This window comes from Streptomyces sp. NPDC005805 (assembly GCF_040630445.1).
In the GTDB taxonomy this organism is placed as follows: domain Bacteria; phylum Actinomycetota; class Actinomycetes; order Streptomycetales; family Streptomycetaceae; genus Streptomyces.
In genome coordinates this window covers 1-57,671 of record NZ_JBEXXN010000033.1, presented here as the reverse complement: position 1 = coordinate 57,671, position 57,671 = coordinate 1, and the positions used below count along the sequence as shown (strand labels likewise).

Here is a 57,671-nt window from a genome sequence, read left to right as displayed (position 1 = left end):
TGGTGGAGGGGGTAGTTCCACGGGGTGATCGCGCCGACCACGCCGACGGGCTCCAGCAGCACGGTGGAGTTGCCGATGGTCTCCTCGAAGGGGTGGGACGCGGCGAGTTCGGCGTAGGAGCCGGCGACCAGCACGGGCATCGAGGCGTGCACGGCGAGCGCGAACCGCGGCGGGGCGCCGAGTTCGGCGGTCACCGTCTCGGCGATCTCCTCGGTGCGGCGGCCCAGTTCCTCGTGGAGCGCGGAGAGCACGGCGGCGCGCTCGGCGGGCGGGGTCGCCTTCCACCCGGGGAACGCGGCCCGCGCGGCCCGCACCGCCGCGTCCACGTCCTCGGCGGTCCCGGCGGGCACCCGGCCGATGACCTGCTCGTCGGCCGGGTTCACCACGGCGATGGTCTCCGTCCCGACGGCGGGCCGCCACGCCCCGTCGATGTACATGCCGTCGTGTGCCTTCATCGCACTCCTCCACGCCTCACGGGCCGGGTCCCCCCGGCCGGGTCCTGGCCACGGTCCACGGCCCAAACTAGCGGCGGTAGGTTTTCGGGCGCCAGGGCGGGTGGGGGCGGCGGGCCGGCTCAGACGTCCAGGCCCGGTACGTCCGACGGGGCCGGGCAGATCCGGCGGCCCTGCTGGTCGAAGACGTAGAGGTGGGCCGGGTCCACCAGGAGCGGGACCTGGGCGCCGGTGCGCAGGCGCAGGTCCGGGCCGGTGCGGACGACGAGGTCGCTGGGGGCGGTGGCGCGGCGCTCGTCCGGCGCGGCGGTCTCCGGGGCGTCGAGGACGGCCACCGGGCCCGTGACCTGGGCGACGGCCCGGTCCCTGAGCCGGGACAGCACTCCCGGCCCGGCCGTACGGCGGCGGCGGGCCGCCTGCTGCGGCCGGGAGGACTCCAGGTCGGCGACGACGGCCGGCCGCGAACCGGTGTTGAGGTGCACCAGCGCCTCGTGCCCCTGGTACTCCATGTGCTCGACGATGCCGGTGATCGCCACCTCCCCCGCCCGGGCCCGGCTCGGCGGTGCCACACGGACGGCCTCGGAGCGCAGCCCGACGATGAGCTGCCGGCCCTGCTGGATGCGGAGCAACTGGTGGTCCGCGCTGAGCGGTTCGGGCAGCGGCAGCCGCTGCCGGCCGAGGTCGATGGACATCCGGCCGTCGAGGGGCGCGTGCACCACGGCCTGGAGGAGGTTGATCCGGGGCGTGCCGATGAACGCGGCGACGAAGACGTTCGCCGGGAGCGCGTAGGTGTCGCGCGGGGTGCTGACCTGCTGGAGCACCCCGCCGCGCATCACCGCGACCCGGTCGCCGAGGGACATGGCCTCGGACTGGTCGTGGGTGACGTAGACCGTGGTGACGCCGAGTTCGGCGGTGAGGCGGGCGATCTCGGCGCGCAGATGGTTGCGGAGCTTGGCGTCCAGATTGGACAGCGGCTCGTCCATCAGGAAGACGGAGGGGCGCCGGGAGATCGCCCGGCCCATGGCCACGCGCTGGCGTTCGCCGCCGGAGAGCTGCCCGGGGAGCCGGTCGAGCAGGTCCTCGATGCCGAGCATCCGGGCGGTGGCCTCCACCCGGGGGTTGCGGTCGGCGCGCGGGTTCTCCAGCTTGAGCGGGAAGCCGATGTTCTCGCGGTTGGTCATGCTCGGGTAGAGCGCGAAGTTCTGGAAGACCATCGCCATGTCCCGGTCGCGGGGCGGGATGTCATTGGCGTACTCGCCGTCCAGGAGGAGTTCGCCCTCGGTGATGTCCTCCAGACCGGCGATCATGCGCAGCACGGTCGACTTGCCGCACCCGGAGGGGCCCAGGAGGACCAGGAACTCGCCGGGCTCGACCGTGAGCGAGAACCGGTCGACGGCGCGGGGGGCCCGTCCGTATCTCTTGCTGACGTGGTGCAGAGCGATGGCGCGCGTCATAGGGGTCCCGCCCGGGGTGAGGAAGGAGAGGAAGGAGGAGAAGACGGCGAGAAGCAGCCGAGGGGCCAGAAGTTAGCCCACCGCGTGCGTGGTGGGAATGGATCGCGCGAAAGGTTCGTGAGCGGACATCTGAGGCACGGTGCGCTCATGTGGCGGCGGACGGGAACCGGCCGGAAATCGCCCCTTGTCAGGGGCGGTTCGGTGCGCCGGGCCGGTGGGTCAGGTCGATGTCCTTATCCCCGCGCGGGAGTTCCGCCCGCCGCCGGGCGGGCGGCCCCGGCTCCGCCGCCGGGCCCCGCGCGGGGTCCTGCCGCCCCCACGCAGGGCCCGTGCCCCGTACCGCCACGCCCGCCGCCGCGACGAGAAGCGCGCCGAGGACGGCGAAGGGGGCCGCGGGGCCGGCCGCGCCCGCGACCAGGCCCGCGCCCGCCGGGGCGGCGACCTGGCCGAGGCGGTTGCCCTTCAGACGCAGGGCCAGGGCCGTGGAGCGGGCCTCCGGGGGCGCCGCGCTCACCACCGTGGACATCGACAGCGGCTGGCCCGCCCCGAGGCAGAAGCCCAGCCCCACCAGCATCGCGGCGAGCGCCCACAGCGGCACCGGCAGCGCGAGGGCCGCGCACAGCAGGCCGCCCGCGAGGCAGGTCACGGCCAGCAGGGCGGTGCGGCCGAGGAGCCGGATCATCGGGGTCATCACCAGACGGCAGGCGATGGTGGCCGCCGCGCGCAGGCTCAGCAGCAGGCCCACGACCGCCGGCGGGATGCCCCGGTGCTCGCCGATCACGGGCAGATAGGCGGTCAGGACGTCCGTCGCGGACAGCACCGCCAGGCTCACGAAGATGCCCGCCGGCACACCCCGGGCGCGCAGGATGCCGCGTACCGGCACCTTGGACGGCGACGGTCGGGCCGGGCGGGACGGGCCCGCCACGGGGGCCGCGCGCCGCTGTTCGATGCGCCAGAGGGAGGTGAACGCCGCCCCCGCCACCGCCGCCGAGACCAGCAGCGCGAGCCCGCCGGTGCGGGCGGTGCCGCCGACGAGGGCCCCGGCGGCGATCGGGCCCACCAGCTGCCCGAGGGAGGCGCCGATGGTGAAGTGGCCGAAGTCGCGGTCCTGGTCGGCGGGCGCGGACCGGCGGGCCACCACGGACTGCGCCCCGATCACGAAGCACAGGTGCCCGAGGCCCATCACCCCGCTCCAGGCGGCGAGCGCACCCAGCGACGAGGCCGTGCCGCTCAGCGCGCAGCCGCCGGAGATCAGCACCGTGCCGGCGAACAGCAGCGGCGCACAGCGCCCGTGGTCGGTGCGCCGCCCCAGCGGGACGGCGGCGAACAGCGGCAGCAGCGCGTAGACGCCCGCGATCACGCCGATGGCCCGCTCGTCCGCGCCCAGGGCGAGGGCGCGGTACGAGACGGCGGGCCGCGCCATGGACACCGCGCCCTGCGCGAAGGCGAACGCGACGACCAGGCGCAGCAGCCAGCCCCGGGAGACGGCGACGGCTCCCGGAGCGGACGGGGGGACGGGGTCCCGGCCGGACGGGGACGCGGACGGCACCTCAGACGATCCCGAAGAGGATGCCCGCACCGAGGACGACGAGGGAGGTGAGGGCCGCCCACTTCACGGTGAAGCGGGTGTGGTCGCCGAACTCGACCTTCGCCATGCCGACGAGGACGTACACGGCCGGTACCAGCGGGCTGGACATGTGCAGGGCCTGGCCGACGAGGGAGGCCCGGGCGATCTCCAGCGGGGAGACACCGTGCGCGGCGCCGGCCTCGGCGAGAACGGGCAGGACGCCGAAGTAGAAGCCGTCGTTGGACATGAAGTAGGTCAGCGGCAGGCTGAGCAGGCCGGTCACGATCGCCATGTGCGGGCCCATGCCCTCGGGGATCGCGCCCACCAGCCAGTCGGCCATGTGCTCGACCATCCCGGTGCCGGTGAGGACGCCGGTGAAGACGGCGGCGGCGAAGACCATCCCGGAGACGTTGAGGACGTTGTCGGCGTGCGCGGCGATCCGGGCCTTCTGGTCGGCCATCACGGGGAAGTTGACGGTCAGGGCGAGGGCGGCGCCGAGGAGGAACAGGACCGGGATCGGCAGCACCTCCATGATCATGGCGGTGAGGAGGGCGAGGGTGAGCCCGGCGTTGAACCAGTAGAGCCTGGGGCGCAGGGTGGGGCGGTCGGGGTCCAGGCCCTGGAAGCCCTCGTCGTCCGAGTCGGAGTCCGGGGCGGCGGCTTCGGCGTCCGCGTCGGTGCCGGAGCCGCCGCCCGCGGAACCCGGCCCGCCCGCGCCGATCGCGCCCCCGCCGGCGGCACCGGCGCCACCCGTCTTGACCAGCACCGCGTCCGCGCCCCGCGGCTCCAGCGCCTCGTCCAGCGAGAGGTAGCCGAGGCGCTTGCGCTCGCGCCGCCCAAGGACGTACGCGAGGGCGATCACGAACAGCAGGCCGACGCCGAGGGCCGGGATCATGGGCACGAAGATGTCGCCCGCGTCCAGCTTCAGGGCCGTGGCGGCACGGGCGGTGGGGCCGCCCCAAGGGAGCGTGTTCATCACGCCGTTGGCCGTGGCGGCGACACCGGTCATCACGACCAGGCTCATCCCGAGGCGCTTGTAGAGCGGGTACATCGCGGAGACCGTGATCATGAAGGTGGTGGAGCCGTCGCCGTCGAGGGAGACCACGGCGGCGAGCAGCGCGGTGCCGACCACGATGCGCAGCGGGTCCGCTCTGCAGAACCGCAGGATGCCGCGGACGATCGGGTCGAAGAGGCCGACGTCGATCATCACGCCGAAGTAGACGATCGCGAACATCAGCATCGCGGCGGTCGGCGCGAGGGTGCCGACGCCGTCGAGGACGTACTCCCCGAGCTGCGCGCCCTGGCCGACCGCCACACAGAAGAGGGCCGGTATGAGCACCAGCGCGGCGATCGGCGACATCTTCTTCGTCATGATCAGGACCAGGAAGGTCGCGATCATGGCGAAGCCGAGGATGGTCAGCATGGGGGCCCCTCAGGTTCGTCCTTGAACACTCCGCCCGGGCACTCCACCCGGGGCGGCGGTCCGGACGACGCTAGGGGCCGTCCTATGCCGTTAACAAGATGTTGACCCGTGAGCAATACGAGCAAAACCCCAGGTCAGCGATGTGCTGCTCAGTCGAGGGGGGCGACGGAGACCGGGAAGCCGTTGAGGACCGCCGTGCCGGAGAGCGGGTCGAGCCGAGTACCGTCGAGGAGCTGGTTGACGTTCGCGCCGGGGCTGGCGGCGGCGACGGAGAGGCGGACTCCGGGCCGGTCGTGGCCCCAGCCGTGCGGGAGGCTCACCACGCCCCGGCGCACGTCCCCGGTGACTTCGACGGGCGCCTCGATCCGGCCGCCGTCCGAGGTGACGGCGGCCCGGCCGCCGTCGGTGAGGCCGAGGCGGGCCGCGTCCTCGGGGTGGATGTGCAGGGTGAAGCGGTTGGAACCGCCGTTCAGCGCGGGCACGTTGTGCATCCAGCTGTTGTTGGAGCGCAGATGGCGACGGCCGACGAGGACGAGCCCGTGGGCGCGTTCACCGAGGGCGGCGGTGAGCCTCGGCAGGTCGGCGGCGATCGGGGCGGGCAGCAGCTCGATCCGGCCGCTGCGGGTGCGGAGCACGCCCGGGAGGCGCGGTCGCAGGGGGCCGAGGTCGATGCCGTGCGGATGGGCGCGCAGGGTCTCCAGGGTGAGGTCGTAGGGGCCGAGGCGGAGCATCAGGTCGAGCCGGCGTTCGGCGCCGTTCCGGCCGGTGAGGGCGGCGGCGACCTCCTCCGGGTCCCGGCCGTGCAGGGGCGAGTGCGGGTCGGCGACGGCCTTGGCGAGGGCCCCGCGGATCACGGTGTCGTCCACGGCGGACGGGTCGGCGCCGTGCGTACCGGAGACGGCGAGGACCAGGCGGGCGTGGATCTCGCACTCGTCCATCAGCCCGGGGGCCAGCGGCACGGCGGGCGGGGTGAAGCGGACCTGGTTGCGCACGGCGAGGGCGTTGAACGCGAAGTCGAAGTGGGCGCTCTGCGAGGGCGGGGGCGGGGGCAGGACGACGTCGGCGTGGCGGGAGGTCTCGTTGAGGTACGGGTCGACGCTGACCATGAAGTCCAGCCCGGCGAGGGCCCGGTCGAGGCGGTCGCCGTCGGGGGCGGAGAGGACGGGGTTGGCGGCGATGGCGATCAGGGCCCGGACGCGGCCCTCGCCGGGGGTCTCGATCTCCTCGGCGAGGGCGGCGACGGGGAGTTCGCCCTTGGCCTCGGGGTGTCCGGAGACGCGGCTGGCCCAGCGGCCGAGGGTGAAGCCCTTGCCGGGGGCGGCGGGGCGCGGCGCGCGGTCGGTGGCGGCGAGCGGGAAGAGGGCGCCGCCGGGGCGGTCGAGGTTGCCGGTGAGGATGTTGAGGACGTCGACGAGCCAGCTCGCGAGGGTGCCGTGGTCGACGGTGCAGCTCCCGATGCGGCCGTAGACGGCGGCGGTGGGCGCGGCGGCCAGTTCCCGGGCGACGGTCCGGATCTCCTCGGCGGCCAGGTCGCAGGCCCTGGCGACGGCCTCGGGAGTGAAGGGGGCGACGGCGTCCCGGACGGCGTCGACGCCGTCGAGGTGGGCCTCCAGGGCGCCCGGGTCGGTGAGCTTCTCCTCGAAGAGGACCTGGGCGAGGGCGGCGAGCAGCAGCGCGTCGGTGCCGGGGCGGATGGCCAGGTGCCGGTCGGCGAGCCGCGCGGTGCGGGTGCGGCGGGGGTCGACGACGGTGAGGGTACCGCCGCGCCGGCGCAGGGCCTTGAGGCGGCCGGGGAAGTCGGGGGCGGTGCAGAGACTGCCGTTGGACTCCACGGGGTTGGCGCCGAGCAGCAGCAGATGGTCGGTGCGGTCCAGGTCGGGGACGGGGATGGCACCGGCGCTGCCGTAGAGGAGGCCGCTGGAGACGTGCTTGGGCATCTGGTCGAGGGTGGAGGCGGTGAACAGGTTCCGGGTGCGCAGCGCGGCGAGGAGCACGGGCGGGTAGAGGCCGCCGGCCATGGTGTGGACGTTGGGGTTGCCGAGGACGACGGCGACGGCGTCCCGGCCGTGCTCGGCGGTGAGGGCGGGGACGCGGGCGGCGATCAGGTCGAAGGCTTCCGCCCAGCTCGCCTCGCGGAGGACGCCGTTCTCCCGGACGAGGGGGGTGCGCAGCCGGTCGGGGTCGGCGTCGAGCGCGCCGAAGGAGGCGCCCTTGGGGCAGATGAACCCGGCACTGAAGACGTCGTCCCGGTCGCCGCGGGCGGCGGTGACGCGGTCGCCGTCGACGGTGAGGCTGAGCCCGCAGGTCGCCTCGCAGAGCGGACAGATCCGCAGCGCGGTCCGGGTTCCGGGGGCGGGGGCGGGGGCGAGTCCGGGCGCGGGGGCCTCGGTGCGCGGGGTGGTCCCGGGGCCGTCGGCGGCCGCCGGACCGGGGGCGCCGGTCCCGGTCCCGGGCGTGGGGGCGGGGGTGGTCGGGGCGGTGCGGGGCACGGGTCCTCCCGGGGCGGCGGGTGTCGGCGGTGACGTACCGTCCCACGCGAGCATACCGACCGGTACGGACGGGCGGGAGGGCCGGAACCGGACGCCCCGCGCGGCGCACCCCGGCCCGACCCGCCCGTCAGCCCGCTCCCTCCCCAGGCCCCCCACGCCCCTCAGACCCCCTGATCCCCCAGGTACTCCGCCAGATACGCCCGCACCAGCCGCCGCGTCTCCGCCACGATCCCCTCGTCCCCCGGCGGCCCCGCCCGGAAGGCGAGTTGCAGCAGCGCGTCGGCCGCCTCCACCGCGACCAGGACCGCGCGGCGCAGCTCCGCGTCCGCCGGGCGTCCCAGGTGCGCGGCGAGCAGGCCGCTGAGCCGGCCCGCCACCTCGCTGTCCACCCCGTTCACCCCGTCCGCCCGCACCCCCACCGGCACCTGCGCGCCGAAGTCGATCAGCGCGAAGCCGGGCGCGGTGCGCTTCATGGCCAGGTACTCGTCGAGGACCACGTCCACGAAGGCCCGCCAGTCGCCCCGGGGCACGGCGGCCAGCCCGGCGGCGATGCGCTCGCCGTAGCGGTCGAGGTTGCGGTGCCCGAGGGCGTCCACGAGGGCGCGCTTGTTGCCGAAGAACCGGTACACCGAGCCGATCGGCACCCCCGCCCGGGAGGCCACCGTCCGGGTGGTCAGCTCCTCGTAGCCGCACTCGTCGAGGAGTTCGGCGCAGGCGTCGAGGATCCGGGCGAGCCGGTCGGCGCTGCGCCGCTGCACGGGCACATGGCGCAGGGAGGGCTGAGGGCGCGGGGACACGCGCCCCATGATGCCGCCCCGATGCCGTTGACGGGCCCGCTCCGGAATCCTACGGTTCTCCATAGGAATGCGGGCGGCGGCACCCCGCGGCAGGCGTTCCACGGACGGGCCACCCGGCCCGCACGGCACACGGCACAGGAGCGGGCGATGAGCGGCAGCGAACAGGCGCGGAAGATCGTGGCAGGACTGACCCCGGAGTCCTTCTCCTCCGGATTCGGCAACGAGCACAGCTCCGAGGCGGTCCCCGGGGCCCTCCCGCACGGGCGCAACTCCCCCCAGCGCGCGCCCCTCGGGCTCTACGCGGAGCAGCTCAGCGGCAGCGCGTTCACCGAGCCCCGGGCGCACAACCGGCGCTCCTGGCTGTACCGCGTCCGCCCCTCGGCCGCGCACCCCGCGTACGTCCGCACGGACAACGGGGCCCTGCGGACGGCTCCCTTCACCGAGACCGTCCCCGACCCCAACCGCCTGCGCTGGAACCCGCTGCCGCAGCCCGCGCCCGGCACGGACTGGCTGGCGGGCCTGTGGACCCTCGGCGGCAACGGCGACGCGGCGCAGCGCACCGGTATGGCCGTGCACCTCTACCACGCCAACGCCGCCATGACGGACCGGGTGTTCGGGAACTCCGACGGCGAACTGCTGATCGTGCCCGAGCACGGCGGTCTGCTGCTGGTCACGGAACTGGGTCTGCTGCCGGCCCGTCCGGGCGAGGTCGCGCTGATCCCGCGCGGTGTCCGCTTCCGCGTCGAACTCCTCGACGACACCGCCCGCGGATACGTCTGCGAGAACTACGGGCAGCCGTTCGAGCTGCCCGACCTCGGCCCGATCGGCGCCAACGGCCTGGCCAACGCCCGGGACTTCCTGGCCCCGACCGCCGCGTACGAGGACGTGGAGGGCCCGGTCGAGGTGGTCAACAAGTTCTGCGGCAACCTCTGGACCGCGACCTACGACCACTCCCCCCTGGACGTCGTCGCCTGGCACGGCAACCATGTCCCGTACGTCTACGACCTGCGCCGCTTCAACGTCATCGGCACGATCTCGTACGACCACCCGGACCCGTCCATCTTCACCGTGCTGACCTCGCCCACCGACACCCCGGGGCTGGCCGGGGTCGACTTCGTGGTCTTCGCGCCGCGCTGGCTGGTGGGCGAGGACACCTTCCGTCCGCCGTACTTCCACCGGAACGTGATGAGCGAGTACATGGGCCTGATCGAGGGCGCGTACGACGCCAAGGCCGAGGGCTTCGTGCCGGGCGGCGGCTCGCTGCACAACATGATGTCGGCGCACGGCCCGGACCGGGACACCTTCGAGAAGGCGAGCGCGGCCGAGCTGAAGCCGCAGAAGATCGACGACGGGCTGGCGTTCATGTTCGAGACCCGGTGGCCCCTGACCGCCACCGCGCAGGCGGCCGGGGCGGCCCATCTGCAGGAGGAGTACGACAACGTGTGGCAGGGTTTCGAACGCCACTTCCGGCCGTAGGCGGTCTCCGCCGCGCGCCGGGCAGAGAACCGACCGTCCCGTACGGAGACGCCGTGACCTCCTCCCCCTCCTCCTTCGCCCCCGACTCGCTGGTCCTGAACCGCAAGCTCCCGCTGTGGTACCAGGTCTCGCAGTCGCTGCGCGCCTCGATACTGGGCCGCGCCCCCGAGGCGTCCCTGCGGCTGCCGACCGAGGAGCAGCTCGCGCAGCACTACGGCGTGAGCGTGCTGACCATGCGGCAGGCGCTCAAGGAGCTGGAGGAGGAGGGGCTGATCAGCCGGCACCGGCGGCGGGGCACCTTCATCGAGCCCGGGGCGCGGCCGAGTGCGCCCCGGCGGCTGCTGGGCTCCATCGACGCGATCGTGGCCCAGCAGTCCGGCGAGCGGACCACGGTCCTCGGGCACGGCCCGCGTCCCGTGCCCGCCGACCTGGCCGAGCACTTCCCGGGCCTGGACGAGGTGGTCGTCTTCCGGCGGCTGCGCCGCGACGGCGACAGCGGCGAGCCGACGAACTGGGCGGAGAACGCGCTCAGTCCGGAGCTGGCGGCCCGGGTGGACGTGACGGACCTGGAGCGCTGGCCGATGACCAAGGTCCTCCGGGACGTCCTCGGCGTCCGCATCAGCCGCATCACGGACACGGTCGAGGCCCGCCTCGCGGACCCGGAGACCGCGGAACTCCTCAGCGTCCCGCTGCTGAGCCCGATCCTCCACTACACGGGCGTCACCTACGACGAGGAGGGCCTGGTCGTGGACGTGGCCCGCATCCGGTACCGGGGGGACCGGTTCTCCTTCTCGGTGACGGTGGATGCGGCGGACTGAGGGGGCTCACTAGCATCGGACGGGTGACCACCGCACCCACCGGGCCCGAGGCAGAGACGTACCGGAACGCCCTCCTCGCGGACGCGCCGCTGCTCGACGAGCTGATGCCGTGGTCGGTCGCGCCCCTGCGGCTGGGGCGGGGCTGGGTGATGGCCCCGGACGCGGGCTCGCTGCGGCGGCGCTGGGACGCACTGGTCGGGGCGGCGGACGAGGCGGCGCGGGAGGCGCTGTTCGAGGTCAGCCGCTCCCGGGGGCCGCGGAGTACGGTGGCGCGGCTGCCGGGGCAGCGGGCGGCCGGCACCGGGCGGATCGCGCACGAGACGGGCCGCTGCCCGGAGCCGGTCCGGGTGCTGCACGGCGCGTACGACGAGCAGTGGCTCCTCCCGGACAACCGGCTGATCGACGCGGCCCGGCCCGAGTTGTGGCGGGTCCTCGACACCACGCACCAGCTCTTCGCCGTCGAGCAGGGGCCTGTCCCCCGGGCCGGCGGCCCCGCGCTCACGGTCACCGCGCACCTGCCCGACGGGCGCTCCCCGGCGGGGCGGCCGGGCCGGATCCGGCCGCTGTACCGCAGGCCCGGCGGCCTGGAACCCAACCTCGCGCCCGGCCTCACCGGGCAGCTCGCGGACCGCTACGGACTCCCCGTCACGCCGCGCGACCTGCTCTGCTGGATCACCGTGGCGGCGCACGCCACGCCCCGGGGCTGCGCCGTCCCGCTCACCGCGGACCCGGCCGCCTGGGCGGAGGGCGTGGCGCTGGGCCGCCGGCTGGTGGAGGTCCAGCTCCGCGGGGCGCACGGCCTGCCGCGCCCGAAACTCCCGGGCGGCCGCCGCCCGTACGTCCGCGCGGCGATCCCGGCCCACCCGGACGCCCTGTCCTACGACCCGGCCGACGAGACCCTGCTGATCGGCCCGACCGGCCGCGTCTCCCCCGTCCCGGCGGCGGCCTGGGAGGCCGAGGCGGGCGGCGTCCGCGTCCTGGAGCAGTGGTTCGCCCGCCGCACCGCACCGGCGGAAGCGGGCACCCTGGAGGCGCTGCGGCCGGCGTCCTGGCCGCAGGAGTGGACCTCGGAGCTGCTGGAACTGATCACCGTCCTGGCCCTCCTGGCCGAACTCGGCCCCCGCGCCGCCGCGTTGGCTACCGCCCCTCCCCTGACGGCCACCGACCTGCACACGGCGGGCATCCTCCCGGCCCCCGCCGCTTCCCACCGCCCGGCCTCGGTCCTCGACCCGGAGGAGGAGGGGCCGGGGGGTCAGCTGACGCTGGTGTAGCGGCCTCTCACCCCCGGGACGGCTCCCCGTAGCGCGCGGCCAGCGCGGCTCCCCGGGTCCGGAGGGCCGTGCGCAGGGAGGGTGGGGTCAGGGCCTCCGCGTCCAGGCCGAGTTGCCACAGGGCCCACTCCGCGTGGCGGGCGTCCTGGAAGGTGACTTCCAGGCGGAGGCGGCCGTCCTCGGCGGGTTCCTCCGCGCGGACGGCGAGGGCGGTGTCGAGCAGTTCCTCGCGGCGGGCCGGGTTCATCAGGAGCAGGGCGGTGAGGTGGTCGCCGTCGGAGAGGAAGCGGGCGGAGCGTTCGCGCCAGATCCGGTCGAGGTCGACCCGGTCGGGGCGCTGGGCCGGTTCGGGGAGTTCCTCGGCGGTCAGGACGCGGGAGAGCCGGTAGGTGCGGTCCGCGCCGGACCGCGTGGCCAGGAGGTAGGCGCGGTCGCGGACGGTGACCAGGCCGATCGGGTCCACCGTGCGCCACCGCGGGGCCCGGCCCGTGGCCGCGTAGTGGATGCGCAGTCTGTGTCCCGTGAGCACCGCGCGGCGGACCACGGTCATCGTGGCGGCGGGCACCTCGTCCGTGACCAGCCGGCGGGCGAGCAGGTCGGTCTCCGGCTCGACGAGGAAGCGCCGGGCCGCGTCGCTCGCGGTGGTCCGGTGTCCCTCGGGCAGCGCGTCGGCCACCTTCCGCATGGCCGAGGCGAGCGACGGGCCGAGGCCGAACACCTGCTCGCCGCGCGCCGATCCGGCGGTCAGCACCGCGAGGGCCTCGTCGTGGTTCAGCCCGGTGAGCTCGGTCCGGAAGCCGGGCAGCAGCGCGAACCCGCCGTACCGGCCGCGTTCGGCGTAGACCGGGACACCGGCCGTGGACAGCGCCTCGATGTCGCGCAGCACGGTGCGGGTGGACACCCCCAGTTCGCGGGCGAGGGTGTCCGCGGTCAGCCGGCCGTGCCGGCGCAGCAGGAGCACCAGGGAGACCAGCCGGTCGGCGCGCATGGCGGGAACTCTACGGAGTCCGCGCCCATACATGACAGAGGGTGTCATGAATGGGCGGAAGGCTCGTCGGCACGAGGCCGGGACCGGCGCCGCGCCCTGCGCGCCGCCCTCGGCCCGGTAGGTCCGACGACGAGCCGAAGGAGCTGATGCGGCGATGGAACGAACGGTGAAGCGGACGACGGGGGAACGCACGGCGGTGGAACACACGACGGTGGAACGCACGGCGGTCAACCCGGTCACCTGGTCGGTGGAGCTGGGGTTCAACCAGGGCGAACTGGTCTCCGGGCACACCCGGACCCTGTACCTCTCGGGCCAGACGGCGATGAGCGAGGACGGCAAGCCCCTGCACGAGGGCGACATGGCGGCGCAGCTGGCGCTGAGCACCGACAACCTGGAGGCGGTGCTCGCCGAGGCCGGTATGTCGCTCGCGAACCTCGTCCGGCTCACCGTCTACACCACCGACGTGGATCTGCTGTTCCGGCACTACGGCGGGCTGGCGGGGCGGCTGGGCGCGGCCGGGGCGGCACCGGCCACCACGATGCTGGGGGTGACCCGGCTGGCGATCCCGGGCCAGCTGGTGGAGTTGGAGGGAACGGCCGTCGCGTAGCGGAAGCCGCGGGGGGGCCGGACTCCCCGGGGGCCGAGGTCCGGGGGCCGGGGTCCGGGGGTGACAGCGCCCCGCCCCGCGCGGTAAGCAGACCGCATGGACGATGATCAGCAGCCCCTCCCCCTCGACGGCGTCACCGTCGTCGCCGTCGAGCAGGCCGTGTCCGCGCCGTTCGCCACCCGGCAGCTCGCCGACCTCGGGGCGCGGGTGATCAAGGTGGAGCGGCCGGACGGCGGGGACTTCGCGCGGGGGTACGACACCGCCGCGCGGGGTCTGGCCTCGCACTTCGTGTGGTGCAACCGGGGCAAGGAGTCGATCGCGGTCGATCTGAAGGACCCGCGCGGCCGGGACCTCGTGCACCGGCTCGTCGCGGACGCGGACGTGTTCGTGCAGAACCTGGCGCAGGGCGCGGCCGCGCGGCTGGGGCTGGACGCGGTCGCCCTCTGCGCCCGGCACCCCCGGCTGGTCGCCGTGGACATCTCCGGGTACGGCGCCGGCGGCCCGTACGCGCACAAGCGGGCCTACGACATGCTCGTCCAGTGCGAGGCGGGCCTGGTCTCGGTGACCGGAACGCCCGGGGAGCCGGTGAAGGCGGGCATCCCGGCGGCCGACATCGCCGCCGCGATGTACGCGTTCTCCGGCGTCCTGGCCGCGCTGCTGCGGCGCGCGGCCACCGGACGCGGCGGCCCGGTGGAGGTCTCGATGCTGGAGGCGCTCGCCGAGTGGATGGGGCATCCGCTGCACCACGGGATGCACGGCGGCGAGCCCCCGCGCCGGACCGGGCTGGCGCACGCGGTGATCGCCCCGTACGACGGGTACGCGACGGCCGACGGCAGCCGGGTGCTGCTCTCCGTGCAGAACGACCGCGAGTGGCGGCGGCTGGCCGAACAGGTGCTGGAGCGGCCGGAACTGGCCCACGACCCCGACTTCGCGACCAACGCGGCGCGCACGGCGAACCGGGAGCGGACGGACGCCGTGGTGGCCGGGGCGCTGGCGGTGCTGAGCGCGGCGGAGGCGGTCGGCAGGCTGGAGGCGGCGGGCATCGCGTGCGCGCGGATCAACACCGTCCGGGACGTGGCCGCGCATCCGCAGCTCGCGGCCCGCGACCGGTGGCGCGAGATCGACTCACCGGCCGGTCCGCTGCGGGCGCTGCTCCCCCCGATCACCCTGCCGGGCGGGGCCCCGGCCCGGATGGGGGCGGTCCCCGCGCTCGGCGAGCACACGGACACCCTGCTGCGGGCCCTGGGGACGACGGCCGAGGAGACGGCCGCGCTGCGCCGGGACGGGGTGGTCGCCTGACCGGTGGCGGGGGGGCCGCCGGGGGCGGCGCGGCGGGCACGCGAGTGCGGGCCGGGAGCGCGCGGGCCCGGCCCGGGGCGCGGCTGTCTCAGCGGGTGTGCTTGCGGGCGGGCCGCCGCCGGGGCGTTGGAGCTGGGGCGTTCGCAGTGGCAGGACGCGCGAGCGGGCCGGGCCGCCGCCGGAGGAGCGTCGTCGCGGGGCCCGTCCGGCGGGCGGGCGCGGGAGCACGTCCCGTACGGGGCGGCGTGAGCCGGTGGTGCGGAGAGCGGGGAGCTGGGCGTACGGCGCCCGGCCGGGTACCGGGGTGCGCGGGCGTACAGGTAAGCGGGCGGAGGCGCGCGGGCCCGTCACGCGCGCCGGGTCCGGAACCGGGTGCGCGCCGGTCGCGCACCGGCGTCCGGTGGGCGACCGGCGCGCGAGGGCCGGCCGGGTGTGCTCGGGTGACGAGCGCGGGAGACGGGTCGGTCAGCGGCGGCTGCCGAAGAGCGAGCGGCGCAGCCGCCGCAGCGGCGCGAACAGCGAGACGCGTGCGCTCTTGCTCCTGCGTCCGCCGTGCGCCACCTCGCGCGAGGTCAGCTCGCGCATCAGCAGGGTCGCTTCGGCGGCCTCGCGCTGCGGCACGGCGGGACCGCCGAGCACCGCGAGGTGGCGGTCGAGACGCGAACTGGTCGCGCCGCTCCCGCAGGTGATGGCAGGCACGCGCGGCCTGCTGCGAACTGTTATCTGATCCATGTCACTCCCCACCCGTACGAGACACCCGGCCCGGGCAGATTAACCCTAGCGCCCCGACGGGACACCCGTGTATCCCGCCTCCATGATTCAGCACACGCGTACGGAGGTTGACGGTCACTCTCCGAATACGGGCGCATCCAGGGCGAGTTGACGGAACGGTTCCTCGCCGCTCCGGCCGGAAACTTACTGACGCAGCGTCACGGAGGTTCATTTTTCCGTGAGTTCAACTAGATTGAAGGAGTTTTCACCGTGTTGCGGCCGACGGTTCGGGCAGGGGGAACGGCATGAGCGAGGCACCGGGATCGGGCCGGATGATTGCGGAGCGCTACCGCCTGATCGGGCCGCTCGGCGAGGGCGGCACGGGCGTGGCGTGGCTGGCCCGCGACGAGCTGCTGGACCGGGACGTGGCCGTCAAGGAGATCCGCGTACCGGCGGGCCCCGACGCGGCGGCCACACGTGCGCACTACGCACGTCTGGAGGACGCCGCCCGCCGGGCCGGACGGGTCGCGCACCGCAACGTCGTCGCCGTGCACGATGTCGCCGCGGGCGAGGGCCGGCCGTGGATCGTGATGGAACTCGTGCGCGGGCTGGCCCTCTCGGAGGTCCTGGAGGCCGAGGGGGCCCTCCCGCCCCGCCGCGCCGCGCAGATCGGGGCCGAGGCGCTCGCGGGACTGCGGGCCGCGCACGCGGCGGGGGTGGTGCACGGTGACGTCCGCCCGTCCAAGGTCCTGATCGCCAACGACGGCCGGGTGCTGGTCACCGGCTTCGGCGCGGCGGACCCGGGCGGTGGACCGGAGGCGGTGGCGAACGGCGCGGCGGCGGACCTGTGGTCCCTGGGTGCGCTGCTGCACACCGCGGTGACGGGCCGGGCCCCTGACGGCGGGGCCGGGGTCCCGGAGCGGGCGGAGGCGCTGGGCCCGGTGATCGAGGGACTGCTGCGGCCGGACCCGGCGGACCGGATACCCGCGGCGGACGCGGAGCACCGCCTGCGCCTGGCGGCCGCCGGGGGCGGGCGACACGAACCGGGCCCGGGCGCGGACGGCCCCGCCTCACCGGCACCGCTTCCACCGCGCACGGAGTCCGAGGCGACGGGCGGCGGGCCCGGGGGCCGGGCGGACGGGGACGGGGACGGGAGCCCTGCGCCGGACCCGGTCGGTTCCGGGGACGACGAGCAGCGGACGGGCGCCGGCCCGGCCGGCCGACTGAGCCCGGTGGCGGTGCTGGCCCTCGGCGTGGTGGCGCTGCTGGCGGCGGTGGCCGCGCTGGTCTGGACGGTGACGGGCGGCTGACGCCCGCCTGGGAGCCATGAGCGGGGCGCCGGACGCCGGCCCCGGTCGGGGAGCCGGCGCGGCGCGAAGCGAGGCGCGGTCAGTCGTTGGCGTTGAGGACGGGGAGATAGCCGCCGGACTGTCCGGCCGCCGTGGGGTGGTACGACTCGCCGATGTTCAGCCAGTTGACGCTGTGCAGCCAGGCCGCGCCCGAGCAGATCTCGTGGCCGGTGAAGGTCCCGACGACGCTGCCGAAGGCGTACCCGTGGTCGGCCGCGCGCTTGGCGATGGCCGCGTTGAGGTGGTCGGACGCGCCGTTGATCGCGGCCCGCTCGTTCTCGGTCAGCCCGGCGATGCAGCTGCCGTTCAGCTTGTAGAAGCGGGGGTAGCCGAGGACGACCACACGGGCCGAGGGCGCCTTGGCGCGGATCGCGGAGTAGACGGTGTCGAGCCGGCCGGGCAGGGTCGAGTCGACGTACGCCTTGGCCTGGTTGATCCGGTTGATACAGGTCGACTCGGACTGGAGGACGCAGGTGGTCATGACGTCGGCGAAGCCCGCGTCGTTGCCGCCGATGGTGACGGAGACGAGGTCGGTGCCGGAGCCCAGGGGGCCGAGCTGGTTGGCCGTCACATCGTTGGTGCGCGCACCCGAGCAGGCGGTGAAGGCGAAGGAGGAGGGGGCGTTGGCGGCGGCCCAGAGCGCGGGGTAGGCACGGTTGGTGCGCTTGCAGTCGCCGCTGGATCCGATGTAGTTGCCGGCTCCGACACCGGAGGAGTAGGAGTCGCCGAGGGCCACGTAGTCGACGGCCTGGGCGGAGGAGTCGGCCTGGGCGGCGGTCGCTCCGGTGAGAGCGAGGACGGCGCCGAGGAGGAGTGAGGACGAGAGTGCCGCGAAACGGGACAGCTTCATGGAACCTCCCAGTTGGCAGGGTCTCTGCTTCAACTTTCGTAGCAACGCGCGCACTTGGCGGGAAGCGTTCGTGCCGAACGTGTTACCGACGGGTTTTGGGGAGATGAAGCGTATGCCGTGATGAACGTGAAGATCCGGCATTGGTCCGGCGTTTCGGACATCGAAAGCGCAGGTGGGCCCGGACGGACGGTATACGGCGGGCGCGCGCCCGGCCCTGGCGGCCCGCCCGGACCGGTCCGCACACGGACCGGCCCTGGCGGCCCGTCAGCCCCGGTCGCCGTACTCCGCGCGCAGTGCCTCCCGCACCGCCGCCAGCGCCGCGGCCCGGGTGAGACCCAGGCGGCGCGCCTGCGCCACGTACACCGCGGCGGCGTTCGCGGCCTGGCGGTCCGCCGCGTCGCCCGCCGCGGCCACGACCGTCCCGTTGCGGCCGCGGGTCTCGACCACCCCGTCCGTCTCCAGCGCCCGGTACGCCTTGGCGACGGTGTTCGCCGCCAGGCCGAGTTCCTCCGCCAGCGCGCGGACGGTCGGCAGGCGGTGGCCCACGGGGAGCAGACCGGAGCGGGCCTGCTCGGCGATCTGGGCCCGGACCTGCTCGTACGGGGCCTCGGCGGCGGCCGGGTCGATGGTGAGGTTCAAGGTCACGGGCTGATTGTGCCTCAGCTCCACCCACCCTCCTGACCACCTGAATCCGACCACTCCAATATTGGGAGGCGACATGGCGGCGGACCACATAGCCTCCGGCACCATGACTGTTATCGTGCGTGATTTCCGCCCGGAGGACGGCGCCGCCGTGACCCGGGTGCGGCGGGCCGCTCTGCCGTTCGACGTGACCACCCCGGAGTCCCTGGCGTTCAGTGTCCGCACGGCCCACCCCGACAAGAGGTTCCGGCTGCTGGTCGCCGAGGAGGACGGCGAGATCGTCGGTGCGGCCAATGTCGGGGTCGCGTACGAGGCGTCCGAGCCCGGGCTCTCCTTCGCCAACCCGGTCGTGGACCCGGCGCACCGGGGGCGCGGTGCGGGCGGACTGCTGCTGCGCACGGCCGAGGAGCATCTGGCCGCGGCGGGCGCGGTCTCCCTCTTCTCCTGGGTCGAGGACACCCCCGCCTCCCGTGCCTTCGCGGAGAAGCGGGGCTACCGGCCGAGCCGGCCGGCGCACTTCCTGCACCTGGACCTGACCTCCGGCACGCTCCCCGAGCCGCCGGCCCTACCGCCCGGCGCGGAGCTGCGCACCGCCGCCGACTACGAGGACGACCCCCGTCCGATGTTCCTCGCGGACGCGGAGGCCACCTCGGACGAACCCAGCGATGTCGGCGCGGACTTCTCCGACTACGAGGACTGGATCCGGCACACCTGGGAGAACCCGCTCCTGGACCGCACCCTGTCCAGTGTGGTCGTCGTGGACGGCGAGGTGGCCGCGTTCACCGCCGCCCTGACCGACCGGGAGACCCGCTACTGGAGCGGCATGACCGGCACGGCACGCACCCACCGGGGCCGGGGCTACGCCAGGATCGCCAAGAGCGACTCACTCCGCCGGGCGCGCACGGCCGGGCTCACGGACGCGTACACCAGCAACGACGCGGACAACGGGCCGATGCTGGCGGTCAACACCTGGTTCGGCTACCGGGTCTGCGCCTCGGAGGTCCGGTATGTCCGTTCCCTCGTCTGACCCCGGCGCCCGGACCGGGTCCGCCCCCGGTACGGAGGTCGTCCTCGTCAAGGCCGGGGTCACCAAGATCCGCTACCCGGCCGCGGTGGTGCGCGACGACGGCGGGCATCTGGTGCTCCGCGCTCCCTGGGCGGCCCCGGGCGTACGGGACTTCGGCTTCGTGCGCTTCGAGCCGGGCGATGTGTTCACCGAGCACTACTGGCGGGACCGGTGGTACGCGGTGAAGGAGGTGCGCACGGGCGAGGACGTCCTCAAGGGCTGGTACTGCGATGTGACCCGGCCCGCCGTGGTCGGGGGCGGCTCGGTGGTGGTCGAGGACCTGGACCTCGACCTGTGGGTGTCGGCCGACGGCACCGCCGTACTGCGCCTGGACGAGGACGAGTTCGCCGCGAGCGGCCTGCGGGAACGCGACCCGGGCGCGGCGGAGGCGGCCGAGCGGGCCCTCGACGAGCTGGAACGGCAGGCCCGTGCGCCGGGCGGCCTCGCGGCCCTGCTCGGCTGACGCGCGGGTGCGGCCCGGGACCGGGTCCCGGGCCGCACCTGTCACGGGACGCGCGTCCCTCAGGACACCCCCGCCCGCCGGTCCGCGTCCCGGTCCACGCCCCGGTCCGCCCGCCGCCCCGCGAAGAGCCTCCGCAGCAGCGGCCACGCCAGCAGCAGCACCACGATCGCGTACACGGTGACACTGAACGGCGTGTTCACCAGCCCCGTCGCGCTGCCGTCGCTGATCTGGAGGGCACGGCGGAGCTGCTGTTCGGCGGCCGGGCCGAGGATGACGCCGATGACCGCCGGCAGCACGGGGAGCCCGTACCGGCGCATACCGAACCCGATGAGGCCGATGACCAGCAGGATCACCAGGTCCAGCGCCTCCCCGCCGACCGCGTACGCGCCGACCGCGGCGAAGAAGAGGATACCCGCGTACAGATACGGGCGCGGGATGCGCAGCAGCTTCGCCCACAGCGGCGCCAGCGGCAGGTTGAGGGCGAGCAGCAGCACCATGCCCACGAAGAGCGAGGCGATCAGGCCCCACACCAGCTCGGGTTCCCGCTCGAAGAGGAGCGGGCCGGGCTGGATGCCGTACTGCTGGAACGCGGCGAGCATCACGGCGGCGACGGCGGTGGTGGGCAGGCCGAGCGTCAGCATGGAGACCAGCGTCCCGGCGGCGGAGGCGGAGGCCGCCGACTCCGGCCCGGCGACGCCCTCGATCGCGCCGCGCCCGAACTCGTCCTTGTGCTTCGACAGCCGCTTCTCGGTCACGTACGACAGGAAGGTCGGGATCTCCGCGCCGCCCGCCGGGATCGCGCCGAACGGGAAGCCGATGAACGGGCCCCGCAGCCACGCCTTCCAGGTGCGCCGGACATCCGAGCGGGCCAGCCACGGACGGCCGACCGGTATCGCCTCCCCCGCCGTGCGCCGCAGATGGGCCGCGACCCACAGCGCCTCGCCGATCGCGAAGAGCCCGACGGCGACGATGACGACGTCGATGCCGTCCGCGAGTTGCAGGGACCCGAAGGTGAGCCGGGACTGACCGGTCATCTGGTCCAGGCCGACCAGCCCGATGGTGAGGCCGATCAGCAGCGAGGCGAGCCCCCGGATGCGCGAGGAGCCCAGGACCGAGGTCACCGCGATGAACGCCAGCACCATGATGGCCAGGTAGTCGGGCGCGCCGATGCCCACGGCCAGCTCGGCGACGGTCGGGGCGAGCGCCACCAGCAGGATCGTGCCGATCATGCCGCCGGCGAAGTGCCCGATCGCGGCGGCGGCGAGCGCCTGGGAGCCGCGCCCCGTCTTGGCCATCGGGTTGCCTTCGAGCGCGGCGACCACGGCGGCGCTCTCGCCGGGGGTGTTGAGCAGGATGGACGTGGTGGAGCCGCCGAACATCGCGCCGTAGTAGATCCCGGCGAACATGATGAACGCGCCGGTCGGGTCGAGCCCGTAGGTGACGGGCAGCAGCAGCGCCACCGCCATCGCCGGGCCGATCCCGGGCAGGACGCCGATCGCGGTGCCGAGCAGCACGCCGACGGCGGCCCAGAGCAGGTTCATCGGGGTGAGCGCGGTGCCGAACCCGTCGATGAGGGAGTGGAGAGAGTCCATCGCTACAGCACTCCCATCAGCGGGCCGCCCGGCAGGGGCACTCCGAGCAGGTTGTTGAAGACGGCGTAGGTGACGACCGCGAGGACGGCCGCGATCAGCGGGTCGCGGTCGAGCCGCCGGCTGCCGAGGGCGAAGGCCGCGCCCCAGAAGAGCAGGGCGCCGGCGACGGGGAAGCCGACGGGCCCGATGAGCACGGCGAAGCCGAGGAAGACACCGGCGAGGAGCAGGACGGTGCGCCAGTCGCTCGGCTCGTCGAGGTCGATGTCCTCGCCGCCCTCCGACTCCCCGCGTCCGCCGCGGAGCACATCCACGGTGAGCAGGGCGGCGACGAGGAGCAGGCCGAGGCCGACGACGACCGGCACGGTTCGGGGGCCGACGGGCCCGCGCTGGGCGATGTCGACGTCCATGGTGAGCGCGTCCGTGAGGACGAGGACGCCGATGAGGGCCAGCAGCAGGCCGACGCCCAGTTCGGAGTGCTCGCGCAGCCAGGACCGGCGCCGGCCGGCGGGCGGGCCTGCCGAAGCCTCCGGAGTGGGCGCGTGAGCGGGCCCGGGGGCGGTACTGGGCCGGGGCTCGGGGAGGGGCCCGGACTCGGGCTCGGGGGTCGGCCCGGACTCGGGCGCGGGCGTGGGCCCGGACCGGGGCTCGTGAGCGGGCCGGGGGCCGGGCTCGGGGGTCGTCGTCACAGTCCCAGCTCCTTCAGCACCTGGTCCACGCTGCGGTCCTGCTCGGCGAGGAAGTCGCCGAACGCGTCGCCCGCGAGGAACGCGTCGTCCCAGCCGTTCCGCTTCATCGACTCCCGCCACTCCTCCGACTCGTGCAGGGCGGTCACGAGGGCGATGAGCTTGTCGCGCTCGGCGGCGGTGAGGCCGGGCGGGGCGACGATGCCGCGCCAGTTGGTGAACTCGGTGTCCAGGCCCGCCTCGCGCAGGGTGGGCGCGTCGAGGCCGGGCACCCGCTCGGGTCCGGTGACGGCCAGCAGCCGCAGTTCGCCGGAGCGGATCTGGTCGAGGTACTCGCCGACGCCGGAGACCCCGAACGCGACCTTGTCGCCGAGGATCGAGGCGAGGAGTTCGCCGCCGCCGTCGAAGGGGACGTAGTTGACGGACCGGGGGGCGATCCCGGCCGCCTGGGCCATCAGCATGGGCGCCAGGTGGTCGGGACCGCCGGGCGAGGAGCCGCCGCCGACGGGGAGCTTGCCCGGGTTCTTGCGCCAGGCGTCCAGCAGATCGCCGATCGTCCGGTACGGGGAGTCCTTGGAGACGACCACGATGTCCGGCTCCTCGGTGAGCCGGGCGATCGGGGTGGTGTCCGCGAGGGTGCTGGGGGCCTTGTTGGTGTGGACGGCGCCGACGACGCCGAGGCCCATGGACATGGCCAGCTTGCCGTTGCCGCGTTCGCCGACGAGGCGGGAGAGGCCGACGGTGCCGCCGGCGCCGGGCAGGTTGAAGACCTCGACGCCGTGCGTGAGCCCGGCGTCCTCGGCGTTCTTGGCGGCGGTGCGGGCGGTGATGTCGTAGCCGCCGCCGGGGGTGTTGGGGACCATGAAGCGCAGCCCGGGGATCTGCGTGCCGGTGTCGGCCCCGCTGCCCGAGGTGAGCAGCGGGGGCGCGAGGAGCACCAGCAGTGCGGCCCCGAGCAGGGCGATGGGGGTGCGCAAACGCACGGGCACGCCTCTCGTGAGCGATGGGTGGGTGTGAACCTGGGGGTGACCTGGGGGTGCCGGCCGCGGGGAACGCGTCCGCGCGGCCGCCTGTGAGGTGGCCCACATGTTGCCCGCGTGTTAACGAGCTGTCTCTCTTCCGGAATCAACGGACGTTGTGGTCCTTGTGGTCGCGCCCTACCGTGTCGGCGTGACGAACGTGCTGGTGGTGGACGACGACTTCATGGTCGCCAAGCTGCACAGCCGCTATGTGTCCCAGACGGAGGGCTTCACGGTCGTGGGCGTGGCGCACAGCGGCGCGGAGGCGCTGCGCGCGGCCGAGCGGCTGCGGCCCGACCTGGTGCTGCTCGACGTGTACCTGCCGGACATGGACGGCATCGCCGTGCTGCGCGAGCTGCGCGCGGCGGAGGCGGCCGATCCGGGGCGGGTGAGCGCGGACGCCCTGTTCATCACTGCGGCCCGGGACGCGGCGGTGGTGCGTTCCGCGCTGCGGGCCGGGGCGCTGCACTATCTGATCAAGCCGTTCAACCAGGCGGCGCTGCGGGAGCAGCTGCGGCACGTGGCCTCACTGCGGTCGCGGCTGGCGCGGCTGGACGAGGCGCGGCAGGAGGACGTGGACCAGATCTTCGGCACCCGCCCGCCGGGTTCGCGCGAGCTGCCGAAGGGGCTGGCGCCGCACACGGCCGAGCTGGTGGAACGCATCCTGCGGGAGCACCCGGGCGACCTGTCGGCCTCGGAGTGCGCGGAGGCGGGCTCCCTGTCCCGGGTGAGCGCCCGCCGCTACCTGGAGTACTTCGTGGACACGGGCCGTGCGGAGGTCACCCTGCGGTACGGGGGGACGGGGCGTCCGGAGCGGCGCTACCGGCGGGTGGGCTGAGCCACGGCTTCCCCGTCCGTCAGGCAGGGGGCGGCTGGTGCAGCCCGAACGCCGAGCCCTGGTCGTCCTCGCAGATCAGGAACCGTCCGAAGCGGGCGACACTCTCCTCGCCCCCGCTGAGATCCGTCTCGTCGACCCGCCCGCCGAGTTCGCGCACCCGGGCGAGGGCGGCCTCCATGTCGTCCACCCGGAAGAACACATACGGCCGCGCCCCCGGGTCCTCCCCGTGCACCCCGCCGGACGGCCCCTCGGTCCGGATCGCGTACCCCCCGCTCTCGGTCGCCCCGGCCTCGAAGACCCAGCCGAACAGCCCCCCGTAGAAGGCCCGGGCCCGCTCGGGGTCACCCACACCCAACTCGAAGAAGGAGATCTCACCGGCCATGCTGACTCCTGCGCGTCGTTGCGGTCGGGTCCCTTCCACCGTAGGCCGCGGGCCTACGGGGTGCACCCGGCCGGGGCGGCGGTGGCGCCCCGGCCGGGTGCACAGTCACACCGGCTCGACGCGGATGAAGCCGAGGGAGGCCAGCCCTTCGGACCGGCACAGCCGGTCGGAGGGGCCGTCGACCTCGGTCTGGAGGAGTTGGTAGGCGGCGCCGTGGGACTGGCCCCAGTGCATGGCTGCCCGCCACAGGACACGCCCCAGGCCCTGGCCCCGGAACTCGGGCAGGACGGCGAAGTACTGGGGCATGAGCCGGGGGCGCCCGACGGCGTCGGGCTGGATCTCCATGGGGCCGATCGCACCCACGATCCGGCCCCCGACGGCGGCACCGAGAACGGGGCCGCACGGGCCGGCCCGCATGCGAGCGTCCAGAAAGGCCAGGCCGTCACCCGCCATGGTCACGGCGAACGGTGCGAAGGTCTCCTGCACGACGGCCGGCCAGTCGGTGACGGGGCGGACCGGACCGCCAGGGTCGGGGCAGGGGTCGTTGGTGAAGTCCTTCAGCCGGATACGAGTGCCGCGCGGGTGCGCGGTGTCGGGCCCGAGGGGCCGTACGACCCGGGCGCCGACCACGTCATGCGCGGCGGCGAGCTTGGCCGCCAACTCGGCCGCCTCGTCCGCGACACTGTCGCGGACACCGTAGGCGAAGACCCTGACGGTGCCGCGTCCACGCCGGCTCAGGGTGGGAACGAGGGTGCGCTCACGCTCGTGGACCACGTCCTCGCGGAGGACCTTCTCGTCCTTCTCACCACCCCAGCGCCGGTCCTTGTCGTAGGGCAGGAAGCCCCCGGTGACAGCTGCCCGTAGAACGTCCTCGAAGAGGTCGACGCTCAGGGCGTCGGGGTGGACGGGGCCGAGGGTCGGCACGATCGGCGCGGTCAGTACGGGCCGGAGCCAGTCCCAGCGGAAGAACATGAGCGGCACCCTAGCGGTGGGGCGGTCTGGGCTCGGGCCCCGACGCGGGTACGCCGGGGCCTGAAGGAAGTTGACCGGGTCGTATCGGTCAGTGGGGGTTGTCGTCCCCGGCGTCGCAGGAGCACTCCGCGCTCTCCACGATCACGTCGAGGTCCTGGACGGCGGTGATCGACGCGGCCGCGACGGGCGGGGCCGCGCGACGGGCCGAGGCGGGCGGGCCGGGGAGGATGGTCACCGGTACGGGCGGGGTCATGAGGCGGTCTCCTTGTCTCCGTGCTGGCAGTAGCTGTGCAGCGGCGCCTTGGCCTCCTGGTAGTGCTTGGCCAGGGGGCGGCAGACCCGGCAGGTGCCGGACAGGGCGCAGCCTTCGCACCCACCGGTGCGAAGCATGAGGCGGTCGGCGATGGCGCCGAGCCGGGTGAGGCCGTCGATGCCTTCGGCCATCAGGTCGATCCGGTCGTCGCGGCCGACCTTGCAGATCGAGACCTTGGCGTGCGGGTCGGCGTGGAAAAAGGTGTGTCCCGCGTTGCAGCCGGCGAACGGCTTGCGCTGGCGCAGATGGGCGGCGGACTGGGCGAGCAGCGGCTCACCGCCGCCGTAGATGGTGGGCGTCATATTCGTGTACGCGTGGTTCTCGACGTTCCACTCGTCGGCGAGGGCGGCCATCTCGTCGGCCTCGTCAGCGTTGTCCTCGGTCACCACGACGTTGATCCGCAGCGGGAGACCCGCCTCACGGGCGGCGTCCATGCCGCGCCGGAACGCCTTCCACGCCCCGCGGCGCTGGGTGAGCGTGTCGAAGGACTCCTCGCTCGCCCCGTACATGCTCACGACCAGCCGGTACGGCGGGCAGTCCCGGAAGAGCTCAAGGAGGTCCGGCCGCCAGAGCAGCGAGCCGTTGGTGGAGATGGTGAGCATCATCCCGGCCTGCCAGGCGTACCGGTAGGCATCCTGGAAGTGAGGGTCCATGGTGGGTTCGCCACCGGTGATCTGGAGCCAGAGGACACCGGCCTCGCGCATGATGTCCAGCAGCCGCACCTTGTCCTCCCAGCCGAGGCCGGAGAACGGGCGCTCGCCCAGGTAGCAGTGCTTACAGTCGAAGTTGCAGCCGAGGTTGATCTCCCAGGACGCCCGGCAGTAGCCGTACGGGGACGGCTCGCGCACCAGCACCGTGCCCTGCGCGGGCCGGCCGATCAGGTCCAGACCCCACACCTCCGCGGCCGTCTGTACTGCCCAGGAGGGCAACCTCCGGTGGTCGGTGACGGCCTGGCGCAGGACCTCGTAGTCGTCGCCGGGGATACGGGCCCCGGCCCTCGCTCCGGGCTTGAGGAGCAGATGTCCGTCGAGGAACGGGGAGACGATCAGAGCGTGGGCCATCGGTGGCCCTCCTTCCGGATCAGACAGTGGATCTCACCCAGCCCGTTGCAGGTTCCGCAGGTCTTGCCGGACGAGTCGGCGCCGCTGCCGTCGCAGTCCGCGCAGCTCTCGTTGCGAGGAGGAAGAGGGCGCCGCCGGATCACGCGACCACCACCGGTGCGGCCAGCTCGGCGCGCACGGTCTTGCCGCTGCCGTCCGAGTTCGGGAACCAGCCGACACGGGCCCCCAGGGCCGGGCCAGACAGATTCCTCGGCCGGACACCTCGGTCGGGCACGGGGCGACAATCGATCCGAAGCCGGGAAACGCGGGCATCGGGTCGGACACGTCGATCAGGAGGGTTCCGTCCTCCAGCATCGCGAGCCGTACACCGGCCAGGATTCCCGGCTCACCGGCGTGCCTGACCGCGTTGGCGATCAGCTCGGACAGGATCAGGACGACGTCCTCGACATCGCCGGCCCACTGCCACAGGGTGAGCATCCGACGAGCGTGGATACGGGCCAGGGGCACACTGCCCTTCACCATCGAGTATCCAAGGGACCACTCCTGCGCAACAGGAGCCACAGTTTGCGGGTTTTCGATCGAGGCCACCGTCATGGCTCCTCCTCGCCAGCGGTTCAAGCCGCGGTCTCCTCGGACCGCCGCACCCATAGAGAACCGCGGCCCACCAGGCGAGGCACAGGCAATTGCCCCGCCGGGACGCCTCCTGCCAACCGGAAATTTTTACCTGATCAGGTGTCAGGTTCCTGCGCTCAGAGCTACCGTGCCCGCATGACGGGGAACGAGTTACTCGCCGCCAAAATGACATCGGCGGGCCTGAGGCAGCACGAACTCGCCCAGGCGCTGAACGATGAGATCGACACCCTCACCGGCAGGCCCGGCACCCTGCAAGACCGTCACATACGGAACTGGTTGACCGGGAAGACCAGGTGGCCCCAGGCCCGGCAGCGGCGCGCCCTCGAAGCGGTATTCGGTTGCACCGCTCAAGAGCTCGGCTTCATCCCGCCGCCACGCTCCACGACACCGCCCCCAGCATCACCGGAGGAATCTGTGCGGCGACGCACGTTCACCGGCAACGTAGTCGGCCTCGTCGCCGCCACTGCCCTGCCGCCCCTGCCTGCCACGTCGTACCGTCGCATAGGAATGAGCGACACCGAACGTCTCCGTGCGGCCTTCGCCGAACTCGTCCAATCGGACAACGCGACCGGGGGCACCCCTGGTCTGGAGACCCGCGCGGTCGCCTTTGCCCACCACGCGATGGAGCTTCAGGCCGTCGGGTCCGCAAGTCAGCGCGTCCGCGCCCGGCTCTACGAGCTTGCCGCCGCCTTCACCGGAACCGCGCTGTGGGCCGCGGTGGACTCCTGCGAGCCGGAGCGAGCGCAGCGGCACCTCGAACGCGCGATGACCCTGGCCGGGCTGTCCGGCAGCGCCGAGATCACCCTGCGCCTGTGGGGACACGCCGGCATCCTCGCCCGCCAGACCAAGCGGTTCAACGACGCCGTCGCCGCAGCGACGGCCGCACGGGCCTCTGCCGCCTGCCGCCGGGACCCGCTCTTCCGTTCCCTTGCCCACGCGCGTCTCGCCACCGCGTACTCCGGAGCCAAGGAGCCCACCGCCGCCCTGCGGGCTCTCGAACACGCCACCAAGGCATTCGACAGTGCCGACCCCCACGCCGACCGGCCCGTCTGGACGGACTTCTACGACCGGGCGGAACTGCACGGTCTGTCCGCCCTCGTCCATGCGGAAGCCGGTCGTCACGACGAGGCGGAGGCCCACCTTCACCACACGCTGTCCCTGCTGCGCCCCGGCTTCAACCGCAACCGGTCGTACTACCGATCCCAACTCGCGCTGGCTCAACTGCGGCAGAGCGAGGCTGAGCAGGCATGCACGACCGCCCTCTCTGTACTGCCCGCACAACCGGGTGATTCACTGACCGAGCGCACAAGCCGGTTGCTCGCGGAGTTCACGGCAGGGCTGAACTCTGTCGCGCCCAGGGCACGGTGTACGACCGAGTGGATGGACCAGTACCGCCCGAGGAGGCCGCGATGACCGCCGAGATCCGGCACTGCACCGCCGAGCAGCTTCCGGAGATCAGGCAGCACATCCTCGACATCCACGCGGAGGTCCGACACCGGGACTTCGGCCTCACCGGACCGTTCTACGACGTGGAACGCTTCGACGAGCGGCTGTCCACGTACGCCTCACGGTCCGGCTGGAGCGCCGTTCTCGCCACCGAGGACGGGGAGCCCGTCGGGTTCGCCTTCGGCTGCCCGCTTCCCGCCGACACCCGATGGTGGTCCTCGATGATCACCGAACTGCCGGACGGCTATACCGACGAGGACGGCGCCCGTACGGTCGCCCTCAACGAGATCGTCGTCCGCAAGCCGTGGCGGGGGCGCGGCATCGCCTGGCAGATCCACGAGGAGTGGCTGTCACGCCGCACCGAGTCCCGCGTCACCCTCCTGGTCAATCCCGCCAACGGCAACGGTGCCGTCCAGGCCGTGTACGAGGCATGGGGCTACCGGACGATCGGCAAGCAGCAGCCGTTCTCCGACTCCCCCGTTTTCGCCTGCATGACGCGCGAGCTGCGCTGACCCCTTGACCGGGCACGCGCGTGGGGAGCCACCGCACGCGATCGACGGCCGACGCGTGGACCGTCATGGATGGTGAAGCTCTCTGACGTGGGCCCGCTCCCCCTCCGCAGGCGCCTCATCCTCAGTGCCCGCTTAGCCGCGCCTTAATAGGACCATAAGGATCGCCGGATCCCTTCCCCAGCAGGCGATTTCGGGGTTTCGAGGGGCTAGCTTGCTCAGACGTCGGGGCCGGTGGGAACCGTCGGCGCCGTAGTCCCACGGGGGGCCGCGCCGCCGGTTCGTTCCGGTCCCGCCCCCCCCACCCCCGTTCGAAGGAGAACCCCACCATGACCGCTCGCCGCAAGGTCGCCACGGTCGCCGCGCTCGGTCTCGGGCCGCTGGCTCTGGTCTCGCTGGCCACCGCCCCGGCCGCCGCCCACGGTTCGATGACGGACCCGGTCAGCCGGGTGTCCGCGTGCTTCGCCGAGGGGCCGGAGAGTCCGCAGTCGGCGGCGTGCAAGGCGGCGGTCGCGGCCAGCGGCACCCAGGCGTTCTACGACTGGAACGAGGTCAACATCTCCAACGCGGCCGGGAACCACCAGCAGCTCATCCCGGACGGGAAGCTCTGCAGCGCGGGCCGCGAGAAGTACCAGGGGCTCGATCTGCCGCGGGCGGACTGGCCGTCGTCGCCGATGACCGCCGGCAACCGCACCTTCCAGTACAAGGCGACCGCCCCGCACAAGGGCACCTTCGAGCTGTACATCACCAAGGACGGCTACGACCCGACGAAGCCGCTGAAGTGGTCGGACCTGGAGGCGCAGCCGTTCGCCAAGGTGACCGAACCGAAGCTGGAGAACGGCGCGTACGTCTTCGACGGCGTCGTGCCGGACAAGTCCGGCCGCCACCTGGTGTACTCGATCTGGCAGCGCTCGGACTCCCCCGAGGCCTTCTACACCTGTTCCGACGTGGTGTTCGGCCAGGACAGCGGCGGCAGCGGCGGCGGCAGCCCCGCGCCCACCGCCTCCGCCCCCTCCGACGCGGACATCGAGGCCGGTACCGACAAGTCGACCGTGAGCCACGGCGGTCACGGCGGCGACGAGCACGCCGGGCACGACAGCGAGGGCAGCGGTGACGGTGCCGCCGAGAAGCCCGCGAAGGAGGCCGGCGGCAACGCGGCCGAGCCCAAGTCGGCGGAGGAGCCGGCCCCGGCGAACGCCCCCGAGGCGGCCGGCGGGGACGCCGGTACCGCCGCCGCGTCGGACGGCTCCGACGAGAAGCTGGCCGCGACGGGCGGCGACAGCAGCACCACCTATCTGGCCGTCGGCGGTGCGGCGGCCCTCGCGGTGGGCGCCGCGGCGCTGTTCGGCCTCGGCCGGCGCCGGTCCGCGACGGCCGGTGGCCGCCACGGCCGCTGACCGACCGGGCACGGCCCGTCACTGACGCGAGGCCGCCGTACGCTCCCCTGCCCGGGGCGTACGGCGGCCTCGTCCGTTGCCGGAGGGCAGGGTCAGGGGTCAGCCGAGGACCGACAGGCAGGTGGTCGGTTTGGCTTTGGCCGGGTCGAGGGCGTTGGCGACCTCGTGGAAGGCGATCAGATCGAGGGTGCCGATGGCGACGTGCTCCGAGAAGTCGATCGGGCAGAGGTCCTGGAGCAGCACGTTCCGGACGCCCGGGCCATTGAGGAACTGGGAGCGGTAGGGGGTGACCACCTGGTCGTACCGGGTGGCGATGACGGTGTACTTCACCCCGGGGACGGTGTCGCCGCCCGCGTTGAGCCGGGTCATGAACTCCGATCCGGCGACCTGGGCGGCGAGCGCCGGGGTGTGCTCGTTCAGCAGCCCGGCGATGCCGGGGAAGTAGGGCAGCAGCTTGGTGAAGCCGCCGAGGGTGGTGCCGTGGTTGCTGGGCGCGATGCCGACGAGGGCGTTCACCTCGGCCGCTCCGCCGAGGAACTTGAGGTAGTGGCGGGGCATCATGCCGCCCTGGGAGTGGCCGACGATGTCGACCTTGGGGGCGCCGGTGGCGGCCCGGACCCGGTCGACGAAGGCGTCGAGCTGGGCGGCGGATGCCTCGATGGGGCCGAGGCCGTGGAAGAAGGGGACGCCGGGCAGTTGCCCGTAGTCGAGGGAGAAGACGCAGTAGCCGCGCTTCACCAGGTAGGGGGCGAGGACGAGCCAGTTGTCGACCGAGTTCCCGAAGGTTCCGTGGACGAGGACGACGGGGCGGGGATGGGCGGCGGAGGGCTTGCACCGGTAGTCGTTCCAGCCGCTGGCGGGGGCGGCGGCGGTCGGAGCGGCGGTGGCGGTCGCGGTGGGGGTGAGGGCGAGGACGGTTGCCAGCAGCAGGGCGGACAACGGTCTGAGCGCACGTTTCCAGGGCAGCATCGGTCGTTCTCCTTGCGGCTCAAGGGAGTTCGATGACTGTGCTGTGTTCGGTGACTGTGCTGTGGGAGTGGCTTGCCGTGCGCACGACAACTCTGCATTCAACGTACGAGCGGGTAACCGCAACAGGGAAGTTACGTGCCGGTAAAACTTGCCGGTAGGACGGGGAATCCGGGCGGGAGCGACCGGGCGCGCGCCCCGCCCGGTGCGACGGGTCGACGAGGCGCGGCCCGGTACGGCGGGGCGCGCCGGGCTCAGTGGCCGTGGTGCGTGAACGCCGCCCAGATGTACGCCTCGTCCAGCGGCAGTTGCGCCCGCCCCCGCAGCAGGGGCGCCAGGTCGGCCGGCACCACACGGTGCGGATCGGTCATCCAGAGCTGCGCGGCGCGCAGCGCGTCCGCCGGGGAGCCCGCCGCCTCGGGGCAGACGTCCCGCCCGCGCCCGCTGACGTAGTGGTGGAACATGTACATCACCATCGAGGTCCGGCTGTCGTCGGAGACCGCCCACAGGGAGCCGACGACCGACGCCGCGCCCGCGCCCAGGAAGGCCGTGGCGAGGGTGAGTGCCTCGTCGTGGTCGTCCAGCGTCAGGTCGCTGGTGCAGTTGGCCAGTACCAGCAGCCCTCCCGGCGCCCGGGGGTCGCGGCCCTGCGCGGTCCGCTGGATCTCCGCCACCGTCAGGCGCTCGGGAGGGGTGGCCGCCGGGTGCAGCTCCAGGCTGGAGAGGGCCGGTGTGGCGCGCGCCGCCGCATGGCAGTTCACATGGCACACCGCCGCGTTCGGCCCCTCGCCGCCCGGAAGCCGTGCGGCCACCCGCGCCGCGGTGACGGCGTGCTCCGGCGGGGGCGGGCCGCCGGTCCCGTCCGGGGGCAGGCCCAGCACCGTGGCCGCCGGGTAGAGGCGCGCGATCAGCCGTGCTTCGTCGTGCATCGCCCGGGTGCCGCCGGGATCGGCGACGACGAGCTGCGCATCCTCCAGGGGCAGCCGCGGGCGGGTGGCCACCTCGTTGAGCCGGCGGGCGGTCGAGCAGTACGAGATCACCGCACGCGCGCAGGCCGGGACCGCGCCGTCCGCGCCGTCCGGCACCAGGGCGGCGTGCCAGGGCACCGGTCCGAGCAGCCCCACGGGGGACAGCACCAGTCGCGGCGGCCGGTCCGGCCCGGCCGGCAGCACCTTGCCGATCACCGACGTCATGGCCACCTCGCCGGCCCAGGCGCGGACCGGGTCGAGCGCGCGGCGCCACGCCGTGGAGGCGGCGCCGGCCTGCTCCCTGCTCCGCCGGTACAGCTCCCACATCACCGCAGGGGCGTCCTCGGCGGGCACCTCCGCCGGATCCCGCGCCGCCGCGCTGAACCGGCCCAGCGCCTCGGCGTAGGAGGCGGCCGCGCCTCCGGGGTCCGTGCAGAGCCCCGGCAGCGGCACCTGTTCGACCTCCCCGCCGGACGTCACGACGAGGGCGTCCCCGCCGCCGTTCCGGCCGGGGACGAGATACACCAGCGCGTCGTACCCGAGGGCGCGCAGCGCTTGTCCGGTCTCCGCGGGTGCGGGGGCGGAGAGGAGTTGCTGTTCCGCAGGGCCGCCCTCCAGCGCCTGCAGGACCCTCCGCCGCAGACTGTCGGGCAGGGCGGCGGACGCCGCGCCCGCCGGGGCGGCACCACCGGTGGGGTGGTGCCGCCGCCACTCACCGGCGAGGTCCTCGCGCCCCTCCTGCTCCAGGAGTTCGGGCACGGTGGCCGCGACCGTCGCCGCGTTGAGGACGAGCCCCCGGCCGAGTTCCAGGGCGTCGACCGCCTCCTCGACGCGTCCGTCCTCCAGACACCACCGGACGAGGCGCATCATGTCGCCGCCCACCGCACGGGCCGATGTGAGCGCCGCCTCGGTGCCGGCCTGGAGCAGCACCGCCCGCCCGTGCGCGGCCAGTACGGACTTGCCCGCCGCGCGCGACTGTGTGCGGTGGTCCGCGTCCCGTGGGCCCCGGGCCCGCAGGGCACCCGCGAGGGCCCGGGCGAGCAGCACGGTGAACGGGTCCCCGGGCCGCGAGTTCACCGCCGCCCTCGCCTCCTGGAGCAGGGACACCGCGCGCCGGAGGTCCGCCGGGTCGTGCGCCAGCCGGTGCCGGACCATGAGCAGATGCGCCAGGCCGTACTGGCAGCGTGCCCGGGCGCCGTGGAAGCTCTGGCCCGCCTCGTCCAGCCCTCGGGTCAGCAGGGCGATGCCGCGGTCGAGCCCGGAGAGCGCGCGCGGGGCGGTGCCGGGTGGTCCCGCTACGGGCGGGGCGGTGCCGGGCGGACCCGGCGCGCGTTCGCCCGCGCCGGGCGGGTGGCCCCGGCCTGCGGCGCCTCCCTCCGGGAGGTCGAGCAGCTCCGCGTGGGCGGACAGTACGCCGGCCGCCCGGAGCAGCAGCGGTGCGCGGTGGGCGCTGCCGGGCGGGCAGGACTCGGCCGCCCGCAGGATGTCGTCCAGCGCCGCCCGCAGGTCCTCGGTCCGGCCGGCCGCCGCGGCCCGGGCGGCGCGGAGCTGCGCTTCTTCGGCGGTCGTCGCAGGGCGGAGGGGGTGGGTGCCGGGGAGGGCGCCGGCGGCCTCGGCGAGGAGGCGGCCGATCCGCCGGGTCTCCTCCTCGCCGTCCGTCCCGCCGTTGTGGTGCCGGACCGCCGCGAGGCGCAGGAGGGCGGCGAAGGCGAGCAGTTCGGCGGAGTAGCCGTCCGGCGGGGACTCGGACCGGGGACCGGGCCCGGACTCCGGCCAGGGCCCGGACCGGCGCTCGGGCTCGGCTCGTGGCTCGGGCTCGGGCCGCAGCAGTCCGGCGGGCAGCGCCCCGTCGTCGTGGTGGGCACGGGCCAGCAGCACGGTGAGTCCGGGACAGGGCACCCGGGGGTCGTGGCGGTCCCGCAGTCCTTCCGTGATCCGGCGGGCCGCCGAGAGGTCCAGCAGGTCACCGAGGAGCAGATAGCGGTCGCGCAGCAGGCCGGCCAGGAACAGGGCCAGCCGGTCGGCGAGAGCGCGGGGTTCCTCCCCCGCGAGGGTGCACGCCCGTTCGGCGAGGGCGATGGCCTCCTCCAGGTCCGAGGTCTCGCTCTCGTGCAGCCAGCGCCGGTGCAGGGCGAGGGCCCGAACCGCCGTCGCCGCGGCGGACGCCGGGGCGTCGTCGGCGCCCACGACCTCCAGGACGCGTCCGACCGGCAGCGTGAAGGGGTAGGGCCGCCCGTCGCCCGGGAGCACCGCGGCGGCGGACGACACGATGTCGTCGGCGGAGTCGTACCGCTCAAGAGACTCGCACCGCTCGGGAGCCCCGGGCGGGCCGTACCGCTCCGCGTCGCCGGAGCCGCCGGGGGCGGCACCCCCGGTGCTTCCGTCGCGCGGGGCCGGCACCCGGCCCGTCCCGGTGACCACGCCCAGAAGCCGTCGCAGCAGCCCCGTGCCGTCCACCGGTCCCGGGCCCCCGAGCGAGGCGACGAGATCGCTGTCCGGCGGCATGTACGCGTGTCCCGCCCTCAACAGGGCCTCGGAGGCGGCCACTTCGGCGGGCCCGGCGTCCGCGCGTCCGCCCGGCCCGGCGCCGAGCGCTCCGGCCGCCAGCAGCAGGAACCCCTTCAGCGGCGCCTCGTCGGCGTCGGCGTGCTCCGACGCCCCGAGAAGGCGGTCGCTCCAGTACCGGCAGGTCGCCTCGTCGAACTGCTCCGGCGCGCGCAGGTACTCGACCAGCAGCAGCAACAACTCGTACGCGGGGACGGGCAGTTCCCTGCTCCCGGTCACCGTCCTGAGCAGGTAGTGCAGGGTCTGGACGTCGTCCTCGACACTGGGGTGCCGTGAGATGTCGGGAACCTGCGGCGGGCCGGCCCCGGCGGGCGGCTCGGCGGTGAAGGGGGCGCTGGTCCAGATGCTGTTGGCGAGCGCTCCGATGAACAGGTCCTCGAAGTCCTCGGAGCGCAGTTCGCTGCCCGCCGGAGCCCGGTCGAACACGATCCGGAACCACCGCACGGCCTCCCGCACCCGCCCGGTGTCACGGGCGGGCAGACCGACGACGTAGCCGATCAGCAGGCTGACCGCGAGTGCGCACGCCGCCGCCTCGTAGAGGTCGTCGTCGTAGCCGTGCAGTCCGACACCGGTCCGCAGCAGCTCGATCGCTCGCTCGTTGTCCGCCCGCAGCCCGGGGACGTTCGCCGCGAGGGCGATGCCCGGCTCCGTCCGCTGCGGTGTCATGGCCCGCAGGAGGAGAGGGGTCAGGTGGGGACCGGCACGGCGCCGCGTCCGCTCGAAGAGGGCCAGGGCCAGGCGGATGCAGACGCCGCCGCGGTCCGGGTCGTCGGGCGGCACCAGGCCGATCAGCTCTTCGCCGCGGCGCACGATCAGATCGAGGTCCGCGTCGGTCGGATCGGCCTGCGGGAGCATGCTCGACGTGGCGACGAAGGCCATGAGCAGAGGGAAACGCTCCCCGGCCCGCTCCTCGGGGGTGCCGTACGCGGCTTCGTGACCGGGGCCGGCGCCCTGTTCCGCGCGGTCGAGCTCGTCGAGTGCCAGCCGGAAGTGGAGCCAGGCCTCGCGGATGTCGGCGGCGGGTGCGGGGAACGCGGAGTACGGTGCGCTCTTGTGGCGTTCGGCCCGGTCGTGGAGGAGGAGCGCCAGGTCCATGCGGTGGGCGCGGGCCTCCTGGGGGACGGTCCCGGGATGGTCCAGGGCACGCAGGTACCACTCCGTCAGAGTGCGCTCGGTGTCCGGTCCGGGGTGGTGGTCGTGGAGGTGGCGGGCGAGCAGCACGGAGAGCGCGGTCGTCTCGCCGCCGATCTCGTCGGCCCACCCGGTCATCGGTTCCAGGAGGCGCAGCGCCTCCACCGGGTCCCCGGTGCCGTGCAGGTTCGTGCCGGTGCCGTACGGTCCCGGGCCGGTGCCGCGGGTACTGCCGGGAACGCGGGCGCCGTCGGGAGCGCAGGCGTCGTCGGGAACGCGGGCGTCGTCGGGAACGCAGGCGTCGTCGTGCCGGGCGAAGAGGAGCACGGCGAGCCGGTAGCGGGCCTCGGGCTCGGCGTCTCCGGGCGCGGCGCACACGGTACGGAGCACCTCGACGGCGGCGTCCCGGTCGGCGGCGCCGTCCGGGGTGGCCGGCCCGAGGAGGCCGGAGCGGTCCGCGAGGGCGAGCCCCAGGCAGGTGAGCGCCGAGGGGAGGTCGTGCAGGAGCGCCGCGTCACGGCCGTCCACCAGCGGGGTCAGCAGTGCCACGGCACGGTCGAGGTCGTGCCGCTGCGCCGACGGCCGGCCGCGGCTGCGGCGCAGCAGTTCCAGGGCCAGTTCGCACCGGCCCTCGGCGACCGTGGCCGGTGTCCACCACGGGGGCTCCTGCGGGCCCGACCGCACACCGGGGCCGTCGAAGGGCGCGAGCGCTCTCTCGTAGAGGCGGACGGCGGTGTCCCGGACCGCCGGGTCCCCGGTGAGTTCGCCTTCGAACTGCGCGGCCCGGGCGGCCGTCAGACACGCCCAGTGGTACGCGGCCGCACCGGCGGGGCACCGGTCGCGCAGCTGTTCCAGCGTGCTCCGGATCCGCCGGGCCTCCAGGGCGAGGAGTTCGGCGGGCGCGGTGCCGGCCCGTTCCGTGGCACGGATCAGCAGCAGCTCCGCCAGGTCGGTCTCGGCGGCCCAGCGCTGCGGGGAGCCGGGCGGCAGCCCGGCCGCTCCGGCGCGGAGACGGGCGATGTCCGCGTCGATCCCCTCGTGCGCCTCTTCCGTCACCGGGCGGCTCCCCGGCGCGGCACGGCATCGGCGGCAGTGCTCACGCCCATTTCTCCCCCACTCCCCGCCACCGCCCGCGAGGCGGAAATCAGCGGTCCCCGGTTCGCATTCCCCGCGATTCTGCACCGCCGGGCCGGGGGCGGGCAATGCCTTGTTCCACCGGGATCGCTTTTCCGTGTTTTCCCGTACGCTCGCCACGGAACTCGACGGCCGGCCACGGGGCGGGCGGAGAACCTGGGGGAAAGAGAATGGACGATGTCGACCTCTCGATTCTCGCGGAGCTGGAATCGAATCCCGATCGCATAGCCGAACGACTGAGCGAAGCCGACCGGGTCCGGCTCGGCCTGCTGCTGGATCTCCTCGCCGACGCCGGGGACGAGGAGAGCCTGCTGACCGTCGGACAGGCGGTGGCCTCCTACCTCCGCGCCCGGCTCCCCGCCGACGACCCGCTGCTCCAGCACTGGCGCTCGGCGGGACCGGGCCGGTCCGGGGCCCCCGTACTGCTGCGGCGGGTGGCGGCACGCCACGGGAGCCGGCCGCCCGGCCGCCCCGGCCCCCGGCGGGGCGGCGCGCCCCGGGCCGGGACCGCGGGCTCCCCCGGCGGCCGGCCCCCGGCGGCGGCCGGCTGGGACCGGATCCGGCAGCGCCTGCTGTCGGCGCCCTCCCTCAGCGAGTCGCAGGTCAGGGACCTTCTGCGGCAGGACCCCCGGCAACCGCACCTCATCAGGCTGACCCGTGAGGACGGCGAGGTGCGGCTGCCGTCGTTCCAGTTCCGCAAGGACGGCCCGGTACCGCTGGTCCTCGCGATCAACCGGGTGCTCCGGGCCTCCGAGGACCCCTGGGGAGCCGCCGACTGGTGGCTCGGCCGGAACCACTGGTTCGAGTCCGCGCCGGCCGAGGAGGTCCTCGACGAGGACGCGGCCGACGCACTGATGGCGGCGGCCCTGGCCGTCGGGGAGGGGGACTGAGATGCCGCGTCCGGCGAAACTCCCGGAGAAGCTCGCGGGCACGCCGCACCGCGTGACCCTGCCGGCCGGGACGGTGCTCCACCGGGTGCACCGCAGAACCCGCCCCGCGGGGTCCTTCAACCCGACACCGGTCGACCACCACTTCGGCGGGACCCGCTTCGACAGCACGCACAACGACCGCTACTCCTACCTGTACGCGGCGCCCGACGCGGAGACCGCGCTCGTGGAGAGCCTGCTGAAGGAGCTCCCGGTCGACGACGGGGAGCCCCGTGTGGTCTCGCTCGCCGCTCTGGCGGAGAGGCGCCTGTCCCGGCTGGAGCTGCTGACCGACGCCACCCTGCTCTCGCTGCTCGACCGCCGGGCCACGAGCGCCGTCAACCAGGGCACCTGGCTCGTCCAGGCGGAATCGCCCGACTATCCCTTCACCCGCCGCTGGGGGCACTGGCTGCGCAAGGAGGCCGACTGGGCCCAGGGCCTGGTGTGGACGTCCAAGCAGAACCATCCGGCCCCGACGCTGGTCCTGTTCGGCGACCGCTTCGGCCCCCTGCTGGGCGAGAAGGTCAACAAGGTCCTGCGCCCGGTACCGGGGTCCGGGATCGACCTCGACGACAGCGCGGGCCGGCGCTGGCTGGACGGGGTGCTCTCCGAGTACTGCGCCCGGGTCGGCAGCCCGCCGGACTGACCCGCCCCCGGACCCCCGCGCCTCCCCCGGCCCCGCCCCGGCTCCGTCGGGCTCCCCCCGGACCCGTCGGGCCTCCCCCGGGACCCGCCGGACCGGGCGGGCCCGGTCGGGCCGCGGTCCCGCCGGCCGGGTGGGACCGGGGCACGAGCCGGGCGCCGCCCGGGCGCGTCCGGGGCGCGGTCCGGGAATTGCCGGGGAATCGGGAAGAACCCACGAAAGCTGCCGCGCGTTCGTGCATAGTTGTCCCAGCACTCAGAAATCCGGTGCCGCGCACAAGCCGAAAACCGGCCCTTCAAGGGCTTCCGGTCACCGGGCTGCGCAATTCACTCAGGCGCCTCCGCCCGCCCCGGCGGGGAGATTCCGCCATCCCTTTTCCAGGAATCTTTCGGCGCCCACACGGAACGGAAATGAACCATGCCGGCATTCGCCGAGTCGGAACGCCCTGCCATTTTCCCCGTATGCCTGCTCGTCGATGTCTCCGGCTCCATGTCGGGGCGGCCGATGGCGGCGATGAACCAGGCCCTGCCCGCGATGCGGCAGGCCGTCCTCGACGACCCGACGACCGGCGAGATCGCCCGCATAGCGATGGTGACCTTCTCCGACACCGGCTCCTGCGTCCTCCCCCTGTGCGACATGGCCCACGCCGAGATGCCCACCCTGTCCCCGCAGGGCGGCACCAACTTCGCCGAGGGGTTCCGGGCCGCGCGGGCGGCGCTCGTGGACGGCATCAGCGGCCTCGGCAGGGGGACCCGGTACCACCGGCCCGTCGTCTTCTTCCTCAGCGACGGACAGCACAACGGCCCCGGCTGGCAGGCGGACTTCGACCGGCTGCGCAGCAGGGAGGACAAGTTCGGGGCCGAGGTCGTCAGCTTCGGCTTCGGCCAGGCCAACCGGGAGGTGATCGCCCAGGTGTCGACCGCCCACGCCTTCTACGCGGACGACATGGAGCCGGCCGTGGCGGTGAAGGAGATCCTGCACACGGTCCTGATGAGCATCAAGACCACGTCCGGCTCGTTCCAGGCGGGGGGCGCCGCGGGGCTGAGCGTTCCCGCGTCGACGGGTCTGACCCCGCTGCCGGTCCTCTCCGCCTGACGGCCGGCCGTGTTCCCCTTCAAGTCCCGTTTCCGCGGCAAGACGCAGGCCCGGGCATCCGCGCCCGAGCCGGCGGTGCCGACCGTGCCCGGGCCGACCGTGCCCGGGCCATCGGCCGGGCCCACCGGGAGTGACCGTCCGCCGTCCGGCCGGGAGCCCGCCACCCCGGCGGTCCCCGGGCCCACCGGGAGCGACCGTCCGCCGGCCTCCCCGGCCGGGGGAACCGGGGAAGCCGGCGAAGCCGGTTCCCGCCACGCCGAACTCCCCACGGACGCACCCCGAGTCGGCCGGCTCGCGCCGCTGCCGCCGCCCCGTCTCACCGGCGAGACCACCGGCCTGCCGAGCCTGCGGGCGGACGGCGGACTGCTGCACGGCTGCTGGGTCGCGGCGGCCAGCATCACGGGCACCTCCCATCTGCTGCACGGCACCACGGGCCAGGACGTCTACCGGTACGCCGTCGCGCACGACGGTTCCGGCCTGGTCCTCGTCGTCTGCGACGGCCTCGGCTCCCGGCCGTCCACCGCGCAGCGGGGGGCGGCCCTGCTCGCCGCCGCCCTGTGCGAGGAGGCCGCGCATCTCACCGGCGCCCGGATGGCGCTCGATCCGCGGGAGGCGCTGCTCGGCGTGCTCGTCGCCGCGAACGACTCCGTCAGGCGCCACCGCGCGGCGGCGCTGCGGGAACTCACCGATTCCGACCTCGCGGCCACGGTCGCCCTGTGCTGGCTCCCGCTCCCCGGCCCGGAGCCCGGGCAGGACCCGAACGGGACCTGCGAGCCGGGCGCCGGCCGCTCCCCCGGCCATGCGGGCGGACACGTGGTACGGGTCGGCGACTGCCACGCGTTCACCCTGACGGACGGCGTCTACGCGAACCTGTTCCCGGTCGAGGAAGGCCCGGCCAACCTCGTCTCGGGGCAGCTGCCGAGCGCCGACGTGCTCCCCCTGGCCGAGTACGCCGCGTTCCCGACGGGCGGGACGGCGACCGTGATCCTGGCGACGGACGGGCTGGCGGGCGATCTGTTCGACTCGCCGTCGGTGCGGGACTGGCTGGCGGAGCGCTGGGCGGTCCCCTGCGGCGGCGCCCGGATGCTCGACTCGCTGCGCTACCGCAGGGCGGGCTCGCACGACGACCGCACGGCACTCGTCGCCTGGCCGCCGCGGACCGACGGGACCGGGTGAGGCCCTGATGGCGCGCGAGGTCTTCGGGCGGACAGGACTCCGCTACTCCGTGGAGGACTCCGTACTGAACAGCGGCGGCCAGGCCCGTCTCTACCGCTGCCGGGACGGGGCGGGCCGCACCCGGGTGTTCAAGGAGTACCTGAGACCGCTGACGGCCGGTGCGGACCTCGACCAGCTGAAGCGCGTCCAGGCCAAGGGCACCGACATCGTCAGACAGGCCGAGGCCGCGGGGCGGCTCGCGGAGACCGCGGCCTCGTCGGTGAACTGGCCGATCGACATCGTGCCGGCCGGCAACGGGGTCGCCGGGGTCGTCCTGCCGCTGATCCCCGGCGACTTCATGCGCGCGGGCGGCGGCCCCAACACCCTCGACTTCCTGTCCCTGGCCCGTGTGAACCCACCGCGGGCGGAGATCCGCGTCAGTGTGCTGCTGCGGGTGTGCGACATCTTCGCCTTCCTGGACGACGAGCGCCTGCTGCACGGCGATGTCTCGGCCAAGAACCTCGTCTGGCGCTCCTCCCCCGCCGCCCACGCCTATCTGATCGACAGCGACGGCCTGCGCGCCTTCGCCCCCGCGCCCGTCCACGGTGTCTGCACCCCCGGCTGGGAGGACCCGCGCCTGGAGGCCGGGCGCATCCGCGCGCACGACCGGTACAGCGACCGCTTCGCGCTGGCGGTCGCCCTGTACAAGGGGCTCTTCCTCAACCCGGGCGCACCCCGTTTCGACAACGGCCGCTGGTCCGGCGCGTCCGGTTTCCCCTCCGGACTGGACGGGAGGCTGCGCGAGCTGTTCCGCAGAGCACTCGACGACCCGCTCGCCACGGACGGCCGGCCGGGGGCCGGCGAGTGGCGGGACGCCCTGACCGCCGTGTTCCTGGCCGGCAGCGGGTTCCACGACCGTCCGATCCGGGTCCTCGACACCTATGCGCAGCAGTTCCGGGACGAGTTCGCCCGCGTGGTCGGCCCGGGTGGTCGGCCCGGCGGCGGTGTGCCCGGCGGCCGGGCGGTGAGCCCCGCCGTCGTACGGCGGCCGGGCGCCCGCCTCCCCGTGGGGGCCGCGGCGAGGGGAACTCCCGGAGGCCCGGCGGCCCGGCCGACACCCCCGGCTCCGGCTCCGGCACCGGCCGCCGCCCGCAACCAGCGCACCGCGCCCTGGGCATGGGCGCTGTCCCTCGTCGCACTCGTGGTCGTGGGCGGTCTCGTCCTGCAGTTCGCCGGCCGGGAGGAGGCCGACCGGAGCCGGACGTTCTCGGAGGGGTCCGCCGCCCGGGAGTGCCCTTCGGAGGTGACCTCGGGCATGCCCGTGGGGAGCCGGTCGGACGCGGTCATGCTCCACCGCTATCGCACCAGCCGGCACGAGATCGTCGTCTGCCGCACCGCGGACGAGGAGCTCTACTACCACGGAGCGCTCCGGAACCGGCCGGACGCGAAGACCATGACGGTCCCGGCGACGGAGACCGGCACCGGTTACCGGGCGGCGAACGGCGACTACCTGTACGAGATCGACGGGGACGAGGTGCGGGTCACCCTGCCCTCCGGGTCGACGCGTTCCTACGAGCTGACCGAGGTCACCGGCCCGGACTTCACCGACCCGGGCTGAGGAGGCCCTGCCGCTCACGGTCCAGATCCGCCCTCAACAGCGTCCGCAGCTCGCCGAGTTCGTCCCAGAGCTCCGCGACCAGGAGGCGGGCGGACCCGACCGTGTCACCGGTCCGGGCGTTCCCGTGCACGATCCGCATCAGGGTGCCGTAGACCGCGTTCAGCGAGCGGTTGAGCGCGCGGGTGCGGAGCAGCAGCGGGGTGGTGAGGGACAGCTGGACCTCCGCGTAGCAGGTGCGGTAGGCGGTGCGGGCGGCGTTCAGCTGCCCGGCCGCGTCGTCGACCGCCCCGGGCGCGCGGTGTCCGGGGGCCCGGCGGAGGACGTGTGCGAGGTCGGAGAGCAGGGTGAGGTACTGGCGGGCCGAGGTGTTGAGCGCCGTGTACTGGGTCTGGCGCGTGTGGAGTCGTTCGTGGCGCTCCTGGAGCCGTCGTTCCGCCGCGAGGCGGCGTTCCTCGGCCAGCCGCTCCTCCCGCCGCGCCCGGTCGGCCCTGTTCTGTACGAGCAGGGCGGTCGCCGCCGTCATCCCGGCGCCGACCGCCGTCACCAGAAGCCCCGTCACCGTGGCATCCACACCGTTCTCCCGCCGCTCCGGTCCCGTGGGGCGTCTCTTCCGACACTCCCCAGGGAGTGACCGGCCCTCTTCCCATTGAAGCGGGGCGGCCGTTCGGGTCCGGGGTGCGCACCGGGCGGCCGCCGGGCCGGTCCCGGGCGTCTTCGGGGCGGGCGGTCCACGGGGTCAGCCGGCGGCCGGCGCCCGGTGGTCCGCGAGGGCGTCGAGTACACGGGCGGCCACCTCCGGCCGCCGCACCACGAGGTGGACTTCCCGGCGGGGGCCCAGCGTCCGGGCCCGGCCGATGCCGGTGAGCACCGCCCGGAGACTGGCGACCGGGTCGAGTCCGCCCCGTCCCGCGCCCAGCAGCGGCAGGCAGACCGAGGCGAGCGGCGGTTCGAAGCGGTTCTGCTCCCCGGCCGCCTCCTCGAAGACGTTCACCACCGACTTGGTGATCACGACGGGGGTGGTCTCGTATCCGCCGTCCGCCCTGGGGGTGACGACGGCCGCGTGGTAGATCCGCCGCACGCCGTGGCGGGCCAGCTCCCCCGGGCCGGTGGCCGCGACGGTGCCCGGCGCGACGGGGAGGCCGGGGGAGGCGAACTCCGTCATCCAGTCGCGGAGTTCGCGGGCGAGGACGTCGTCGAGGATTCCTCCCGACCTGTTCTTGCGGGCCGCGGCCCGGCGCAGGGCTCCGGAGGTCGTGAGGCGGTAGGTCCGGGACATCTCCAGGTAGACGTTCTCCGAGGAGACCAGGACGTCGACACCCGTGATGAACTCGATGGCGCCGATGTGCACGGTGATGCGGACCGGTTCACCGGCGAGCACGAGGTCCATGTCCACCGGGCCCAGGGGCACTTCCCGGCCGCCGCCACCGTCTGCGAGGTCGTCCGCCGGGTTGTCCGCGGCGTCACGGGCGGGCGCCGGGACCGCGCCCGCCCGCCGTGCCGCGGGCACGGCGTCCCGGCAGGCCGTGCCGGGCTGAGCCGGCGGCGGCACCGGCGCGGGGCCGGGGTGGGCGCACAGCGCCAGTACCGCCTCCGCGGTCTCGGCGACCACGAGCTTCTCGTGGTGCTTGCGGAAGCGGTCGGTGCTCACCCGGAACACCTCGGCCGCCCGTCGGCGCCGGTCCTGTGCGGGGCGCTCCCTGGTCCCCTGGATCAGCCCGAAGGTGTGCTCGGCCGCTGCCTGGAGATCGCCTCCGCCCAGCGTCCCCACGGCCTCCCGCAGCAGGGACTCGACCGCTCCCGGGCTCGCCTCCCCGGGGCCGCAGCCCGTGCGGAGGGCCGACGCCGCGCGCAGTACGGGGATGTCGAGTCTGCGCAGCCCCAGCAGGCCGTGGGTGCGAACAGCGGCGAGTTCCGCGACGAGATCGGGTAATGCGGCCGCTGTGGGATGAATCGCCATCCGTGCAGCATCGTCGGGGCGGTGGGACGGCGGCAAGCGGAACGAGCAGATACGTACCCGGGGGCGAACCGGTGAGCAGCCGCGCTGTGACGCTTTCCCGCCCGCCCTTGATTCGAACTAATATGCGAACATGAGAGTGGAGGCACTCCCCCCGGTCGTGATGAATCGGAGGAAACGCCACAAGCAACGGAAAGGGGGGCCATGGGCAACAGGAGGTGTGCATGTCGTTTACGCACCTCCGTGCGGCGAGCGGCTACTCGCTGCGGTACGGGGCCAGCCACCCCCACGCCCTGGCCGAGCGGGCCGCGGAGCGCGGGCTCGACGCCCTGGCGCTGACCGACCGGGACTCGCTCGCGGGCGCGGTGCGCTTCGCCAAGGCGTGCGCGGAGGCCGGGGTCCGGCCGCTGTTCGGCACCGACCTGGCGGTGCCCGGTGCGCCCGCGGCCGGACCGGCTCCGGCGAATCGGCAGCGGACCACCCCCTCCCGGGGCGGTGCGTTCGTCCTGGAGGCACCGCAGCGCGCGGTGTTCCTGGCCCGGACCGCCCGCGGCTGGGCCGAGCTGTGCCGTCTGGTGTCGGCCGCGTCGGACCAGGGCGTCACCTGGGAGGACCTGTCCTGCCCGGAGGACGAGCTGTTCGTCCTCCTCGGGGCGGACTCCGAGGTGGGGCAGGCGCTGGTGTCGGGGCGGCCGGACCGGGCCGCCGTACTGCTCGGCCCCTGGCGCGAACGGTTCGGCCGGTCGTTGCGCGTCGAGACGTCCTGGCACGGGCGGCCCGGCACCGGGCCGGGGTCCCTGCGGCTCGCCGCCCGGCTCGCGGGCTTCGCCGCCGAGCAGCAGGTGGCGACGGTGCTGAGCAACGCCGTGCGCTACGCCGACCCCCATCAGGGCGAGGTCGCCGACATCCTGGACTCCGCCCGCCTCCTGGCGCCGATCGACGCCCGTGACGCGTCCCGGCTCGACAGCGGGCAGCGGTGGCTGAAGGACGCCGGGGAGATGGAGCGGATCGCCGGGCGGATCGCGGAGGCCACGGGCGGCCGGGCCGGGGACGCGCGGCGGCTGCTCGCGGCGACCGAGGAGACGGCCGAGGCGTGCGCGGTCGATCCGGGCGACGCGTTCGGGCTCGGCCGGCTGAACCTTCCGGAGCCCGAGCTCGTGGGCGCGAGTGCCGGGACGGCGGACCGGGTGCTCGCGGACCGGTGCGCGGCGGGCATGCTGAGCCGCGCCTACCACCGGGACGGGGAGCGCTGGGACCGGCTGGAGAACGAGTTGCGGATCATCGCCGGGCACGGCTTCGCCGGGTACTTCCTGACCGTCGCCGAGGTCGCCGCGCAGGCCCGGCGGCTCGGCGTCCGCGTGTCCGGGCGCGGCTCGGGCGTGGGCTCGCTGGTCACGCATCTGCTGGGGATCAGCCCGGTCGACCCGGTGGCGCACGGCCTGGTGATGGAGCGCTTCCTGTCCGAGCACCGCTCCGCCCTGCCGGACATCGACCTGGACGTCGAGTCGGCCCGCCGCCTGGAGGTCTACCGGGCGGTACGGGAGCGGTTCGGGTCCGACCGGGTGGCGACGCTGGCCGTCTACAAGACGTACCGGGCGCGCGGGGCGATCGAGGTCGTGGCCCGGGCCCGCGGTATGGCCCCGGACCGGGCGGCCCGACTGGGCAAGGCGTTCCCACACATCCGGGCCAAGGACGTGCGGGCCGCGCTCGCCGAGCTGCCGGAGCTGCGCGAGGTCGCCGCCGAGGACCACGGCCGGCTGTGGGAGCTGGTGGAGGCGCTCGACGAGCTGCCGTTCGAGGCGGCGATGCACCCGTGCGGGCTGCTCGTCTCCGACGCGGCGCTGGTACGGCGCACCCCGCTGGCGCCGACCACCGTCGAGAACATCGCCATGTCCCAGTTCGACAAGGAGGACATCGAGGACACCGGGCATCCGAAGATCGATGTCATCGGCGTACGGATGCAGTCGGCGCTCGCGCACGCGGCCGCCGAGATCGAACGCGTCACCGGCGAGCCCCTCGACCTGGACGATCCCGCGCAGGTGCCGCCGGACGACCCCGCCACGTACGACCTGATCTCCTCCGGGGACACCCTGGGCACCTTCCAGCTGGAGAGTCCGGGCCAGCGGGAGCTGGTACGGAACCTGCGGCCGCGGTCGTTCGACGACCTGACGCTCGACATCAGCCTGTTCCGGCCCGGGCCGGTCGCGGCCGACATGGTGAATCCGCTGATCAGGGCCCGGGACAGCCGGAAGGAGACCTCCTACGCGCACCACGACCTGAAGCCGATCCTGGCGGAGACCGGGGGGCAGGTGGTCTACCACGAGCAGGTGATCGCGATCATGGTGAAGCTGACCGGCTGCGACCCGGGTACGGCGGACGAGGCCCGCCGCGCCCTGTCCGTCCCCGAGCGGCAGGGCCGGGTCCGCGCCTGGTTCGCCGGCCGGGCCCGCGAGCGCGGCTACTCGGTCCAGGTCGTACGGGACGTGTGGGGGACCCTGGAGAACTTCGGCAGTTTCGGTTTCGCCAAGGCGCACGCCGCGGCCTTCGCGCAGCCCGCCTACCAGTCGAGCTGGCTCAAGGCCCACCGGATGGCGGCCCTGCTCGCGGGGCTGCTCACGCACGACCCGGGGATGTACCACAAGCGGGTCCTGGCCGCGGACGCCCGGCGTCACGGGGTGCCGCTCCTGCTGCCCGACGTCAACCGCTCCCGGGCCGCCCACACAATCGAACTGGTGTCCGGTAAATGGGGGGTGCGGATCGGTCTCTCCCAGGTGCGCGGCATCACCGAGGCCGAGAGCGGACGCATCACGGCCGGGCAGCCCTACACCTCGGTCGAGGACTTCTGGGAGCGTGCCCGGCCCAGCCGCCCCCTGGCCGAACGCCTGGCGCAGGTCGGGGCGATGGACTCCTTCGGTGCGCGACGCGAACTCCTCCTGAAGGTCGCCGAGTTGCACCGTTCCGGACGTGGCAGGGGCGGCGGCCCGACCGCGGGCCGGCTCCCCATGCGGGAGGACGACGACACCCCCACCGGCCGGGACGACGCCACCGGCCCGGGTGACACCACCGGCCCGGCCGCGGGCCTCCCGGTCATGTCCGGCTCCGAACAGCTCGCCGCCGAACTGGACGTGCTCGGCATGGACGTCTCCCGCCACATCCTGGAGGAGCACCGCGCCCTGCTCACCGACATCGGCGCGACGCCCGCCGCCGATCTGCCGGGGCTCCGGCACGGCACCACCGTGCTCGTCGCGGGCGTGAAGGTCGCCACCCAGACCCCGCCGATCCGCTCCGGCAAGCGCGTCGTCTTCGCCACCCTCGACGACCCCACCGGTCTGTCCGACCTGGCGTTCTTCGAGGACAGCCACGCACGCTGCGCCCATACGGTCTTCCACAGCAGCCTGCTTCTCGTACGCGGCACGCTGGCCCGGCGCCCGCCGCGCGCGTTCAGTATCACCGGCACCGCCGCCTGGAACCTGACCGAGCTGATCGACCTGTACCGCGAGGGCGGCCCCGCCGCCGTCGCCGACCACCTCACCCGCCCCTCGCCCACCCCGCGCAGGCCGGCACCACGCCGCACCATCACCCAGCCCACCGGCTACGCCCTGCACCCCTGGGCCGATCTGCAACCGCCCGGCTCCCCCACCGCCCTGACCACCCTCGACGGAAGGACGTTCCACCATGCGAGTCCCGGAAGCGCGGGGTGAGCGGCGATGATCCTCTACGTCCACTTCGGCGGCCCGCTGCCCGACGCCGCATACCGCGGGCTCATCGGCCTGCTCGGCGAGTTCACGCCCGTCGTACAGGCCCTGCCGCCCGACGCGGCGCTCGCCGACGTGTCCGGGAGCACCCGGTACTTCGGCCGGGACGCCACGGGGCTCGCGGGCCTGATCCGGATGCGCGCGGCCGCGGTCTTCGACCTCGACGCGACGGTCGGCATCGGCCCCAACCCGCTGCTCGCCCGGCTCGCCGCGCACCGCGGGGAGCCCGGCACCGTCCGCGGCGTCCCCGACGACCCCGAGGCCATCACCCGGTTCCTCACCGGACTGCCCGCCGCGGCCCTGCCCGGCGTGGGCCCGGGCACCGCCCGCACCCTGGCCTCGTACGGCCTGCACACCGCGGACCGGATCGCCGCCACCCCGCTGCTCACGCTCCAGCGCATCCTGGGCGCGGCGGCCGGACGGACGCTCCGCGAGCGCGCGGCCGGCGTCGATCCCGGCCGGGTCACCGCGGGCGCCCCGCCCCGCACGGTCGGCGCCGAGCACCGCTTCGTCCGCGACGAACTCGACGCCTTCCGGCAGCGCGCCGCCCTGACCCACCTCGCCGAACAGCTCGGCACCCGGCTCCGCGACGAGCGGCAGGCCTGCCGCTCGCTGACCCTGACCGTCCGGTACGCCGACCGCGCCGGGTCCTCGTCGATCACCCGCAGCCGCACCCTGCCCGAGTCCACCGCGCACAGCCCTCAACTGCGCGCCGCCGCCCACGCACTGCACTGGTCCCTGGGTCTGCAACGGGCCCGGGTCCGCTCCCTCGCCCTGCGCGCGGACGGACTCGGCGACGCCGCGTCGGCGCCCCGGCAGCTGGCCCTCGGCCCCGACGACGACAGGACCCGCCGCATCGAAGCCGCGGCCGACCGGGCCCGCGCCCGCTTCGGACCGGGCGCGGTACGCCCGGCCAGCACCGCGGGTCTGCGGTGACACGCGGCGGGGGCCGCCCTCAAGGATGAGGACGGCCCCTGCGCGTGGCGCACGTGCACGTGGTGCCGGGTGGTGCGGGTGACGTCAGCCGATCGTCGCGCCGTACGCCGACAGCGCCTCCGTCACCGGCTGGAAGAAGGTCTCGCCGCCGGAGGAGCAGTTGCCGCTGCCGCCGGAGGTGAGGCCGATCGCCGTGTCACCGGCGAAGAGGGAGCCACCGCTGTCGCCGGGCTCGGCGCAGACGTTGGTCTGGATGAGGCCCTCGACGATGTCGCCGTTGCCGTAGTTCACCGTCGCGTCGAGCCCGGTGACCTCGCCGTCGTGGACCTGGGTGGTGGAGCCGCTGCGCTGGACCTGCATGCCCACCGTGGCGTCGCCGGCCTTGGTGATGGCCTGGGCGCTGCCGTTGTAGAGGTTGACCTCGCTCGGGGCCTCGGCGTCGCCGTCGTACTTGACCAGCGCGTAGTCGTCGCCCGGGAACTTCGAGTCGACCATCGTGCCGATCGCGGAGCCGCCGGCGGAGTCGGACCAGGAGCTGCCCGACGCACCGCAGTGGCCGGCGGTGACGAAGTGCGGGGCGCCGTCCTTGACCACGTTGAAGCCGAGGGAGCAGCGGCCGCCGCCGGAGTGGATCGCGTCGCCGCCGGAGACGAACGGCTTGAACTCGCCCGCGGTCTTCTTGAGCTCGGCCTTGGCGCCGAGGCCCTTCACCACGTCCTGGAGCTTGGCCCAGTCGGCGCCCTTGACCGTGCGGTCGGCGGTCACGACGACCTTGTTGGTGACCGGGTCGGTGGCCCAGGAGGTGCCGGGGATGGTCGCCTTCTCCGTCAGGGTCTGCCGGGCGCCGGTCAGCTCCTTCAGGGTGTTCTGGACGACGCGCGCCTTGCCGCCCGCCTCGCGCACGGTCTTGGCCGCGTCCTCGGAGACGACGTTGACGACGAGGGCCTTCGCCTTGGTGTCGTAGTAGGCACCGGCCCCGTCCGCGCCGAGGTCCGCCGTCAGGGAGACGGCGAGCGAGGTGGCCGCCGGGGCCGAGAGGGACTTGACGCTGAACTGCTCGGTGTTGTCACTGGCGTTCGCAGACTGGAACGTGGCGCCCGCGGCGACCAGGGCGACGACGGCGCCGCCCGCGACGGCAGCTTTTCTCCTGGGTATGCGACGGTGCTTCAAAGTGACCTCCTGTGGGGGGCCGTGGCAGGACAAGTGGGGTGTCCCGTCACGGAGGATGACGCGGTCCACTATTCCGACGCGTCGCAGTCGCACACAAGGCCGAGCAGCGGACGCGCACACGACAACGCGCCCCCGTTCACAGCGCCTTCACAGGTTCACGGGGCGGTCCGGCCGCCTGCCGGACCCCCGCACGGCCTCGGGGTAAACGCCCCCGGCACACGGCAGGGCCCCCGCCCGGGGGGCCGGACGGGGGCCCGATGTGCAGATGTGTGCAGGTGTGCCGGAAGGCGTTGCCGAACCGTCCCGCCGCCCCAACGGTCAGCCGGCCAGGCGCCGTTCACCCGCCAGGTGCGAGCGCAGGGTCGTACCCTCGCACCGGGTGCGGAACACCCCGCGTTCCTGGAGCAGCGGGACGACCCGGTCCACGACCTCGTCGAGGCCGCCCTTGACCGGGTCGTCCCGGATCTCGCCGCCCCCGCGCCACCTCAGCAGTCGCAGCAGTCGCAGCCCTCACAGCAGGAGCAGCCGTCCCCGCAGCAGGAGCAGCAGTCGCAGCAGCTACCGCAGTCGCAGCTGTTGCAGAGCCCTTCGCGGCGCTGCCCGCTCCACGGGTCCTCGAAGGTGCCGCAGCACATCTGGCAGGTGCAGGCGAGTCCGGCCCACACCAGGCAGCCCGCGATCAGCCCGCGCCGATCGCGGCGCGGGGGCTCCGGGGGCAGCGGCCCGCCGGGGCCGCCCGGTCCGCCGGGCGCGTAGGGGTTGCCGGGCGCGTACGGCCCCGGCTGGTGGGAGCAGGTCGTCGTGCCGAAGGCCCGGTCCACCGAGGTGCGCAGTTCGTGCGCGAGGAGGACGTGCACGAGCCGGTCGTCGGCGAAGTCGGCGTCGCGCAGGGCCAGGCGTATGCCGTGCAGGGCGTCGTCGGCGAGGCGGCGTGCCTCGGTGAGGGAGGTACCCGTCGCGGCGAGCGGGTTCCAGGCACCCGACGCGGCGTCAGCCTCCTTGTCCTCCACGGCGTCCAGCAGATGCGCGAGGCGGCCGAAGAGGCGGCCGGCCTCCGCGAGGGGCGCCGCGTTCTCGGGGCGCCCGGCGAGACGGGCGGTGTGCGCGAAGGCGGCCGCGGTGGCCGTCTCGGTCGGCTCGGTGACGGCGAGCAGCGGGGTGCCGGGGCCCGCGAGCGCCTCGATGCCACCCTGCCGGTCGACGGCGTCGACGAGGACGGCGGTGTCGAAGCCGAGGGCGGCGCCGGAGCGGGCGCCGGCCCGGTCCCAGCCGGCCGCGACCCGGCGGGCCGCCGCGGCGACCGGCCGGCGGGCCAACATCCCGTCCCCGTCGGCCACGTGGTCGCGCACCTTGGCGGAGGCGAGGACCAGGGAGACGGCGGCGGCGAGGCGGGCGCCCTCGCCGGTGGCGACGGGCGCGGTGCGCATGGCCCGCAGCGGGCAGGGGCCGGCGGTGCGCCGCTGCCCGGGGGCGCGTGCGGTCTGAGCCTCCGTCAGAACCGAGACGATCAGGCCGTCATAGTTCGTCACGATACGGGCGAACTGTCCGTGGTCGGCGCGCAACGCCAGACAGAGCCCGCACAAATGCGCCATCCACTCGGTCTTCAGGCGGTCACCGAGCCGGTGCGCGCACGGCCTGACGATTCCGAACAAGTCGGCCCCCCGTGAGTCGTTCGACAGATCGGGGGCATCGTATCGACGTGCCCGTTCACCCGTACGCCCCCGGCCTCACCCGTCTGGTCCGACTTTTATATTTTGATCCCCTCATGCCCCGTACACAGGAAGAACCTTGACGAATCGCCACATCTTCTGCACCAGTACCGTCACGAATCTCCTGCGCGGCGACTATCCACTTGGCGCGCGATCCGCATTATGGACGACCATAGGGGTGCGGATACGACAGAGACCGCAGTGGGACCACTGCAGCAGCGGAAGGAGGCGTCCATGGGTTCGGTACGCAAGGCGAGCGCCTGGCTGGGACTCGTCGAGGACAACGACGGGCGTTACTACGACGACGAGTACACCGAGGGTGCGGACAACGGTGACGCGTGGGTCACCGACCCCCGTGTGCGCGTGGCCTCCGAGTCCGCCGCGGAGGAGGGCCGCCGGATCGCGACGGTCTCCCCGGACGGTTTCCGCGACGCCCGCGGCATCGGCGAGCTGTTCCGTGACGGCGTCCCCGTCATCGTGAACCTGACGGCGATGGAGGCCGGCGACGCCAAGCGGGTCGTGGACTTCGCCGCCGGTCTCGCCTTCGGTCTGCGCGGCTCGATCGAGCGGGTGGCGCAGCGGGTGTTCCTGCTGACCCCGGCGGACACGCAGATCGTCACGGGCGACCCGGCGGGCCGTTCGCAGGACGGTTTCTTCAACCAGAGCTGAGCAGGGCGCCCCGCCGGCCCCCGCGTCTTCGGGGAGCCGGCCCGAGGGGCGCGGAGGCCCGGCCGGGCCCCGCCCGTCCGGCAAGCGCGGTCAGCGGAAGGCGTCCAGGCCGGTGAGCGCCTTGCCCAGCACCAACTGGTGCATCTCCACGGTGCCCTCGTAGGTGAGTACCGACTCCAGGTTGGTGGCGTGCCGCATCACCGGGTACTCCAGCGAGATCCCGTTCGCCCCCAGGATCGTCCGCGAGGTGCGGCAGATCTCGATGGCCTCGCGCACGTTGTTCAGCTTGCCGAAGCTGACCTGCTCGGGGCGGAGCCGTCCGGCGTCCATGCGCCTGCCCAGGTGGTGGGCGAGCAGAATCCCCTTGTGCAGCTCGACGGCCATGTCGGCCAGCTTCGCCTGGGTGAGCTGGAAGCCGCCGATGGGGCGGTCGAACTGCTCGCGGGTGCGGGCGTAGTCGAGAGCGGACTCGAAGCTGGCGCGCGCGGCGCCCATCGCCCCCCAGACGATGCCGTAGCGGGCGTGGTTGAGGCAGCTCAGCGGGCCGCGCAGACCGCGGACCTCCGGCAGCACCGCGTCCTCGGGCAGCCGGACGCCGTCCATGACCAGTTCGCTGGTGACCGAGGCGCGCAGCGACCACTTGTGCCGGATCTCCGGGGCGGAGAAGCCGGGGGTGTCGGTCGGTACGAGGAAGCCGCGGATGCCGTCGTCGGTCTGGGCCCAGACGACGGCCACGGCGGCGACCGAACCGTTGGTGATCCACATCTTGCGGCCGGTCAGCACCCAGTCGGAGCCCTCGCGCTTGGCGTGGGTGCGCATCCCGGCCGGGTCGGAGCCGTGGTCGGGCTCGGTGAGGCCGAAGCAGCCGATCAGCTCGCCCGCGGCCATACCGGGCAGCCAGCGCTGCTTCTGCTCCTCGGAACCGAAGCGGTTGATCGCGTACATGGCGAGGGAGCCCTGCACGGAGACCAGGGAGCGGATACCGGAGTCGGCGGCCTCCAGCTCCAGGCAGGCCAGCCCGTACTGGACGGCGGTGGCGCCCGCACAGCCGTACCCCTCCAGCGACATCCCGAGCGCCCCGATCGAGCCGAGCTCGCGCGCCAGTTCGCGGATGCCGGGCAGCTCGCCCTTCTCGTACCACTCGGCGATGTGCGGCAGGACCCGGTCGGCGGCCCAGGCGCGCACGGTGTCCCGGACGGCGAGGTCCTCGGGGGCGAGCAGATCGTCGATGCCCAGCGGGTCGGCGGGGTCGAAGGACGGGGGCTTCGAGGGTGCGGACATGGTGAGGGGCCTCCGGCAGCTCTGACGGACGAAAACTAGCAGTGCTAGTTACGGCACTCGACGTTACGGCTCAGTGTGCCGCGCGTCCAGACCGGGCCGGGCGCCGCGCGGGGCCCGGCGCCGGGTCATGCGCGGGACCGGGTCGGGACCGGCGCCTCGTCCGGCTTGCGGACGCCGGGGACGACGGGTTCCGGGGAGACGCGTTCCGAAACGGCGCGGTCCGGGGCGACGCGGTCCGCGGCCGGGACGGGGGCCGGTTGCCCGGTGCCGGGGCCGCCCGGCCGGTGCGGGGCAGCGGACTCCCGGGCGGGCGGGACGCGTACGGCCTTCCCCGCGGCGCCCTCCGGGGCCGGCCCGGTCGCCGTCCCGGCGGCGGCCGGCGCACCCGGCGCCGACGCCTCCGCCGCCGCGCACACCGCCACCGACTCCATCCGGCGCGGCAGCCGCACCGCCGCCAGCGCGCCGAGCAGCAGCAGACCCGCGCTGACGACCAGGGTCAGGTGGAGTCCGTCCACGAAGGAGTGCCGGGCGGTCGTACGCAGCAGTTCGCCCGCCGCGCCACCGAGCCGTTCCGCCTCCTGGTACGCCTCGCCCAGCGAGTTCGCCGCCGCCGAGGCGGCCGCGGACGGCACCCCGGTCAGGGAGGCGACGGACGGTCCGTAGGCCGCGTTCATCACGCTGCCGAGGAGTGCGATGCCCATGCCCGCGCCGAGTTGGTACGAGGTCTCGCCGATCGCCGCCGCGCCGCCCGCCTGCTCCGGCGGGGCCTCGCTGAGCATCGACTCGTAGGCCGCGAAGAGGGTGGTCTGGAGGCCGAAGCCGAGGAGCACGAAGCCGGTGGTGAGCAGCAGCGGCCGGTCGTGCTGGCCCATCAGGACCAGCAGCAGCACGGCGCAGGCCGTGAGGACGAAGCCCCAGCCGACCATCCGGCGCGGCCCGATCCGGCGCAGGGTGTACGAACCGGTCGCACCGGCGGCCATCGCGGCGAAGGTGAGGGGCAGCAGCCGCAGCCCGGTCTCCAGCGGACTGAGCCCCAGGATGAGCTGGAGGTACTGGACGGCGATGAGTTCCAGGCCGACCAGGGCGAGCATCGCGAGGACGATGCAGCCGACGGAGGTCGAGAAGGCGGCCCGGGAGAACAGGCGCATGTCGATCAGCGGATGCGGCCGCCGCTTCTGCCGCCGGACGAAGAGGACCAGCAGCAGCGCCCCGAGGAGGAGCGGCCCGGTGGCCCGCATGTCGAGGAGTCCGGCGCCCGCGCCGAGGCGCTTGACGCCGAGCACCAGGCCGAGGACGCCGCCCGCGGCCATCAGCGCGCCGAGCACGTCCCAGGGGCCGTCCGTCCCGCCGCGCGACTCCGGGAGCAGCCACCGGCCGACGGGGAGCACCAGCGCCATCAGCGGGATGTTGATCAGGAAGACCGAGCCCCACCAGAAGTGCTCGACGAGGAAGCCGCCGAGGACCGGGCCGGTCGCCGCGCCGACGGCGGCCACGGCGGTCCAGATGCCGATGGCGGTGGCGCGCTCGCGCCGGTCGGGGAAGACGTCCCGCAGGATCGACAGGGTGGCGGGCATGATCATCGCGCCGCCCAGGCCGAGCAGGGCGCGTGCGGCGATCAGCACCTCGGGTCCGGGCGCGAACGCGGCGAACGCGGAGGCGACGCCGAAGACCGCGTAGCCGATGAGCAGGAGTCTGCGGCGGCCGACCTTGTCGCCCAGCGTGCCGAACATGATCAGCAGCGAGGCGCAGACCAGCGGATAGGCGTCCACGATCCACAGCAGCTGGACGCCGCTGGGGCGCAGGTCCTCCGTGACGGCGGGCACCGCGACATGCAGCACGGTCGCGTCGAGGGCGACCAGGAGCAGGCTGACGCAGAGGACGAAGAGGACGACCCAGCGGTTGGCACCGCCGCCGGCGGCGCGCAGGCGTGCCCCGGCCGTGGTCGTCACGGACATGTACGAACCTCCCGTAGATTCCTCGCGCTCGGCGGACCGGCCCGGGACGCACTGCTGGGGAATCCCCTGGCCACCCGGCATCGACGGGCGAGTGAGCCGTCAGCGTACGCGAGTTCCCGCCTGGTGCGCGTGGTCGATCTCTCACCGTGCCACGGGCCCCGGTGTGGCGTACGCCACTCCCCGGGCGGCCCGGCGGCCGGCGCGGGGCGGCTGAACGGCACACGAATTCCGCACGGGAGGCCGGTGAACCATTTCCCGGCGGCCCCCGGAAATCGCGGCCGGAGCCCCCGTGCGGTGAATAGGGACACCCGCCTCGCCGTTTTCCCGGCGGGCCGGGAATTCATGTGGACCTGAGACCAACTCCACATCACATAGGCATCACGAATGGAGTGGATCGACCGGACCACACACTCACTCGCTGTAACGTCGATTGGGTGCGTACCGACATCTTTGCCCGGCTGGACCGGGAGCCGGAACCGCCGAAGATAGAGATCCCGCGGATGAGCCGCACACGTCTCGCCCTCTTCGGCGGGACGTCCGCGTTCTACGCGGCCATCGTCGTCGCCGTGCTGGCGTCGACCTGGCTCGTGACCCTCGACTGGAAGCTGATGCTCTTCCGGCCGTACGAGCAGTGGCCCGAACCGCACGCGTTTCTCGACTACTTCGTGGTGCTCGGCCAGCGCGGTCCCACGGCCGTGATGGTCGCGGCGTGGCTGGGCTGGCGCTCCTGGCGCCAGCACACGCTCAGGCCCCTGCTGGCGCTCGGCGCGGCCCTGCTGCTGCTGAACGTCACGGTGGGCGCGGTCAAGCTCGGACTGGGCCGCCTCGGCCCCCACTACGCGACGGAGATCGGCTCGGCCGAGCTCTTCGCGGGCGGCGATATATTTCCTTCCGGACATACCGCCAACGCCGTGGTGACCTGGGGCATTCTGGCCTACCTGGCCACCACGCCGAGGGCCCGCCGCTATCTGTCGGCCCTGTCGGCCGTGGTGTCCCTGGGGGTCGGCCTCACCACCGTCTACATCGGCACGCACTGGCTGAGCGATGTGCTCCTCGGCTGGGCGGCGGGGCTGCTGATCCTGCTGGGCCTGCCCTGGTGCGAGCCGCTGATCGGGCGCACCGAGGCGTGGGTCCTGGGGCTGCGGGACCGCTGGCGGGCCCGTGGCACCCTCACGCCGTCCCGGCCGGTCGCGGCGGGCGGCCCGCGCCCCGGGCTGGTGCCGCAGCTGGACCGGATGCCGCAGCCGGAGGGCGGCCCCGCACCGGAGCACGTCGCGGTGGCGGGCGGGCCCCGGGCCGGCGGCGGTACGACGCGGACGAGCACGCACTCGGCCCGGCCGCACGCGGTGCGCTCGGAGCGCTCCCCGGTGACGCCGACCGGGAGCCGGCGTCCGCCGCACTCCCGGCCCCTGACGGGCGGCTGAGCGGCGGGACCCCCCGCCCATACCGAGGGCCCGGCACGATCGTGCCGGGC

The 57,671-nt window shown here is 74.2% G+C and carries 47 protein-coding genes (1 of these 47 running past the window's edge); 21 read left to right on the top strand and 26 right to left on the bottom strand.

What is annotated here, in order from left to right; translation table 11 throughout:
- From ABZ457_RS19330 to ABZ457_RS19305, 6 genes are all read right to left on the bottom strand, one after another.
- Positions 1–455: the 5' end (the start) of an aldehyde dehydrogenase family protein gene (locus ABZ457_RS19330; protein ID WP_359158783.1), read on the bottom strand. It extends 940 nt beyond the left edge of the window; the window shows 455 of its 1,395 coding nt (coding positions 1–455); the start codon lies at positions 453–455; its stop codon lies beyond the left edge, outside the window.
- Positions 456–574: 119 nt separating this feature from the next.
- Entirely contained in the window at positions 575–1,906 is a 1,332-nt protein-coding gene (locus tag ABZ457_RS19325; RefSeq protein ID WP_359158782.1) for an ABC transporter ATP-binding protein, read from the bottom strand.
- A gap of 187 nt (positions 1,907–2,093) precedes the next feature.
- The gene (locus ABZ457_RS19320) at positions 2,094–3,377 is read right to left on the bottom strand and encodes an MFS transporter (protein WP_359158805.1); all 1,284 of its coding nucleotides are present in this window, start codon (positions 3,375–3,377) and stop codon (positions 2,094–2,096) included.
- Between the two features lie 79 nt (positions 3,378–3,456).
- Positions 3,457–4,896 (bottom strand): citrate:proton symporter, encoded by a 1,440-nt coding sequence (locus ABZ457_RS19315; RefSeq protein WP_359158781.1) that lies wholly within the window; start codon positions 4,894–4,896, stop codon positions 3,457–3,459.
- Positions 4,897–5,045: 149 nt separating this feature from the next.
- Entirely contained in the window at positions 5,046–7,229 is a 2,184-nt protein-coding gene (locus tag ABZ457_RS19310; protein WP_359158804.1) for a molybdopterin-dependent oxidoreductase, read from the bottom strand.
- 317 nt (positions 7,230–7,546) lie between these two features.
- Positions 7,547–8,191 carry a TetR/AcrR family transcriptional regulator gene (locus tag ABZ457_RS19305; RefSeq protein ID WP_359158780.1) on the bottom strand — a complete coding sequence of 215 codons (645 nt, stop codon included), beginning with the start codon at positions 8,189–8,191 and terminating at the stop codon, positions 7,547–7,549.
- 138 nt (positions 8,192–8,329) lie between these two features.
- On the opposite strand from ABZ457_RS19305, the gene hmgA reads away from it, so the two are divergent.
- From hmgA to ABZ457_RS19290, 3 genes are all read left to right on the top strand, one after another.
- The gene (gene hmgA / locus ABZ457_RS19300; RefSeq protein ID WP_359158779.1) at positions 8,330–9,658 is read left to right on the top strand and encodes a homogentisate 1,2-dioxygenase; all 1,329 of its coding nucleotides are present in this window, start codon (positions 8,330–8,332) and stop codon (positions 9,656–9,658) included.
- 53 nt (positions 9,659–9,711) lie between these two features.
- A complete protein-coding gene (locus tag ABZ457_RS19295) occupies positions 9,712–10,476 on the top strand; it encodes a GntR family transcriptional regulator (RefSeq protein ID WP_359158778.1) in 765 nt (254 codons plus the stop codon).
- A gap of 104 nt (positions 10,477–10,580) precedes the next feature.
- Positions 10,581–11,747: a type ISP restriction/modification enzyme gene (locus ABZ457_RS19290; protein ID WP_359158803.1), complete on the top strand. Its 1,167-nt coding sequence runs from the start codon at positions 10,581–10,583 to the stop codon at positions 11,745–11,747.
- A gap of 7 nt (positions 11,748–11,754) precedes the next feature.
- Here the strand turns inward: ABZ457_RS19290 and ABZ457_RS19285 are convergent, their stop codons facing one another.
- The gene (locus ABZ457_RS19285; protein ID WP_359158777.1) at positions 11,755–12,735 is read right to left on the bottom strand and encodes a WYL domain-containing protein; all 981 of its coding nucleotides are present in this window, start codon (positions 12,733–12,735) and stop codon (positions 11,755–11,757) included.
- A 211-nt stretch (positions 12,736–12,946) separates the two neighbouring features.
- Between ABZ457_RS19285 and ABZ457_RS19280 the strand changes: the two genes are divergently transcribed.
- Together ABZ457_RS19280 and ABZ457_RS19275 are read left to right on the top strand one after the other, a co-directional pair.
- Positions 12,947–13,342, top strand: coding sequence for a RidA family protein (locus ABZ457_RS19280; RefSeq protein ID WP_359158802.1), 396 nt, complete (start codon positions 12,947–12,949; stop codon positions 13,340–13,342).
- Positions 13,343–13,438: 96 nt separating this feature from the next.
- Positions 13,439–14,641 carry a CaiB/BaiF CoA-transferase family protein gene (locus tag ABZ457_RS19275; protein WP_359158776.1) on the top strand — a complete coding sequence of 401 codons (1,203 nt, stop codon included), beginning with the start codon at positions 13,439–13,441 and terminating at the stop codon, positions 14,639–14,641.
- Positions 14,642–15,106: 465 nt separating this feature from the next.
- Here the strand turns inward: ABZ457_RS19275 and ABZ457_RS19270 are convergent, their stop codons facing one another.
- Positions 15,107–15,373, bottom strand: coding sequence for a hypothetical protein (locus ABZ457_RS19270; protein ID WP_359158775.1), 267 nt, complete (start codon positions 15,371–15,373; stop codon positions 15,107–15,109).
- A 284-nt stretch (positions 15,374–15,657) separates the two neighbouring features.
- Between ABZ457_RS19270 and ABZ457_RS19265 the strand changes: the two genes are divergently transcribed.
- Positions 15,658–16,662: a serine/threonine-protein kinase gene (locus ABZ457_RS19265; protein WP_359158774.1), complete on the top strand. Its 1,005-nt coding sequence runs from the start codon at positions 15,658–15,660 to the stop codon at positions 16,660–16,662.
- 79 nt (positions 16,663–16,741) lie between these two features.
- Here the strand turns inward: ABZ457_RS19265 and ABZ457_RS19260 are convergent, their stop codons facing one another.
- On the bottom strand, positions 16,742–17,551 hold the full coding sequence (locus ABZ457_RS19260) for an SGNH/GDSL hydrolase family protein (RefSeq protein ID WP_359158773.1): 810 nt from the start codon (positions 17,549–17,551) through the stop codon (positions 16,742–16,744).
- 264 nt (positions 17,552–17,815) lie between these two features.
- Positions 17,816–18,196: a GntR family transcriptional regulator gene (locus ABZ457_RS19255; RefSeq protein WP_359158772.1), complete on the bottom strand. Its 381-nt coding sequence runs from the start codon at positions 18,194–18,196 to the stop codon at positions 17,816–17,818.
- A gap of 103 nt (positions 18,197–18,299) precedes the next feature.
- On the opposite strand from ABZ457_RS19255, the gene ABZ457_RS19250 reads away from it, so the two are divergent.
- Both ABZ457_RS19250 and ABZ457_RS19245 read left to right on the top strand, forming a co-directional pair.
- The gene (locus tag ABZ457_RS19250) at positions 18,300–19,220 is read left to right on the top strand and encodes a GNAT family N-acetyltransferase (RefSeq protein ID WP_359158771.1); all 921 of its coding nucleotides are present in this window, start codon (positions 18,300–18,302) and stop codon (positions 19,218–19,220) included.
- Positions 19,201–19,722, top strand: coding sequence for a DUF402 domain-containing protein (locus ABZ457_RS19245; RefSeq protein WP_359158770.1), 522 nt, complete (start codon positions 19,201–19,203; stop codon positions 19,720–19,722). Before ABZ457_RS19250 ends, ABZ457_RS19245 begins: the two co-directional genes overlap by 20 nt.
- A gap of 59 nt (positions 19,723–19,781) precedes the next feature.
- Here ABZ457_RS19245 and ABZ457_RS19240 read toward each other — a convergent pair whose 3' ends face one another.
- The 3 genes from ABZ457_RS19240 to ABZ457_RS19230 all read right to left on the bottom strand — a co-directional run bounded on the left by ABZ457_RS19240 (position 19,782) and on the right by ABZ457_RS19230 (position 22,980).
- Positions 19,782–21,314, bottom strand: coding sequence for a tripartite tricarboxylate transporter permease (locus ABZ457_RS19240; protein WP_359158769.1), 1,533 nt, complete (start codon positions 21,312–21,314; stop codon positions 19,782–19,784).
- A gap of 2 nt (positions 21,315–21,316) precedes the next feature.
- Positions 21,317–21,799 carry a tripartite tricarboxylate transporter TctB family protein gene (locus tag ABZ457_RS19235; protein ID WP_359158801.1) on the bottom strand — a complete coding sequence of 161 codons (483 nt, stop codon included), beginning with the start codon at positions 21,797–21,799 and terminating at the stop codon, positions 21,317–21,319.
- A 197-nt stretch (positions 21,800–21,996) separates the two neighbouring features.
- Positions 21,997–22,980 carry a tripartite tricarboxylate transporter substrate binding protein gene (locus tag ABZ457_RS19230; protein ID WP_359158768.1) on the bottom strand — a complete coding sequence of 328 codons (984 nt, stop codon included), beginning with the start codon at positions 22,978–22,980 and terminating at the stop codon, positions 21,997–21,999.
- Between the two features lie 187 nt (positions 22,981–23,167).
- Between ABZ457_RS19230 and ABZ457_RS19225 the strand changes: the two genes are divergently transcribed.
- On the top strand, positions 23,168–23,854 hold the full coding sequence (locus tag ABZ457_RS19225) for a response regulator (RefSeq protein WP_359158767.1): 687 nt from the start codon (positions 23,168–23,170) through the stop codon (positions 23,852–23,854).
- Between the two features lie 19 nt (positions 23,855–23,873).
- Here ABZ457_RS19225 and ABZ457_RS19220 read toward each other — a convergent pair whose 3' ends face one another.
- The 5 genes from ABZ457_RS19220 to ABZ457_RS19200 form a co-directional block, all read right to left on the bottom strand.
- Entirely contained in the window at positions 23,874–24,236 is a 363-nt protein-coding gene (locus ABZ457_RS19220; RefSeq protein WP_359158766.1) for a VOC family protein, read from the bottom strand.
- 105 nt (positions 24,237–24,341) lie between these two features.
- Complete coding sequence (locus tag ABZ457_RS19215; protein WP_359158765.1) at positions 24,342–25,208, bottom strand: GNAT family N-acetyltransferase; 867 nt, start codon at positions 25,206–25,208, stop codon at positions 24,342–24,344.
- A gap of 88 nt (positions 25,209–25,296) precedes the next feature.
- Complete coding sequence (locus ABZ457_RS19210) at positions 25,297–25,461, bottom strand: hypothetical protein (protein ID WP_359158764.1); 165 nt, start codon at positions 25,459–25,461, stop codon at positions 25,297–25,299.
- Positions 25,458–26,582, bottom strand: a complete 1,125-nt coding sequence (locus tag ABZ457_RS19205) for a radical SAM protein (RefSeq protein ID WP_359158763.1) — start codon at positions 26,580–26,582, stop codon at positions 25,458–25,460. Before ABZ457_RS19205 ends, ABZ457_RS19210 begins: the two co-directional genes overlap by 4 nt.
- 33 nt (positions 26,583–26,615) lie before the next feature.
- A complete protein-coding gene (locus ABZ457_RS19200; protein ID WP_359158762.1) occupies positions 26,616–27,170 on the bottom strand; it encodes an ATP-binding protein in 555 nt (184 codons plus the stop codon).
- A 180-nt stretch (positions 27,171–27,350) separates the two neighbouring features.
- On the opposite strand from ABZ457_RS19200, the gene ABZ457_RS19195 reads away from it, so the two are divergent.
- The 3 genes from ABZ457_RS19195 to ABZ457_RS19185 all read left to right on the top strand — a co-directional run bounded on the left by ABZ457_RS19195 (position 27,351) and on the right by ABZ457_RS19185 (position 30,567).
- Positions 27,351–28,628, top strand: a complete 1,278-nt coding sequence (locus ABZ457_RS19195; RefSeq protein ID WP_359158761.1) for a hypothetical protein — start codon at positions 27,351–27,353, stop codon at positions 28,626–28,628.
- Entirely contained in the window at positions 28,625–29,173 is a 549-nt protein-coding gene (locus tag ABZ457_RS19190) for a GNAT family N-acetyltransferase (protein WP_359158760.1), read from the top strand. Before ABZ457_RS19195 ends, ABZ457_RS19190 begins: the two co-directional genes overlap by 4 nt.
- Before the next feature lie 326 nt (positions 29,174–29,499).
- A complete protein-coding gene (locus tag ABZ457_RS19185) occupies positions 29,500–30,567 on the top strand; it encodes a lytic polysaccharide monooxygenase (RefSeq protein ID WP_359158759.1) in 1,068 nt (355 codons plus the stop codon).
- A 99-nt stretch (positions 30,568–30,666) separates the two neighbouring features.
- Here ABZ457_RS19185 and ABZ457_RS19180 read toward each other — a convergent pair whose 3' ends face one another.
- Positions 30,667–31,536 carry an alpha/beta fold hydrolase gene (locus ABZ457_RS19180; protein WP_359158758.1) on the bottom strand — a complete coding sequence of 290 codons (870 nt, stop codon included), beginning with the start codon at positions 31,534–31,536 and terminating at the stop codon, positions 30,667–30,669.
- Positions 31,537–31,787: 251 nt separating this feature from the next.
- A complete protein-coding gene (locus tag ABZ457_RS19175) occupies positions 31,788–37,253 on the bottom strand; it encodes a CHAT domain-containing protein (protein WP_359158757.1) in 5,466 nt (1,821 codons plus the stop codon).
- Positions 37,254–37,501: 248 nt separating this feature from the next.
- Between ABZ457_RS19175 and ABZ457_RS19170 the strand changes: the two genes are divergently transcribed.
- The 5 genes from ABZ457_RS19170 to ABZ457_RS19150 all read left to right on the top strand — a co-directional run bounded on the left by ABZ457_RS19170 (position 37,502) and on the right by ABZ457_RS19150 (position 42,768).
- Complete coding sequence (locus ABZ457_RS19170) at positions 37,502–38,221, top strand: DUF3168 domain-containing protein (protein WP_359158756.1); 720 nt, start codon at positions 37,502–37,504, stop codon at positions 38,219–38,221.
- A gap of 1 nt (position 38,222) precedes the next feature.
- The gene (locus ABZ457_RS19165; RefSeq protein ID WP_359158755.1) at positions 38,223–38,903 is read left to right on the top strand and encodes an RES family NAD+ phosphorylase; all 681 of its coding nucleotides are present in this window, start codon (positions 38,223–38,225) and stop codon (positions 38,901–38,903) included.
- 414 nt (positions 38,904–39,317) lie between these two features.
- Positions 39,318–39,995, top strand: a complete 678-nt coding sequence (locus ABZ457_RS19160; protein WP_359158754.1) for a VWA domain-containing protein — start codon at positions 39,318–39,320, stop codon at positions 39,993–39,995.
- An 84-nt stretch (positions 39,996–40,079) separates the two neighbouring features.
- Positions 40,080–41,171 carry a protein phosphatase 2C domain-containing protein gene (locus ABZ457_RS19155; RefSeq protein ID WP_359158753.1) on the top strand — a complete coding sequence of 364 codons (1,092 nt, stop codon included), beginning with the start codon at positions 40,080–40,082 and terminating at the stop codon, positions 41,169–41,171.
- A 7-nt stretch (positions 41,172–41,178) separates the two neighbouring features.
- On the top strand, positions 41,179–42,768 hold the full coding sequence (locus tag ABZ457_RS19150; protein ID WP_359158752.1) for a hypothetical protein: 1,590 nt from the start codon (positions 41,179–41,181) through the stop codon (positions 42,766–42,768).
- Here ABZ457_RS19150 and ABZ457_RS19145 read toward each other — a convergent pair.
- Entirely contained in the window at positions 42,752–43,327 is a 576-nt protein-coding gene (locus ABZ457_RS19145) for a hypothetical protein (protein WP_359158751.1), read from the bottom strand. The two genes, ABZ457_RS19150 and ABZ457_RS19145, sit on opposite strands and share 17 nt — an antisense overlap.
- 177 nt (positions 43,328–43,504) lie before the next feature.
- Positions 43,505–44,725 (bottom strand): hypothetical protein, encoded by a 1,221-nt coding sequence (locus ABZ457_RS19140; RefSeq protein ID WP_359158750.1) that lies wholly within the window; start codon positions 44,723–44,725, stop codon positions 43,505–43,507.
- 221 nt (positions 44,726–44,946) lie between these two features.
- Here ABZ457_RS19140 and dnaE point away from each other — a divergent pair, with 221 nt between their 5' ends.
- Positions 44,947–48,423, top strand: coding sequence for a DNA polymerase III subunit alpha (dnaE, locus tag ABZ457_RS19135; protein WP_359158749.1), 3,477 nt, complete (start codon positions 44,947–44,949; stop codon positions 48,421–48,423).
- A gap of 6 nt (positions 48,424–48,429) precedes the next feature.
- Entirely contained in the window at positions 48,430–49,413 is a 984-nt protein-coding gene (locus tag ABZ457_RS19130) for a hypothetical protein (RefSeq protein ID WP_359158748.1), read from the top strand.
- 84 nt (positions 49,414–49,497) lie between these two features.
- Here the strand turns inward: ABZ457_RS19130 and ABZ457_RS19125 are convergent, their stop codons facing one another.
- Together ABZ457_RS19125 and ABZ457_RS19120 are read right to left on the bottom strand one after the other, a co-directional pair.
- Positions 49,498–50,583, bottom strand: coding sequence for a S1 family peptidase (locus ABZ457_RS19125; RefSeq protein WP_359158747.1), 1,086 nt, complete (start codon positions 50,581–50,583; stop codon positions 49,498–49,500).
- 485 nt (positions 50,584–51,068) lie between these two features.
- Positions 51,069–52,235, bottom strand: coding sequence for a DUF5685 family protein (locus ABZ457_RS19120; RefSeq protein ID WP_359158746.1), 1,167 nt, complete (start codon positions 52,233–52,235; stop codon positions 51,069–51,071).
- A gap of 291 nt (positions 52,236–52,526) precedes the next feature.
- On the opposite strand from ABZ457_RS19120, the gene ABZ457_RS19115 reads away from it, so the two are divergent.
- Positions 52,527–52,961 carry a cell division protein SepF gene (locus ABZ457_RS19115; RefSeq protein WP_018849105.1) on the top strand — a complete coding sequence of 145 codons (435 nt, stop codon included), beginning with the start codon at positions 52,527–52,529 and terminating at the stop codon, positions 52,959–52,961.
- A gap of 90 nt (positions 52,962–53,051) precedes the next feature.
- Here the strand turns inward: ABZ457_RS19115 and ABZ457_RS19110 are convergent, their stop codons facing one another.
- Complete coding sequence (locus ABZ457_RS19110) at positions 53,052–54,242, bottom strand: acyl-CoA dehydrogenase family protein (RefSeq protein WP_359158745.1); 1,191 nt, start codon at positions 54,240–54,242, stop codon at positions 53,052–53,054.
- 125 nt (positions 54,243–54,367) lie between these two features.
- The gene (locus ABZ457_RS19105) at positions 54,368–56,197 is read right to left on the bottom strand and encodes an MFS transporter (protein ID WP_359158744.1); all 1,830 of its coding nucleotides are present in this window, start codon (positions 56,195–56,197) and stop codon (positions 54,368–54,370) included.
- A gap of 434 nt (positions 56,198–56,631) precedes the next feature.
- Here ABZ457_RS19105 and ABZ457_RS19100 point away from each other — a divergent pair, with 434 nt between their 5' ends.
- Positions 56,632–57,621, top strand: a complete 990-nt coding sequence (locus ABZ457_RS19100) for a phosphatase PAP2 family protein (RefSeq protein ID WP_359158743.1) — start codon at positions 56,632–56,634, stop codon at positions 57,619–57,621.
- Positions 57,622–57,671 lie beyond the last annotated feature (50 nt).

Coding starts and splice junctions, on each gene's coding strand:
- ABZ457_RS19215 (WP_359158765.1), bottom strand. CDS start 25,208: ATGTTCTTCCGCTGGGACTGGCTCCGGCCCGTACTGACCGCGCCGATC.
- ABZ457_RS19210 (WP_359158764.1), bottom strand. CDS start 25,461: ATGACCCCGCCCGTACCGGTGACCATCCTCCCCGGCCCGCCCGCCTCG.
- ABZ457_RS19205 (WP_359158763.1), bottom strand. CDS start 26,582: ATGGCCCACGCTCTGATCGTCTCCCCGTTCCTCGACGGACATCTGCTC.
- ABZ457_RS19160 (WP_359158754.1), top strand. CDS start 39,318: ATGCCGGCATTCGCCGAGTCGGAACGCCCTGCCATTTTCCCCGTATGC.
- ABZ457_RS19260 (WP_359158773.1), bottom strand. CDS start 17,551: ATGAAGCTGTCCCGTTTCGCGGCACTCTCGTCCTCACTCCTCCTCGGC.
- ABZ457_RS19105 (WP_359158744.1), bottom strand. CDS start 56,197: ATGTCCGTGACGACCACGGCCGGGGCACGCCTGCGCGCCGCCGGCGGC.
- ABZ457_RS19265 (WP_359158774.1), top strand. CDS start 15,658: ATGAGCGAGGCACCGGGATCGGGCCGGATGATTGCGGAGCGCTACCGC.
- ABZ457_RS19305 (WP_359158780.1), bottom strand. CDS start 8,191: ATGGGGCGCGTGTCCCCGCGCCCTCAGCCCTCCCTGCGCCATGTGCCC.
- ABZ457_RS19190 (WP_359158760.1), top strand. CDS start 28,625: ATGACCGCCGAGATCCGGCACTGCACCGCCGAGCAGCTTCCGGAGATC.
- ABZ457_RS19290 (WP_359158803.1), top strand. CDS start 10,581: ATGCCGTGGTCGGTCGCGCCCCTGCGGCTGGGGCGGGGCTGGGTGATG.
- ABZ457_RS19315 (WP_359158781.1), bottom strand. CDS start 4,896: ATGCTGACCATCCTCGGCTTCGCCATGATCGCGACCTTCCTGGTCCTG.
- ABZ457_RS19220 (WP_359158766.1), bottom strand. CDS start 24,236: ATGGCCGGTGAGATCTCCTTCTTCGAGTTGGGTGTGGGTGACCCCGAG.
- ABZ457_RS19170 (WP_359158756.1), top strand. CDS start 37,502: ATGGACGATGTCGACCTCTCGATTCTCGCGGAGCTGGAATCGAATCCC.
- dnaE (WP_359158749.1), top strand. CDS start 44,947: ATGTCGTTTACGCACCTCCGTGCGGCGAGCGGCTACTCGCTGCGGTAC.
- ABZ457_RS19275 (WP_359158776.1), top strand. CDS start 13,439: ATGGACGATGATCAGCAGCCCCTCCCCCTCGACGGCGTCACCGTCGTC.
- ABZ457_RS19110 (WP_359158745.1), bottom strand. CDS start 54,242: ATGTCCGCACCCTCGAAGCCCCCGTCCTTCGACCCCGCCGACCCGCTG.
- ABZ457_RS19270 (WP_359158775.1), bottom strand. CDS start 15,373: ATGGATCAGATAACAGTTCGCAGCAGGCCGCGCGTGCCTGCCATCACC.
- ABZ457_RS19165 (WP_359158755.1), top strand. CDS start 38,223: ATGCCGCGTCCGGCGAAACTCCCGGAGAAGCTCGCGGGCACGCCGCAC.
- ABZ457_RS19150 (WP_359158752.1), top strand. CDS start 41,179: ATGGCGCGCGAGGTCTTCGGGCGGACAGGACTCCGCTACTCCGTGGAG.
- ABZ457_RS19115 (WP_018849105.1), top strand. CDS start 52,527: ATGGGTTCGGTACGCAAGGCGAGCGCCTGGCTGGGACTCGTCGAGGAC.
- ABZ457_RS19250 (WP_359158771.1), top strand. CDS start 18,300: ATGACTGTTATCGTGCGTGATTTCCGCCCGGAGGACGGCGCCGCCGTG.
- ABZ457_RS19130 (WP_359158748.1), top strand. CDS start 48,430: ATGATCCTCTACGTCCACTTCGGCGGCCCGCTGCCCGACGCCGCATAC.
- ABZ457_RS19185 (WP_359158759.1), top strand. CDS start 29,500: ATGACCGCTCGCCGCAAGGTCGCCACGGTCGCCGCGCTCGGTCTCGGG.
- ABZ457_RS19195 (WP_359158761.1), top strand. CDS start 27,351: ATGACGGGGAACGAGTTACTCGCCGCCAAAATGACATCGGCGGGCCTG.
- ABZ457_RS19240 (WP_359158769.1), bottom strand. CDS start 21,314: ATGGACTCTCTCCACTCCCTCATCGACGGGTTCGGCACCGCGCTCACC.
- hmgA (WP_359158779.1), top strand. CDS start 8,330: ATGAGCGGCAGCGAACAGGCGCGGAAGATCGTGGCAGGACTGACCCCG.
- ABZ457_RS19285 (WP_359158777.1), bottom strand. CDS start 12,735: ATGCGCGCCGACCGGCTGGTCTCCCTGGTGCTCCTGCTGCGCCGGCAC.
- ABZ457_RS19180 (WP_359158758.1), bottom strand. CDS start 31,536: ATGCTGCCCTGGAAACGTGCGCTCAGACCGTTGTCCGCCCTGCTGCTG.
- ABZ457_RS19325 (WP_359158782.1), bottom strand. CDS start 1,906: ATGACGCGCGCCATCGCTCTGCACCACGTCAGCAAGAGATACGGACGG.
- ABZ457_RS19140 (WP_359158750.1), bottom strand. CDS start 44,725: ATGGCGATTCATCCCACAGCGGCCGCATTACCCGATCTCGTCGCGGAA.
- ABZ457_RS19245 (WP_359158770.1), top strand. CDS start 19,201: ATGTCCGTTCCCTCGTCTGACCCCGGCGCCCGGACCGGGTCCGCCCCC.